Origin of the sequence: Mesorhizobium amorphae CCNWGS0123, from assembly GCF_001686985.1 — a bacterium.
Lineage (GTDB): Bacteria > Pseudomonadota > Alphaproteobacteria > Rhizobiales > Rhizobiaceae > Mesorhizobium > Mesorhizobium amorphae.
Window position 1 is genome coordinate 953,534 of the sequence record NZ_CP015318.1, and the last position, 53,385, is coordinate 1,006,918.

Annotated in this window: 58 protein-coding genes and 1 tRNA gene (2 of these 59 only partly in view); 29 read left to right on the forward strand and 30 right to left on the reverse strand. The window is 63.9% G+C overall.

Annotation, left to right across the window (positions count from 1 at the left end):
• The 3 genes in view from fmt to truA are tightly spaced (at most 20 nt apart) and all read left to right on the forward strand, a layout consistent with a single transcriptional unit that may run on beyond the window.
• Positions 1-454, forward strand: partial view of a methionyl-tRNA formyltransferase gene (gene fmt / locus A6B35_RS04590; RefSeq protein WP_006200617.1) — the final stretch only. The gene continues 482 nt to the left of window position 1, outside the view; 454 of the gene's 936 nt are visible here — the last part of the coding sequence; its start codon lies off the left edge, out of view; it ends in the stop codon at positions 452-454.
• Complete coding sequence (locus tag A6B35_RS04595) at positions 451-957, forward strand: GNAT family N-acetyltransferase (protein WP_006200618.1); 507 nt, start codon at positions 451-453, stop codon at positions 955-957. Before fmt ends, A6B35_RS04595 begins: the two co-directional genes overlap by 4 nt.
• Before the next feature lie 20 nt (positions 958-977).
• The gene (truA, locus tag A6B35_RS04600) at positions 978-1,745 is read left to right on the forward strand and encodes a tRNA pseudouridine(38-40) synthase TruA (RefSeq protein WP_006200619.1); all 768 of its coding nucleotides are present in this window, start codon (positions 978-980) and stop codon (positions 1,743-1,745) included.
• A 28-nt stretch (positions 1,746-1,773) separates the two neighbouring features.
• On the opposite strand, the gene A6B35_RS04605 is transcribed toward truA, so the two are convergent.
• Positions 1,774-2,379 (reverse strand): hypothetical protein, encoded by a 606-nt coding sequence (locus tag A6B35_RS04605; protein ID WP_040582185.1) that lies wholly within the window; start codon positions 2,377-2,379, stop codon positions 1,774-1,776.
• Between the two features lie 19 nt (positions 2,380-2,398).
• Positions 2,399-3,598, reverse strand: coding sequence for a succinyl-diaminopimelate desuccinylase (gene dapE / locus A6B35_RS04610; RefSeq protein WP_006200621.1), 1,200 nt, complete (start codon positions 3,596-3,598; stop codon positions 2,399-2,401).
• A gap of 116 nt (positions 3,599-3,714) precedes the next feature.
• Here dapE and A6B35_RS04615 point away from each other — a divergent pair, with 116 nt between their 5' ends.
• The gene (locus tag A6B35_RS04615) at positions 3,715-4,755 is read left to right on the forward strand and encodes a 2-dehydropantoate 2-reductase (protein WP_006200622.1); all 1,041 of its coding nucleotides are present in this window, start codon (positions 3,715-3,717) and stop codon (positions 4,753-4,755) included.
• On the opposite strand, the gene A6B35_RS04620 is transcribed toward A6B35_RS04615, so the two are convergent.
• From A6B35_RS04620 to dapD, 4 genes are all read right to left on the reverse strand, one after another.
• Positions 4,655-5,431, reverse strand: coding sequence for a hypothetical protein (locus A6B35_RS04620; protein ID WP_006200623.1), 777 nt, complete (start codon positions 5,429-5,431; stop codon positions 4,655-4,657). The two genes, A6B35_RS04615 and A6B35_RS04620, sit on opposite strands and share 101 nt — an antisense overlap.
• 13 nt (positions 5,432-5,444) lie before the next feature.
• Positions 5,445-5,819 carry a DUF805 domain-containing protein gene (locus A6B35_RS04625; protein ID WP_040582196.1) on the reverse strand — a complete coding sequence of 125 codons (375 nt, stop codon included), beginning with the start codon at positions 5,817-5,819 and terminating at the stop codon, positions 5,445-5,447.
• Positions 5,812-6,165, reverse strand: coding sequence for a DUF805 domain-containing protein (locus tag A6B35_RS04630; protein WP_006200625.1), 354 nt, complete (start codon positions 6,163-6,165; stop codon positions 5,812-5,814). Before A6B35_RS04630 ends, A6B35_RS04625 begins: the two co-directional genes overlap by 8 nt.
• A gap of 72 nt (positions 6,166-6,237) precedes the next feature.
• Positions 6,238-7,092, reverse strand: a complete 855-nt coding sequence (gene dapD / locus A6B35_RS04635; protein WP_006200626.1) for a 2,3,4,5-tetrahydropyridine-2,6-dicarboxylate N-succinyltransferase — start codon at positions 7,090-7,092, stop codon at positions 6,238-6,240.
• A 145-nt stretch (positions 7,093-7,237) separates the two neighbouring features.
• Between dapD and A6B35_RS04640 the strand changes: the two genes are divergently transcribed.
• On the forward strand, positions 7,238-8,077 hold the full coding sequence (locus tag A6B35_RS04640) for an LOG family protein (protein ID WP_081482075.1): 840 nt from the start codon (positions 7,238-7,240) through the stop codon (positions 8,075-8,077).
• Positions 8,078-8,095: 18 nt separating this feature from the next.
• Here A6B35_RS04640 and A6B35_RS04645 read toward each other — a convergent pair whose 3' ends face one another.
• The gene (locus A6B35_RS04645) at positions 8,096-8,803 is read right to left on the reverse strand and encodes a pyrimidine 5'-nucleotidase (protein ID WP_006200628.1); all 708 of its coding nucleotides are present in this window, start codon (positions 8,801-8,803) and stop codon (positions 8,096-8,098) included.
• A gap of 149 nt (positions 8,804-8,952) precedes the next feature.
• Between A6B35_RS04645 and A6B35_RS04650 the strand changes: the two genes are divergently transcribed.
• The 3 genes from A6B35_RS04650 (at position 8,953) to A6B35_RS04660 (ending at position 11,512) form a co-directional block, all read left to right on the forward strand.
• Positions 8,953-9,714, forward strand: a complete 762-nt coding sequence (locus A6B35_RS04650; protein WP_006200629.1) for a GGDEF domain-containing protein — start codon at positions 8,953-8,955, stop codon at positions 9,712-9,714.
• Positions 9,715-9,902: 188 nt separating this feature from the next.
• A complete protein-coding gene (locus tag A6B35_RS36130; protein ID WP_006200630.1) occupies positions 9,903-10,076 on the forward strand; it encodes a hypothetical protein in 174 nt (57 codons plus the stop codon).
• On the forward strand, positions 10,073-11,512 hold the full coding sequence (locus A6B35_RS04660; RefSeq protein ID WP_006200631.1) for a GMC oxidoreductase: 1,440 nt from the start codon (positions 10,073-10,075) through the stop codon (positions 11,510-11,512). Before A6B35_RS36130 ends, A6B35_RS04660 begins: the two co-directional genes overlap by 4 nt.
• Positions 11,513-11,649: 137 nt before the next feature.
• Here the strand turns inward: A6B35_RS04660 and A6B35_RS36135 are convergent, their stop codons facing one another.
• Entirely contained in the window at positions 11,650-11,811 is a 162-nt protein-coding gene (locus A6B35_RS36135) for a hypothetical protein (RefSeq protein ID WP_006200632.1), read from the reverse strand.
• Between the two features lie 101 nt (positions 11,812-11,912).
• Between A6B35_RS36135 and A6B35_RS04665 the strand changes: the two genes are divergently transcribed.
• Positions 11,913-12,395: a MarR family winged helix-turn-helix transcriptional regulator gene (locus A6B35_RS04665; RefSeq protein WP_006200633.1), complete on the forward strand. Its 483-nt coding sequence runs from the start codon at positions 11,913-11,915 to the stop codon at positions 12,393-12,395.
• Between the two features lie 4 nt (positions 12,396-12,399).
• Here the strand turns inward: A6B35_RS04665 and phhA are convergent, their stop codons facing one another.
• Positions 12,400-13,233 carry a phenylalanine 4-monooxygenase gene (phhA, locus tag A6B35_RS04670; protein ID WP_040582188.1) on the reverse strand — a complete coding sequence of 278 codons (834 nt, stop codon included), beginning with the start codon at positions 13,231-13,233 and terminating at the stop codon, positions 12,400-12,402.
• A gap of 137 nt (positions 13,234-13,370) precedes the next feature.
• Between phhA and A6B35_RS04675 the strand changes: the two genes are divergently transcribed.
• The 3 genes from A6B35_RS04675 to A6B35_RS04685 all read left to right on the forward strand — a co-directional run bounded on the left by A6B35_RS04675 (position 13,371) and on the right by A6B35_RS04685 (position 16,072).
• The gene (locus tag A6B35_RS04675; RefSeq protein WP_006200635.1) at positions 13,371-13,847 is read left to right on the forward strand and encodes an Lrp/AsnC family transcriptional regulator; all 477 of its coding nucleotides are present in this window, start codon (positions 13,371-13,373) and stop codon (positions 13,845-13,847) included.
• A 114-nt stretch (positions 13,848-13,961) separates the two neighbouring features.
• On the forward strand, positions 13,962-15,509 hold the full coding sequence (gene bchE / locus A6B35_RS04680; protein WP_006200636.1) for a magnesium-protoporphyrin IX monomethyl ester anaerobic oxidative cyclase: 1,548 nt from the start codon (positions 13,962-13,964) through the stop codon (positions 15,507-15,509).
• A gap of 164 nt (positions 15,510-15,673) precedes the next feature.
• Positions 15,674-16,072: a RidA family protein gene (locus A6B35_RS04685; protein WP_006200637.1), complete on the forward strand. Its 399-nt coding sequence runs from the start codon at positions 15,674-15,676 to the stop codon at positions 16,070-16,072.
• A 25-nt stretch (positions 16,073-16,097) separates the two neighbouring features.
• On the opposite strand, the gene argB is transcribed toward A6B35_RS04685, so the two are convergent.
• Together argB and A6B35_RS04695 are read right to left on the reverse strand one after the other, a co-directional pair.
• A complete protein-coding gene (gene argB / locus A6B35_RS04690) occupies positions 16,098-16,991 on the reverse strand; it encodes an acetylglutamate kinase (protein WP_006200638.1) in 894 nt (297 codons plus the stop codon).
• Between the two features lie 107 nt (positions 16,992-17,098).
• Positions 17,099-18,595, reverse strand: a complete 1,497-nt coding sequence (locus A6B35_RS04695; RefSeq protein ID WP_006200639.1) for an amidase — start codon at positions 18,593-18,595, stop codon at positions 17,099-17,101.
• A gap of 46 nt (positions 18,596-18,641) precedes the next feature.
• Between A6B35_RS04695 and A6B35_RS35425 the strand changes: the two genes are divergently transcribed.
• The 6 genes from A6B35_RS35425 to A6B35_RS04720 all read left to right on the forward strand — a co-directional run bounded on the left by A6B35_RS35425 (position 18,642) and on the right by A6B35_RS04720 (position 23,225).
• Positions 18,642-18,803, forward strand: coding sequence for a hypothetical protein (locus A6B35_RS35425; RefSeq protein WP_006200640.1), 162 nt, complete (start codon positions 18,642-18,644; stop codon positions 18,801-18,803).
• 9 nt (positions 18,804-18,812) lie between these two features.
• Positions 18,813-19,352 carry a sigma-70 family RNA polymerase sigma factor gene (locus A6B35_RS04700; RefSeq protein WP_006200641.1) on the forward strand — a complete coding sequence of 180 codons (540 nt, stop codon included), beginning with the start codon at positions 18,813-18,815 and terminating at the stop codon, positions 19,350-19,352.
• Entirely contained in the window at positions 19,349-20,068 is a 720-nt protein-coding gene (locus A6B35_RS04705; RefSeq protein ID WP_006200642.1) for an anti-sigma factor, read from the forward strand. The genes A6B35_RS04700 and A6B35_RS04705 overlap by 4 nt, the downstream gene beginning before the upstream one ends.
• A gap of 222 nt (positions 20,069-20,290) precedes the next feature.
• Positions 20,291-20,848: a fasciclin domain-containing protein gene (locus A6B35_RS04710; protein WP_006200643.1), complete on the forward strand. Its 558-nt coding sequence runs from the start codon at positions 20,291-20,293 to the stop codon at positions 20,846-20,848.
• A gap of 202 nt (positions 20,849-21,050) precedes the next feature.
• Positions 21,051-21,554 (forward strand): peptide-methionine (R)-S-oxide reductase MsrB, encoded by a 504-nt coding sequence (gene msrB, locus A6B35_RS04715; RefSeq protein ID WP_006200644.1) that lies wholly within the window; start codon positions 21,051-21,053, stop codon positions 21,552-21,554.
• Positions 21,555-21,812: 258 nt separating this feature from the next.
• On the forward strand, positions 21,813-23,225 hold the full coding sequence (locus tag A6B35_RS04720) for an FAD-dependent monooxygenase (protein ID WP_425312835.1): 1,413 nt from the start codon (positions 21,813-21,815) through the stop codon (positions 23,223-23,225).
• 120 nt (positions 23,226-23,345) lie between these two features.
• Here the strand turns inward: A6B35_RS04720 and A6B35_RS04725 are convergent, their stop codons facing one another.
• Together A6B35_RS04725 and A6B35_RS04730 are read right to left on the reverse strand one after the other, a co-directional pair.
• Positions 23,346-24,941, reverse strand: coding sequence for a DHA2 family efflux MFS transporter permease subunit (locus tag A6B35_RS04725; RefSeq protein ID WP_006200646.1), 1,596 nt, complete (start codon positions 24,939-24,941; stop codon positions 23,346-23,348).
• Between the two features lie 21 nt (positions 24,942-24,962).
• Entirely contained in the window at positions 24,963-26,144 is a 1,182-nt protein-coding gene (locus A6B35_RS04730) for an HlyD family secretion protein (RefSeq protein ID WP_006200647.1), read from the reverse strand.
• Positions 26,145-26,289: 145 nt separating this feature from the next.
• On the opposite strand from A6B35_RS04730, the gene A6B35_RS04735 reads away from it, so the two are divergent.
• Positions 26,290-27,021, forward strand: a complete 732-nt coding sequence (locus A6B35_RS04735; RefSeq protein ID WP_006200648.1) for a TetR/AcrR family transcriptional regulator — start codon at positions 26,290-26,292, stop codon at positions 27,019-27,021.
• Between the two features lie 54 nt (positions 27,022-27,075).
• Here the strand turns inward: A6B35_RS04735 and yihA are convergent, their stop codons facing one another.
• The 5 genes from yihA to rpmH form a co-directional block, all read right to left on the reverse strand.
• Positions 27,076-27,657, reverse strand: a complete 582-nt coding sequence (gene yihA, locus A6B35_RS04740; protein ID WP_425312836.1) for a ribosome biogenesis GTP-binding protein YihA/YsxC — start codon at positions 27,655-27,657, stop codon at positions 27,076-27,078.
• Between the two features lie 74 nt (positions 27,658-27,731).
• Positions 27,732-28,370: a CatB-related O-acetyltransferase gene (locus A6B35_RS04745; protein WP_006200650.1), complete on the reverse strand. Its 639-nt coding sequence runs from the start codon at positions 28,368-28,370 to the stop codon at positions 27,732-27,734.
• Positions 28,371-28,732: 362 nt separating this feature from the next.
• Entirely contained in the window at positions 28,733-30,547 is a 1,815-nt protein-coding gene (gene yidC / locus A6B35_RS04750; RefSeq protein WP_006200651.1) for a membrane protein insertase YidC, read from the reverse strand.
• A 14-nt stretch (positions 30,548-30,561) separates the two neighbouring features.
• On the reverse strand, positions 30,562-30,915 hold the full coding sequence (gene rnpA, locus A6B35_RS04755) for a ribonuclease P protein component (RefSeq protein WP_006200652.1): 354 nt from the start codon (positions 30,913-30,915) through the stop codon (positions 30,562-30,564).
• Positions 30,916-30,931: 16 nt separating this feature from the next.
• A complete protein-coding gene (gene rpmH / locus A6B35_RS34265; protein ID WP_008833937.1) occupies positions 30,932-31,066 on the reverse strand; it encodes a 50S ribosomal protein L34 in 135 nt (44 codons plus the stop codon).
• A 275-nt stretch (positions 31,067-31,341) separates the two neighbouring features.
• Between rpmH and A6B35_RS04765 the strand changes: the two genes are divergently transcribed.
• Together A6B35_RS04765 and A6B35_RS04770 are read left to right on the forward strand one after the other, a co-directional pair.
• Entirely contained in the window at positions 31,342-32,829 is a 1,488-nt protein-coding gene (locus tag A6B35_RS04765) for a sensor histidine kinase (RefSeq protein WP_006200653.1), read from the forward strand.
• A 220-nt stretch (positions 32,830-33,049) separates the two neighbouring features.
• A tRNA-Arg gene (locus A6B35_RS04770) sits at positions 33,050-33,126 on the forward strand.
• A 358-nt stretch (positions 33,127-33,484) separates the two neighbouring features.
• Here A6B35_RS04770 and A6B35_RS04775 read toward each other — a convergent pair.
• Positions 33,485-35,398 carry a tetratricopeptide repeat protein gene (locus tag A6B35_RS04775; RefSeq protein WP_006200654.1) on the reverse strand — a complete coding sequence of 638 codons (1,914 nt, stop codon included), beginning with the start codon at positions 35,396-35,398 and terminating at the stop codon, positions 33,485-33,487.
• A 148-nt stretch (positions 35,399-35,546) separates the two neighbouring features.
• On the opposite strand from A6B35_RS04775, the gene A6B35_RS04780 reads away from it, so the two are divergent.
• Complete coding sequence (locus A6B35_RS04780; RefSeq protein ID WP_006200655.1) at positions 35,547-36,056, forward strand: nuclear transport factor 2 family protein; 510 nt, start codon at positions 35,547-35,549, stop codon at positions 36,054-36,056.
• Positions 36,057-36,679: 623 nt separating this feature from the next.
• Positions 36,680-38,575: an adenylate/guanylate cyclase domain-containing protein gene (locus A6B35_RS04785; protein ID WP_006200656.1), complete on the forward strand. Its 1,896-nt coding sequence runs from the start codon at positions 36,680-36,682 to the stop codon at positions 38,573-38,575.
• A 98-nt stretch (positions 38,576-38,673) separates the two neighbouring features.
• Here A6B35_RS04785 and A6B35_RS04790 read toward each other — a convergent pair whose 3' ends face one another.
• Entirely contained in the window at positions 38,674-39,132 is a 459-nt protein-coding gene (locus A6B35_RS04790) for a YHS domain-containing (seleno)protein (RefSeq protein ID WP_006200657.1), read from the reverse strand.
• A gap of 464 nt (positions 39,133-39,596) precedes the next feature.
• On the opposite strand from A6B35_RS04790, the gene A6B35_RS04795 reads away from it, so the two are divergent.
• Positions 39,597-39,977, forward strand: a complete 381-nt coding sequence (locus A6B35_RS04795) for a hypothetical protein (protein WP_006200658.1) — start codon at positions 39,597-39,599, stop codon at positions 39,975-39,977.
• On the opposite strand, the gene A6B35_RS37485 is transcribed toward A6B35_RS04795, so the two are convergent.
• Positions 39,931-40,161 (reverse strand): ATP-dependent Clp protease adaptor ClpS, encoded by a 231-nt coding sequence (locus tag A6B35_RS37485; protein WP_157999200.1) that lies wholly within the window; start codon positions 40,159-40,161, stop codon positions 39,931-39,933. The genes A6B35_RS04795 and A6B35_RS37485 overlap by 47 nt on opposite strands.
• Before the next feature lie 148 nt (positions 40,162-40,309).
• Between A6B35_RS37485 and A6B35_RS04800 the strand changes: the two genes are divergently transcribed.
• The 3 genes from A6B35_RS04800 to A6B35_RS04810 are packed head-to-tail and all read left to right on the forward strand — an operon-like array spanning position 40,310 to position 42,945.
• On the forward strand, positions 40,310-41,032 hold the full coding sequence (locus tag A6B35_RS04800; RefSeq protein WP_006200659.1) for an NUDIX hydrolase: 723 nt from the start codon (positions 40,310-40,312) through the stop codon (positions 41,030-41,032).
• Between the two features lie 21 nt (positions 41,033-41,053).
• A complete protein-coding gene (locus A6B35_RS04805; RefSeq protein ID WP_006200660.1) occupies positions 41,054-42,037 on the forward strand; it encodes an SPFH domain-containing protein in 984 nt (327 codons plus the stop codon).
• An 11-nt stretch (positions 42,038-42,048) separates the two neighbouring features.
• On the forward strand, positions 42,049-42,945 hold the full coding sequence (locus tag A6B35_RS04810) for a diacylglycerol kinase catalytic domain-containing protein (protein ID WP_006200661.1): 897 nt from the start codon (positions 42,049-42,051) through the stop codon (positions 42,943-42,945).
• Positions 42,946-42,981: 36 nt separating this feature from the next.
• On the opposite strand, the gene A6B35_RS04815 is transcribed toward A6B35_RS04810, so the two are convergent.
• Together A6B35_RS04815 and A6B35_RS04820 are read right to left on the reverse strand one after the other, a co-directional pair.
• On the reverse strand, positions 42,982-43,866 hold the full coding sequence (locus tag A6B35_RS04815; RefSeq protein ID WP_006200662.1) for a sigma-70 family RNA polymerase sigma factor: 885 nt from the start codon (positions 43,864-43,866) through the stop codon (positions 42,982-42,984).
• A 50-nt stretch (positions 43,867-43,916) separates the two neighbouring features.
• Positions 43,917-44,237: a hypothetical protein gene (locus A6B35_RS04820; RefSeq protein ID WP_006200663.1), complete on the reverse strand. Its 321-nt coding sequence runs from the start codon at positions 44,235-44,237 to the stop codon at positions 43,917-43,919.
• Positions 44,238-44,384: 147 nt separating this feature from the next.
• Here A6B35_RS04820 and A6B35_RS04825 point away from each other — a divergent pair, with 147 nt between their 5' ends.
• On the forward strand, positions 44,385-44,750 hold the full coding sequence (locus A6B35_RS04825) for a VOC family protein (RefSeq protein ID WP_006200664.1): 366 nt from the start codon (positions 44,385-44,387) through the stop codon (positions 44,748-44,750).
• Between the two features lie 172 nt (positions 44,751-44,922).
• Here A6B35_RS04825 and A6B35_RS04830 read toward each other — a convergent pair whose 3' ends face one another.
• From A6B35_RS04830 to A6B35_RS04850, 5 genes are all read right to left on the reverse strand, one after another.
• The gene (locus A6B35_RS04830) at positions 44,923-46,581 is read right to left on the reverse strand and encodes an FAD-binding dehydrogenase (protein WP_006200665.1); all 1,659 of its coding nucleotides are present in this window, start codon (positions 46,579-46,581) and stop codon (positions 44,923-44,925) included.
• A 29-nt stretch (positions 46,582-46,610) separates the two neighbouring features.
• Entirely contained in the window at positions 46,611-47,597 is a 987-nt protein-coding gene (locus A6B35_RS04835) for a Gfo/Idh/MocA family protein (protein WP_006200666.1), read from the reverse strand.
• Between the two features lie 125 nt (positions 47,598-47,722).
• A complete protein-coding gene (locus tag A6B35_RS04840; RefSeq protein WP_006200667.1) occupies positions 47,723-48,298 on the reverse strand; it encodes a YceI family protein in 576 nt (191 codons plus the stop codon).
• A 67-nt stretch (positions 48,299-48,365) separates the two neighbouring features.
• Positions 48,366-48,944 carry a cytochrome b gene (locus A6B35_RS04845; protein WP_040582191.1) on the reverse strand — a complete coding sequence of 193 codons (579 nt, stop codon included), beginning with the start codon at positions 48,942-48,944 and terminating at the stop codon, positions 48,366-48,368.
• 36 nt (positions 48,945-48,980) lie between these two features.
• Positions 48,981-49,871, reverse strand: coding sequence for a LysR family transcriptional regulator (locus A6B35_RS04850; protein ID WP_006200669.1), 891 nt, complete (start codon positions 49,869-49,871; stop codon positions 48,981-48,983).
• A gap of 106 nt (positions 49,872-49,977) precedes the next feature.
• On the opposite strand from A6B35_RS04850, the gene A6B35_RS04855 reads away from it, so the two are divergent.
• Positions 49,978-50,973, forward strand: a complete 996-nt coding sequence (locus A6B35_RS04855) for an aldo/keto reductase (protein ID WP_006200670.1) — start codon at positions 49,978-49,980, stop codon at positions 50,971-50,973.
• A gap of 143 nt (positions 50,974-51,116) precedes the next feature.
• Here A6B35_RS04855 and A6B35_RS04860 read toward each other — a convergent pair whose 3' ends face one another.
• Positions 51,117-51,719: a nucleotidyltransferase family protein gene (locus A6B35_RS04860; RefSeq protein WP_006201243.1), complete on the reverse strand. Its 603-nt coding sequence runs from the start codon at positions 51,717-51,719 to the stop codon at positions 51,117-51,119.
• A gap of 123 nt (positions 51,720-51,842) precedes the next feature.
• On the reverse strand, positions 51,843-53,385 hold the 3' portion of the coding sequence (gene pheT / locus A6B35_RS04865; RefSeq protein WP_006201244.1) for a phenylalanine--tRNA ligase subunit beta. 866 nt of this gene lie beyond the right edge of the window; 1,543 of the gene's 2,409 nt are visible here — the last part of the coding sequence; its start codon lies beyond the right edge, outside the window — the gene reads right to left on this strand; the stop codon is at positions 51,843-51,845.

The following is a 53,385-nucleotide window of genomic DNA, read 5'->3' on the forward strand; positions in this document are numbered from 1 at the left end:
TATGACGGCCGGCGAGCTGCATGACCGGCTGATGGGCATGGGCGCTTCGCTGATCGTGGCAGCATTGACACGGCTGGGGATAAATTGTCTGACATTTACCCAACAGGCGACGGCGGGGGTGACCTACGCCAAAAAGATCGATAAATCGGAGACACGCGTAGACTGGACGCGGCCTGCCGGCGAAGTCCACAATCACATTCGCGGCCTCTCGCCCTTTCCGGGCGCGTGGTGCGAGGTCGACATTGGCGGCCGCATGGAGCGGCTGAAACTGCTTCGCTCGACGCTTTCGGATGGCGTCGGCGAGTCGGGAGGAATTCTCGATGACCGGCTGACGGTCGCCTGCGGGTCAGGCGCGATCAGGTTGGTCGAAGTTCAACGGGCGGGCGGAAGGCCCACCACCGCGCAGGAGTTTTTGCGCGGAGCCAAGATCGAAAAAGGAACGAAACTCTCATGAGCATGATGTCGATACGCGCGGCGACGCCGCGGGATCGCGAGGCGATCCGCCTCGTCGAGGAACATGCATTCGGCCAGCAGGCGGAGGCCGGATTGGTCGACGCACTGGTCACCGGCGGCGATGCCGTCGTCGAGCTGGTGGCGGAAGAGGACGGTCAGGTGGTCGGCCACATCCTGTTTTCCAGGCTTTTCGTGGGCAACGGCGGCAAGAGCTTCCCGGCCGTGGCGCTGGCGCCGCTGGCCGTCGAGCCGTCCTTCCATGGCTCGGGCATTGGCGGCGCGCTGATCCGCGAGGCGCATATCCGCCTCAAGGACGCCGGCGAGAGCCTGGCCGTGGTGCTCGGCGATCCGGCCTATTACGGCCGCTTCGGCTACACCCACGCCCGCGCCGAAAACTTCGAAAGCGAGTATCAGGGCGAAGCGCTGCAGGCGCTGGCCTGGGGCGACGCTCCTGAGGCGGGCAAGCTCGTCTACGCTTCAGCCTTTACCGCACTCGCCGCCTAAGCGGCGAGTGCACTTCGCATATGCCGCGTTTTCGCCTCGACATCGAATATGACGGCAGCCAATTTGCCGGCTGGCAGCACCAGGCGGATCAGCCTTCGGTGCAGCAGGCGATCGAACAGGCGATCGAAAGATTCTGCGGCGAAGAGGTCAGGTTGCGTGCCGCCGGCCGCACCGATGCCGGCGTGCATGCGACCGCACAGGTGGCGCATGTCGACCTCGCCAAGGCGTGGCCTGGCGACAAGGTGCGCGACGCCGTCAACGCGCATCTGCAAATGGCGGGCGCCCGCATAGCCCTTCTCAAGGCAGCGGCCGTCCCTGACGGCTTCGACGCGCGCTTCTCGGCCACCGGCCGCCACTATCTCTATCGCATCCTCAACCGGCGCGCGCCCTCGGCGCTGGAAAAGGGCAAGGTCTGGTGGGTGCCGAAGCGGCTCGACGCCGCCGCCATGCACGAGGCGGCCAAGCTGCTGCTCGGGCGGCATGATTTCACCACCTTCCGCTCGACGCAGTGCCAAGCCGACAGCCCGGTCCGCACGCTCGATCGCATTGACGTCAGCCGGGAGGGCGATTTGATCGAGGTCAGGGCCTCGGCGCGCTCCTTCCTGCACAACCAGGTGCGCTCGATGGTCGGCTCGCTCAAGCGCGTCGGCGACGGCAGTTGGCGCGCCGCCGACCTCAAGGCAGCGCTCGACGCGCACGACCGCGCCGCCTGCGGCCAGGTGGCGCCGCCCGACGGGCTTTTCCTGATCGGCGTCGACTATCCACAGACGTTCGCAGAAGCCCGGTAGGCTCGGCCAGCGTTTCGGTTCAGAAAGATCAGCTCTCGATGCTCGTCGGTATGGTGATGCCGAGCAGCGCCTGCAGCCCGAACAACACGGCCAGCGACGCCACGAACATGCCGGCAAAGACAGCCGTGCCGACTGCCGCGCCCCGGCCGATGACGGCATTGGTCATGCGCCAGGTCAGCACCATCGACAGCGCAAACAAAACCAGCGACACCAGCCCCGAAACTTCGTCGGTCGACGGCAGGAAAAGCCTGATCAGCGCCGACGGCAGCATCAGCCAGGCGATGATCGCCGATGCCCAGTTGCTGGCGACGACATAGTGGACGAAGCGGCCGCCAAGGCCGAGGCGCGGCGCGACCAGCGCCAGGCCGACCAGCGGCAGCACCCAGGAACCGATGTCGACGGTCGCCAGCCGCAGAAGCATGCTGAAGCGTCCGGCGAATGCGTTCGGGTCGCCGATCTCGTTGGCGATGCCGACCCAGCCGACGATCAGCGCCGGCGCCGCCACGATAATGGCGAAGAAGGAATTCCAGAAACCGTCGGCCGAAAGGTCGAGCAGGCGCAGGCCGTCGGCCTTGCCGAGCATCAACCGCCAGGCGCCGGCCAGCGAAGCGTAGGTTTCATCGGCCGAAAGCATGATCACACTGAATGCATGGTTAGGCTGCGCCTCGCTCGAACCAGTCCTCGATGAAGCGCTGGTAGATTTGAGTCAGCGTCTCGAGGTCGGCCAAGGCGACACGCTCATCGACCATGTGCATGGTTTTGCCGACCAGACCGAATTCGACCACCGGACAATAATCCTTGATGAAGCGGGCGTCCGAGGTGCCGCCCGACGTCGACAGCGCCGGCTTCCTGCCGATGGCCGTCTTGACCGACTGGCTGAGCGTTTCGATCAGCCGGTCGTCGCGAGTGAGAAACACATGGCTCGGCCGGTCGCGCCAGACAATATCGTAGTCGACCGGCGTTTTCTTGCCCGGCCGGTATTTTGTGCGCCCGGCCGCCTGGTCGAGCCGGTTGTGGATCTCGGCCTGGATGGTTTCGGCCGTCCATGTGTCGTTGAAGCGGATGTTGAAGGTCGCCGTCGCCTTCGCCGGGATGACGTTGGTGGCCGGGTTGCCGACATCGATGGAGGTCACTTCCAGATTGGTCGCCTGGAAATCCTTCGTTCCCTCGTCGAAGGCCGGATAGAGCAAGGCATCGACCAGGCTCATCAGCCCGCGCACCGGGTTGTCGGCGAGCTGCGGATAGGCTGCGTGGCCCTGGCGGCCGATGACGACGACGCTGCCGGACAGCGAGCCGCGCCGGCCGATCTTGATCATGTCGCCGAGCGCGTCCGGATTGGTTGGTTCGCCGACGATCGAGGCATCCCATTTCTCGCCCTTGCCGGCTGCCCATTCGAGCAGCTTTGTCGTGCCGTTGATCGCCGGGCCTTCTTCGTCGCCGGTGATCAGCAGCGAGACCGAGCCCTTCGGGCCGCCATTCTCCCCGACATGACGCGCCACCGCGGCGATGAAACAGGCGATGCCGCCCTTCATGTCGACGGCGCCTCGACCATACATCTCACCATTGGCGATTTCGGCGGCGAAGGGCGGGTGCGTCCAGGCGGCTTCGTCGCCGACCGGCACCACATCGGTATGGCCGGCGAACATCAAATGTGGCCCGTTGCCGGAGCGCCGCGCATAGAGGTTTTCGATGTCCGGCGTGCCGTCCTCCGAAAACACCGGGCGCTCGACCGAGAAACCCAGCGGCTTCAGCATGTCTTCCAGCGCGCCGAGCGCGCCCCCTTCGGCGGGCGTCACCGAGGCACAGCGGATCAGGGCGGCAAGGTTTGCGGCGGGGTCGGTCGGCAAATTCATGGGCAAAGCGATAGTCGAAAGCGGAAGGCCTGTCACGGCCTGACATCGTGGCCGGCCATGGCGCCGACAATATGGTTTTCATGCCGTATAGTTGCGGCCCAATAAAGGACTATCGCATGGCCAACAACGGCAGTCTGGTCGCAATAGCCGGCGCGGGCAGCATCGGCTGCTATGTTGGGGGCTGTCTGGCGCTGGCCGGCCGGCGGGTCAATCTTCTGGCGCGGCCGCGCATCGGCGATGTGGTGCGCAAGGATGGTTTGCGGGTCACCGATCTCGACGGCCGCGACAGCTGCGTCAGCCCGGAGGCGCTGTCGGCGACAGCCGATCCGGCGGCCGCCCTGCGCGACGCCGAGGTGATCCTGGTGACGGTCAAGAGCGGCGCGACGCAGGAGATGGCTGCGCTGATCGCCGCCCATGCCCGCCCGGACGCGGTGGTCGTCAGCCTGCAGAACGGCGTCGACAATGCCGACAGGCTGCGGACAGGGTTGGCCGCCCGGCAAGTGCTTGCCGGCATGGTGCCGTTCAACGTCGTCCAGTCGCCCGACGGCGAGCCACTGCGCGTGCACCGCGCCAGTGAGGGCAAGGTGATGATCGAGGACGGCGTGGCCGGCCTGGCCGAGTTGCTTGCCGTCGAGGGGTTGGCGGTTGAAACCCATGGCGACATGACGGCGGTGCTGTGGGGCAAGCTGTTGATGAACCTCAACAACGCACTGGTGGCACTGTCCAACCTGCCGCTGGCCACCGAACTTGCCGACCGCCGCTGGCGGCTGATCCTGGCTGGCCAGATCGGCGAGGCGCTGGCGGCAATGAAGGCCTGCGGCATCAAGCCCGCGCGGATTGCCGGCTTGCCCCCTGCGCTGATGCCAAAAGTGCTCCGCCTGCCGGACTGGCTGTTCAGGCGTCTGGCGCGGCGCATGCTGGCCATCGACCCCGAGGCGCGCTCCTCTATGTGGGACGATCTTCAGCGCGGCCGGCCGACGGAGATCGGCGAGCTGCAGGGCGCGGTCATGCGCCTCGCCGAAAAGGCAGGTACGCCGACGCCACTGCTGAATAGCGTCACCGCTTTGGTGCGCGCAGCGGAGGCGGCGCGGCTTGGCTCGCCGGGCCTGGTGCCGGAGCAGATTGCTGCGCCGCCGGGTGGCTCTCGATCAGCGTGATCTTCTGCCAGATTTTTCGCGACAGGTTGGAGGCCAGGTTCTCGATGTCGTTGACGCCGTCGATGACAACGTCGTCATTGACCGACTGGGCAAACAGCGCGGCGATCTTGCCGGTGATCGACAGCATTTCCGAGCAATAGTCGAGATAGCGCGCCAGGTCGGCGGCATTGGTGATGCGGGCCGGCGAATGCGCGGTCGGCTTGAAACTGGCGGAAAGCGTCGCCGGATCCTTGGTCAGCTGGTGCATGTCGATGACATGGATCAGCGAGCGCAGGCCGTGCAGCTGGCGAAACACCTGCTTGCGCTTGATGCGCTCCTCCGACCGGATCAGAGCCACGAAGCCGACAATGGCGAGGATGACCATGTTGAGCGAGGCTTCGATGCCTTGCACCGACTGCACGGCGTCGCCGGGTTTGGAAATGCGGTCGAACGGCAGGACGGTGCCCACGAACAGGAACATCAGCGTCCCGGCGACGACGGCGGCGACGATGAGGACGCGCAGCCACCAGATCGGCGCTTCCAGCGCCTTGGCGCCCTTTGCCAGATCGCGTGACAAGGAGACCAGCTCGGCGGCGACGCCGCGCAGGCCGGCATCGGGAAAACGCTCGGCGACGCGCTCCTCAAGTCTTTCGGCGGTCTCGATGATCAGTTTCGGGTCAAGCGTGCGGTAGCGCATCGACCGGTTCCCGTCAGTCGGCCGGCGCGTTGGTGCGCCTGCCGTAGCGGTTGGGTCCAGGCTGCCCGGGAAACAGGCAAAGCACCAGGAAGGCGATGATCGAGACGACCGGCACGAACAGCACCAGCGCCGCGATGCCTGGCTTGTCGAGATCGTGCAGCCGCTTCACCGCCAGCACGATGTTCGACCAGAGCGAGGCGATGAAAGCGATGAAGAAGATGAACGACCACATGTTGCTCTCGGGCGAGCCTTCCGGCACCAGCGTGAAGCGGTAGAGCGGAAAGAGTTGTGCGAGAGCCACCAGCAGCCCGCCGAGAAAATAGGCCGCGCGGCTGACGCGGCCTGAGGTTTTGAAGAAAAGCCAGATGAGGTCGGATTTTTCAGGCAAGCGGGTCCGGTCCATACTGATTGGCGCCCCTGGTGCCTTCGAGAATACCAAGCTCGACCAGCATCCAGATGCCGCCGATGATCGGCACGAGCCCGATCAGCGACCACCAGCCCGACTTGTCCCGGTCGTGCCAGCGTTTGGCGTAGACGGCGAAAACGCTATAGAGCATGGCAAGCGCGTAGATCACATACACAAAACCATACGGCGCGCCTTCGAATGTCGTGCCGATGATGTTGTCGATAATCGCTGCAACAAGCGCGCCGACGAATATCACGCCAACGCAGGCCCAGAGCTTGCCGCGATTTATGCGGCCTTCATAGCTGGTCAAAAGGAATTTCCAGTCCATGTCACCCCTCCATCTTGAACCAGCGCGACGGATTGTCGCGCTGGCGGAAGGTGCGTCCGTTTCTGGAAAAGATCAATCGCGCAGCAATTCGTTGATCGAAGTCTTGGAGCGGGTCTTGGCGTCGACGCGCTTGACGATGACGGCGCAGTAGAGGCCGGGCCCGGGCTCGTTGTTCGGAAAAGCCTTGCCCGGCAGCGATCCGGCGACGACCACCGAATTGGGCGGCACTTCGCCATAGAAGACCTTGCCGGTAGCGCGGTCGACGATCTTGGTCGACTGGCCGATGAACACGCCCATGCCGAGCACCGAGCCTTCACGCACGATACAGCCCTCGACCACTTCCGAACGCGCGCCGATGAAGCAATTGTCCTCGATGATGGTCGGGCCGGCCTGCATCGGCTCCAGCACGCCGCCGATGCCGACGCCGCCCGACAGATGCACGTTCTTGCCGATCTGGGCGCAGGAGCCGACCGAGGCCCAGGTGTCGACCATGGTGCCTGTATCGACATAGGCGCCGACATTGACGAAGGACGGCATCAGCACCGCGCCCGGCGCGACATAGGCGGAGCGGCGCACGATCGACGACGGGACGGCCCGGAAGCCGGCCTTTTCGAAGTCGACGGCACTCCAGCCGTCGAACTTCGACGGCACCTTGTCCCACCACACCGCTTCGCCCGGACCACCCTTGATGATCTCCATCGGGTTGAGCCGGAACGACAGCAGCACCGCTTTCTTCAGCCACTGGTTGACGTGCCACTTGCCGTCGGCCTGGCGCTCGGCGACGCGAGCGGCGCCGCGGTCAAGCAGGTCGAGCGCCGACTGGATGGCGTCGCGCGTCTCGCCGCGGGTCGCGGTCGAAATCGTGTCGCGCTCCTCGAAGGCCTTCTCGATGGTCTTTTCGAGGCTCGCCAGATCAGTCTTCGACATGATTTCGCTCCGTTACCAAGCTGTTAAGGGGCAGCGCCTTAACCTGTTTTGAAAGTCGCGCGGACCCTATGTTAAGGCTTATTGGGGGTCAATCGCGAGTGCGCCATGGGACGGCGCAAGTGAATTATTGGGACGGGTAGAGCAAATGACGCCAATGGAAAAGGCGGGGTGGACGCCGCTGCCGCATTCGGACGAGGATCTGGAGCGCGCAAAGAGCGTGCCGGACACGCCGCAGACGCGCGCCGACACCTACCGTCTGGCCTGGAACGACCCCGAGTTCATGACGCGACGCGAATTGCGCGCGGTGCGGCTGCAGCTCGAGCTTCTGAAGCCGGAGATGATCCTCGCCGAACGCGGCATCCGTTCGACCGTGATCCTGTTCGGCGGCGCGCGCATTCCCGAGCCCGGCGGCGAAGCCTGGGCGGCGAAGAACGAGACGCAGAAGAAGAACCTCGAGCTGAACAGCCGCTATTACGAGGAGGCGCGCAAGTTCGCCCGCCTCTGCTCGCAGCAGTCGGCCACCTCCTACTACCGCGAATTCGTCGTCGTCACCGGCGGCGGGCCTGGCGTCATGGAAGCCGGTAACCGCGGCGCCGACGATGTCGGCGCGCCGTCGATCGGCCTCAACATCGTGCTGCCGCACGAGCAGGCGCCGAACGCCTATGTGACGCCCGAGCTCTGCTTCAACTTCCACTATTTCGCCATCCGCAAGATGCATTTCGTCATGCGCGCCAAGGCGGTCGCGGTATTCCCCGGCGGCTTCGGCACGATGGACGAATTCTTCGAGACGCTGACGCTGATCCAGACCGGGCGCATGGAGCGCGTGCCGGTGATCCTGTTCGGCAAGTCCTTCTGGCAAAAGGCGATCGATCTCGATTTCCTGGCCGAACAGGGCACGATCACGCCCGGCGACCAGGACATCATCGATTTCGTCGACACCGCCGACGAGGCCTGGGGCATCATCAGCCGCTTCTACAATCTCTGAGCGTGGCTGGCCCGCGTCTCAGGCCGGCACTTCGACGATCGCCGTGAGAAAACTGGCTAGGTCGTCGGTGACGAAATCGACGTCGTCCTCGTTGGCCGGGTCGCGTTCCCAGATCTCCGAGAAGGTCGGTTCGAAATTGCGCGGCACCACCAGCACCGTGGTCATGCCGAGCGATTTCGGCACGGCCAGATTGCGGGCAAGGTCCTCGAACATCACCGCATTGTGGCCGGTGACGGCGTGCAGTTCGGCAAACCGCTCATAGGTCTGGCGTGCCGGCTTGGGGTTCAGCCCGGCCGCGACGATGTCGAAGATGGCGTCGAAATGCTCGAGTATGCCGAGCTGGCGCGCGGTGCGTTCGGCATGCCTGCGATCGCCGTTGGTGAAGATGAACTTGCGCCCGGGCAACTGGCGGATGGCGGCTCCGAGGACCGGATCGGGCACCAGCCACGAATAGTCGATGTCATGGACCTTTTCGAGAAAATCGTCGGGGTCGATGCCATGGCGCGTCATCAGGCCGTTCAGCGTCGTGCCATACTCTAGGTAGAGTTCCTTCTGCAGCTTGCGCGCCTCGTCGCGCGGCAGCGTCAAAAGCTCTCCGACATAGGCGGTCATCTTCACGTCGATCTGCGCGAACAGGTTCGAATGGTGCGGATAGAGCGTGTTGTCGAGATCGAACACCCAGTCGGTGACATGGGCGAAGCGTGCGGGGTCAGGCAGCGTGGTCATGCCTCCTTATGGCACGCTGGTCAGGCGCTTATCCACAACTTATGCGCGTCGAAAGATGTGAAAGTGGGGCTCATTTCAAATTTTAAGCATCGCCGAAAGGTGGTCTTCAGGGCTTGCTAGGCACACAGGCGGTTCTGTGGGAGCCAGCGATGAATCGCCTAATTCTGAAATCCGCCGCCGTCGCTTTCGGCTCGGTAGCAGTCTCGCTTTTGTTGACGCTGATCATCGTCCCCGCACTGGGCTTCCCGATCAGCCGCACGATCTGGCTGACCTCCACAGTCTGCCCGCTGGCCCTTGCCTGGATCGCCAGTGCAACCACCTTCTGGCAGAGCGAGAGGTTGAAAAGCGCGCATCGCGAACTCGCCCGGGCACACGCCCAGCTTGCCGCCGCGCACCGGCGCCTCTCGGAAAAGGCCAGCCGCGACGACATGACCGGCATGCTCAACCGCGAGAGCTTCTTTGCTGCGCTCGACGGCTCGCGGCGCAAATCCGATCGCGGCGCGCTGCTGATCATCGATGCCGACCACTTCAAGAAGATCAATGACAGCTTCGGTCATCTGACCGGCGACGACGCGCTGCTCTTGATCGCCGCCGCCATCGAACGCGGCGTGCGCAGCGGCGACGTGCTCGGCCGCATCGGCGGCGAGGAATTCGCCGCCTTCCTGACCGGCGCCACCGAACAGGAGGCCAAACGCGTCGCCGAGCGCATCCGCCGGGAGGTCGAACTGATCCGCTTCCGTCCCGTCGACGAGCGGACGGTTCCGCTGACAGTCAGCATCGGCGGCACCACCTGCGGCGAAGGCATCGGCGTGTCCGACCTGATGCGCGCCGCCGACCGCCGGCTCTACGAGGCCAAGCATCGTGGCCGCAATCTCGCGATCCTCGACCGCGATGTCCCGGAAGCCGCCTGAGGCCCACAGCGCATCAGTGCCTCTACCGGTGATCGGAAAATCCTAACCTTGTTTGCACTCAACCAGCCCGGTTACCCGGTTGTAGCAGGTCTTCCGGCGAGGTTGGCACGAAACTGGCTTTTCCTGACGGGCGTGTGCCGTTCAGGGAATGCCATGCGTGGATCGAAGCCCCCATCGAAAGGCGTGCCATGACCTTCTTCACCGGGAATTTCTTCACCAGAAAAATGCCGCGCCGCATGATCGTGCAGATGCTCATCGCACTGCCGGCATTGTCGCTGTTCCGCAACCAGCCTGCCGTAGTCGACCCCGACGAGATCGTCGAGGTCAATGGCTGGATCCTCAAGCGGAGCGACCTCGCATGATTTTCGACAGTTACGAGGCCTTTCGCGCGGCCAACTTTACGGCCAAGGTCTGCATCCTCGGTTCCGGTCCCGCCGGCACGACGATCGCTAGAAAGCTTGGCGCCGCAGGCATTCCGGTTGTCGTGCTGGAGGCCGGCTCGCGCGAATTCAGCGACGAGTCGCAGGATTTCTATCGCGGCACCACTGTAGGCGATCCCTATTTCGACCTCGACATCACGCGGCTGCGCTTCATGGGTGGCTCGTCGAACCATTGGGCCGGCTGGTGCCGCGTGCTCGACAGCCAAGATTTCGAGCCCAAGGCCTGGGCACCGGACACCGGCTGGCCGATCAGCCGTGCCGATATCGACCCCTATCTGCCTGAGGTGCACGACATCCTCGAACTGCCCGACTTCCGGCCGGATGTGCCAATTTCGGACGACATCCGCTGGATACAGCTGATCAAGAGCCCGGCCGTACGCTTTGGCGAAAAATTCGCCGACGAGCTGGACGCGAGCAGGAACATCGCCGTGGTGCTCAACACCTATGCCACCGAGCTCGCCGGCGACGGCAAGCGGGTGACCGGCGCCAGGCTGTGGTCGAACGGCCAGGACGCCGGCGCCTTCAGTGCCGATTATTTCATCACCTGCACCGGCGGGCTGGAGAATTCGCGGCTGCTTCTGTGGTCGAACCAGCGCTCGAATGGCGGCGTCGTGCCGAACGCCACCGCGCTCGGCCGTTACTGGATGGAGCACCCGACCTTCGAGGGCGGCAATGCCATCCTCGCCGACTATGGCGAGTTCGAGGTCGATGCCGACAACGAGGCCTTCTTCTCGCCGACGCTGGCCGCGATGGAACGGCTGCAGATCATGAATTTCGGTATCAGGTTGATCGAGACGCCTTATCCCCATGTCAAGCGACTTATCGCCGACCTTGCCTGCACGGCGCCTGACATGGCCGAATGGATGTCCTCCAGGCTCAGCCAGAACCTGCGCTGCGCCGCCCAGCTCTATGTCGCCTGGGAACAGGCGCCTCTGGCCTCGAACCAGATCGAGCTGTCGAAGACCGATGTCGACCATGCCGGCGTGCCGCGCATCGAACTGCATTGGAAAAAGTCGGAACTGGAACGCCGCACCTTGCTGGAGGGGTTGAGACTGTTCGGCACGACGCTGGCTCAGAAGAATCTCGGCCGCGTTCGCATCGCCGACTGGATCGGCAATGGCGGGGACTATCCGACCAACGAGGAAACCGCTGGCCATCATCATATGGGCGGCACGCGCATGGGAACGGATGTGACCAGAAGCGTCGTCGACGCCAACTGCAAGGTCCATGGCATGGACAATCTCTATGTCGGCGGCTCCTCGGTGTTCTGCACGTCAGGCGAGTGCAACCCGACGACGACCATCACCGCACTGGCCTGCCGGTTGGGTGACCACCTCGGTAAGGTGATCGCCGTCTAGCGCAGTTCCAGGAAAAGTGCGCAGTGGTTTTCCGTCCGCAATTGCGTACTTGGAGCGGGCCTAAAAACAGGCGGCGCCGGCACCCGGGAAGGCGGCCGGCGCCGCCTTGGGCGCGCCTTTGGAAGATCGTACTGAGTTTAGAAGCCGTGCACAGCAATGCGCACCAGCACCGCCGCGGCGGCCAGTGCCACCAGCAGGATGCCGAGGCCGATGGGCGACCCCCAGCCATACCATTCCATGGCCAGCTTGGCGTATTTGAACTCCTCCTCATGCGAGAGAGGGGCGCGGTGTTGGATCAAGCTCAGCTTTTCACTCCTTGTTGGCGGCGGGTCCTTGCCTTGCGCAAGTCACAGCCGCATATTGATGCAATCGTCTTAATGTTAGACAGATTGATAGTTAGATGATCGAAATAAATTCGTCAACCAGAAATCGCACCGAAATGGCCGAGGCTATCAGCCTCGCCATCATGCGCTGGCAGGATACGACGCAGGCCTATGACGAGGCGGTGGGCGCAAAGCTTGGGCTGAACGCGGCCGAGCGGCATTGCCTCGGGCTGCTCTATGGCGGCCCGCAATCGGCAGGCGCGGTCGCGGTCGCGACGGGCTTGACGCCGGCCGCCGTCACCGCGCTGATCGACCGGCTAGAGGCACGCGGGTTCCTCACGCGCACGCGCAGCCTGGAAGACAGGCGCAAGGTGGTCATCGAGGCGACGGAGCGCACGCGGGACCTGTCGGCGCGCTATTACGGCGCCATTGCGCAGGAGGGGCAAAAGATGATGGCCAGCTTCAGCGATGCCGAACTGGCCACCATATTGCGGTTCACCACCGCGGCACTCGACCTGCAGCGCGAGCAGCTTGCCCGTCTGAAGACCGAGACCGCCTGAGTGGTCAGACGGCTGCCGGGTCGAGCGCCGGCTTGCCCCTGTTGCGTCCGACGATGCCGGCCATGTCAGCGGTCTGGAAGGCATCGCGCAGGACATCGAAGGACGGCAGCACGAAATAGGCGCGCTGGAACTTGTCGATCTCGTAGCCGGTGCGCATTACCGTTTCGAGGTCGAAGGGCACATGATGGGCGTCCTTGTCCTCGACGGCGAATTGCAGCTCGGTGAAGGACGACATCAGCCCGGCACCAAAGGCCTTCAGCGGCTGGCCGGCTTCCTGCATCAGCCCGTATTCGGCGGTGTACCAGTACAGGCGGGTGACCATCTCGTCGCCGCCGAGCGCGATCACGTCCTCGGCCTTCTGGCCATACATCTGCATGAAATCGGCGAAGACCGGCTGCGTCAGGATCGGCACATGGCCGAAGAAGTCGTGGAACATGTCCGGCTCGACAATGTAGTCGAGCTCGTCTCGCGTCCTGAGCCAGTTGGTCACCGGGAAGCGGCGGTTGGCGAGATGGTCGAAGAACGGCGCGGCGGGGATCAGCCCCGGCACGGCCACGATTTCCCAGCCGGTGAGCTTGCACAGCTTTTCGCTGACCGCATCGAAGTCCGGGATCCTGTCAAGCAGGCCAAGAGCTGCAACACCGTCGAGATAGGAGTGATGGGCCAGCTTCCGCGTCAGCTTCGTCTGGCGGTCGCACAGCGTGCGCCACACCGCCTGCTCGTCGGCGCTGTAGTCATAGCCCTGCGCCACGGTGAAATCGGCGCGGCAGACCGAATAATCGCCACGCAGCCCCTGCGCCGCACATTCCCTTGCATAGTCGGCAACGCTCATTGTCATGGCTCTTCTCCTCATGAATTCATGGCCAATCGTGCAGCAATTCTAGCCCGAGACGGCGAGGCATATCCGCTTTGATGATGGCCTAAACGCAGCATTTGAGGTAAAAGGCGCTATCGGAAAGCTGTTGGAGAGTGAAAATGCCTCAGTTTGACGAATTCGAAATCAGGATGCTCGACATCCTGCAGCGCGACGGACGCAAGCCGGTGTCGGAACTCGCCCAGGAAATCGGCCTGTCGACAACGCCTTGCGCGCGCCGCTTCGAGGCCCTGCAGGACACCGGCGTCATCAAGGGCTTTGCCGCCGTCGTCAGCCGTCGCGCCGTCGGCCTGACGGTCGAGGTGTTCATCCAGGTGCGCCTGGTCAGCCATAGCGACGGCTCGCCGGAAAGCTTCATCGCCGCCGTTCAGCGCATGGACGAGGTGTCCGCCTGCTGGACGATGACCGGCGACCACGACTTCCTCCTGCATGTCATGGTGCCGTCGGTCGACGAGCTCAACCACTTCGTCATGCACAGGCTGATGCGGCTTGAAGGCGTGCGCGACGTTCACACCCAGCTCGTGCTGCAGAACATCAAGGGCCCGGGCCATGTGCCGCTCGCGCACCTTCGACGCTAGGGCCGCCTGCCCGCCAATTTTGCGGGAAAGCTGCACGCAAACTGCTGAACAGGGCCAACTCGTCATCCAGATCGCCGGTTAGGACAGGCGGACCGCCGTTGAAAAAGGTCCGCCATGAACATCGTCCTGATCAATCCGCCGCACACCGCCATCGGCAGCCGCGTGCCGGACGACCATCTGCCGCCGCTCGGCCTGCTCGCGCTGGGCGGTCCGCTGCTCGATGCCGGCCACCTTGTGCGCCTCGTCGACGCCGAGTTCGGGCCGATGCCGCTTGCCGCCCTCGTCCGCGACGCCCTTAGCGGCCAACCCGACTGCATCCTCATCGGCCATTCCGGCTCGACCTCGGCGCATCCGACGGCCTTGCGCATCGCGCAGATGATCAAGGCTCACGCCCCGGCAACGATCGTCATCTATGGCGGCGTGTTCCCGACTTATCACTGGCGCGACATTCTCGCTGAAACGGATGTCTTCGACTTCATCGTGCGGGGCGAGGGCGAGGCCACCATCGCAGCACTCATCGGGGCTCTGGAGCGGCGCGGGCCGCTGTCCGAGGTGCATGGCATCGCCTTTCGCGATGATTTGCGCCGCCCCTTCGCCACCCAGCCGGCGAAGACGATCGCCAATCTCGACGATTACCGTGTCGGCTGGGAGCTGATCGACCACCGCCGCTACAGCTATTGGGGCGGCAAGCGCGCCGTGGTCATGCAGTTCTCGCGGGGCTGTCCGCATCTGTGCAACTATTGCGGCCAGCGCGGTTTCTGGACCCGGTGGCGGCACCGCGATCCAAAAAAGTTCGCCCAGGAGATCGCCTGGCTGCATCGCGAGCACGGCGTCGAGCTGATCAACCTCGCCGACGAGAACCCGACGGTCTCGAAGAAGGCATGGCGCGTCTTCCTCGACGCGCTGATCGCCGAGAACGTGCCGGTGCTGATCGTCGGCTCGACCCGCGCCGACGACATCGTACGCGACGCCGACATCCTGCATCTCTATCGCAAGGCAGGCGTCATCCGCTGGCTGCTCGGCATGGAAAACACCGACGAGCAGACGCTGCAATTGATCCGCAAGGGCGGCAGCACCTCCTCCGACCGCGAGGCGATCCGGCTGCTCAGGCAGCATGGCATCCTGTCGATGGCGACCTGGGTCGCCGGCTTCGAGGACGAGGGCTTTCGCGACCTCTGGCGCGGCTTCCGCCAATTGATCGCCTATGACCCGGACCAGATCCAGGCGCTCTATGTCACCCCACACCGCTGGACGCCGTTCTTCCGTATCGCCAGAGACCGCAAGGTGATCCAGCTGGACGCCCGTCTTTGGGACTACAAGCACCAGGTTCTGCAGATGACCCGACTCAAACCCTGGATGCTGTTCTTCAGCGTCAAGCTGATCGAGCTGGCGGTGCAGTCGCGGCCGAAGGCGCTGGCGCGCATCCTGTTCCACAAGGATCCCGAGCAGCGCCATTCGATGCGCTGGTACACGCAGATGGGCCGCCGCGTCTGGTTTCGCGAGGTCTGGGGTTTTCTCGTCCGCGACCGCCGCCTCGAGCACGGCCCGACGCTGGCCGAATTCTGGGGCGCACCGCAGGACCAGGAGGAAGAATCGATGACGGTCGTGCGCCCGCCGCGCAAGCCGGCCGCAGCGCCCGCCGTGATTTCGCCGGGCGCCTGAACGACACGCGGTCACCTTAAAAATATACGCAACGTATGCATATTGACATACGCAGTGTATGTACCCACATCTGACATACGGGGCGTATGTGAACTGCCCCGACAGTGGGATGCAGGCCGAGATCGTCGGGAGATCCGGGCCTGCTAGGTCTAGATGGAGTGAAAATGACCAAACGTGACGCGATCTTCCCTGCCGACCGGCAGGCTCTCTACGAGATCAATCGCTATTCGGCGGCGATCCGCTCGGGCGACTTTCTGTTCGTCTCGGGCCAGGTCGGCAGCCGCGAGGACGGGTCGCCCGAGCCGGTCTTCGAAAAGCAGGTCCAGCTTGCCTTCGACAATCTCGCGGCCGTGCTGAAGGCCGCCGGCTGCACGTTCGACGACATCGTTGACGTCACCACGTTCCACACCGATCCCGCCGCGCAGTGGGGGGCGATTGATGCCGTTCGGCTGAAGGTGTTCGGTGAACCGCCCTACACGAACTGGACCGCGGTCGGCGTGAACTGGCTGGCCGGCTTCGACTTTGAAATAAAGGTCATCGCGCGCCTGCCTCAGCCTGCCTGATCGACTGGCTGCGGCCAATGGCGGCTCAGGGCACGATCAGCGTGCCGGCGCCGTGCTCGGTGAACAGTTCCAGCAGCACCGAATGCGGCGTCTTGCCGTTGAGGATGACGACGCCTTCGACGCCGCGCTCGATCGCCTCGATGCAGGTCTCGACCTTGGGGATCATGCCGCCCGACACCGTACCGTCCTTGATCAGCGCCTTGGCCTCGGCCACCGTAAGCTCGTCGATCAGATTCTTGTTCTTGTCGAGCACGCCGGGCACGTCGGTCAGGAACAACAGGCGTGAGGCCTGGCAGGCGCCGGCGATGGCGCCGGCGAAAGTGTCGGCATTGATGTTGTAGGTATGGCCGTCGCGGCCAGGCGCCACCGGCGCCAGCACCGGGATCATTTCGGAGCGCGCCAGCAGATCGAGCAGCGTGCGGTCGACCTCCACCGGTTCGCCGACGAAGCCGAGGTCCAGCACGCGCTCGATGTTGGAATCCGGGTCGATCATGGTTTTGCGCGCCTTTTCGGCGAACACCATGTTGCCGTCCTTGCCGCACAGGCCGATCGCCCACTCGCCCTCGGCATTGATCAGCGCCACGATCTCCTTGTTGATCGAACCGGCCAGCACCATCTCGACGATCTCGACCGTCTTCTGGTCGGTGACACGCAGGCCGCCCTCGAACTTCGATTCGATGCCCATCTTGTTGAGCATGGCGCCGATCTGCGGCCCGCCGCCATGGACGACGATCGGGTTGACGCCGGATTGTTTCAACAGCGCGATGTCGCGGGCGAAGGCCTTGCCGAGCTCGATGTCGCCCATGGCATGGCCGCCATATTTCACCACCACCGTCTTGTTCTCGTAGCGCTGCATGTAGGGCAGCGCCCTGGAGAGCAGCGCGGCCTGCATTTCGGCGGTGGCGGCGATGTCCGTCATCGGTATGGATCCCAGCTTGGCATGAACGGCGGCGTCTTAGCGGGAATTGGCGCAGGCCGCAAACGGCTTTGCTGTCACAAATTAATGAAAATCGCGTGCTGCGGGACCTAGGCCGGCGCCTTGAGCGGTGCCCGCCGCTTCTGCCAGCCGGAAATCTTCTCCATCTGCGCGGCGAAGGACAACAGCGTCTCCTCGTCGCCTGGGCGTCCGGCGGCCTGGATGCCGAGCGGCAGGCCGGCCGCGGTGACATGGACGGGCAGCGCGATCGATGGCTGGCCGCTGACATTATGGATCGCCGGCCAATGGGTGAACCACAGGCTCTTGTCCATCAATTGCCCGAACAGTGACGGCACCTTCAGAAGCCGGGTGAGGTGCAGCTTGTCCAGCATGTTTTCGATGAATTCGTCGGCGCCCTTCGGGTCCATGGCGCCGCAGGCCAGCGGCGGATGCGCGATGATCGGCATCAGCACGGCGTCGTACTGCGCGGTCTCGCTGATCAGCCGGCGCGACGTTGCATGCAGCCGCTGCAGGATCTCGTAGATCTCGCCAGCGGGAATGATCTCGCCGAAGCGGCTGAGCACGCGCGTGGCGCGCTCGATGTCACCGGCAACAGAGCGGCCGACGCGCAAGGCTTCGGCACGCATGGTACCGGCCACGGCGGAAGCCACCGTCTTGCAGAAATCGGCCATGAAGTCGCGATCGATATAGGACAGGTCGATCTCCGCGACCGTATGGCCGCCCTCGCGCGCCAGCGCCACCGCCGTGTCCAGCGCCGTCAGCGTCTCGGCCGAAATCGGCAGGCCGAGCGGCGATTTCCGGTAGACGGCGAGCTTGAGCTTGCCGGGATCGCGCGCCGCGGCGGCGGCAAAGGAGCCTTTCGGCGACGGTGCGGCATAGGGTGACAGCGGATCGGCGCCGTGGGTCAGGTCGAGCAGCAGCGCCGTATCGCGGACCGAGCGGCTGACGGCATGATCGACGACCATGCCGTACCAGCTCTCGCTGACCAGCGGCGTCAGCGGCACGCGGCCGCGCGAGGTTTTCAGCCCGACCAGCCCGCTGCAGGCCGACGGCACGCGGATCGAGCCGCCGCCGTCCGAGGCATGCGCCGCCGGCACCACGCCGGCCGCCACCAGCGCGGCGGCGCCCCCGGACGAGCCGCCCGTCGTATGGCCCGTGTTCCACGGATTGCGGGTGATGCCGAACGCGGCCGACTCGGTCATCAGCCTCAGCCCGTGCTCGGGCGAGGTGCTGGTGGCGATCGGAATGAGGCCGGCGGCAAGATAGCGCTCGGTCATCACCGAATTGAAGTCGGCGGTGAAAGCCGGAATGCGGCTGCCGCCATGGGTCGGCACGCCTTTTATGGCGATGCCGAGATCCTTGATCGCGAAGGGCACGCCGGCAAGCGGTAGCTTGCGGTCGACGGTTTTGGCGCGCAATCGCGCCGCGTCGTAGAGCGGCTCGGCGATGGCGTTGATATCTGGGCGGGTCGCCTCGGCCCGCGCGATCGCCGCATCGACAAGCTCTTGCGGCGAGACCTCTCCTTGCTGCACCAGCCCGGCCAGGCCGGTTGCATCCTGCTCCCACAACACCCGTTCAACCGACATCGCCGCCCTCTCCCGCCTGGCTGGAGGCTAGCCGCAGGCGATTTCCTTGGCAACGGCGCATGATTTGTCGGTGGGCAAGCAGGCGCGCCTGGAGCAATTCCAGGAAAAGTGTGAAACGGTTTTCCGTCCGGAATTGCGTCAGAACAAAGAGATCGGGGTGGTGAACAACATCGTTTTCCGCGATTGCAAATATAACGCAATCGCCTAATTTGCGGCCATGGCGCCGCAGGATATCAGCAAGCTGATCGTCCGGACTTCGATGAAGGACCGGGCCGCGTTCGATCTGCTCTACAGGCAGACAAGCGCGAAACTTTTCGGCGTCTGCCTTCGTGTATTGAACGATCGGGGAGATGCGGAAGAAGCGCTTCAGGAAGTCTTCGTCAAGATATGGACCAAGGCGGACCGTTTCGCTGTCTCTGATCTGAGCCCGATTTCCTGGCTGGTGGCCATTGCGCGCAATCATGCGATCGATCGCATCAGGGCGCGGCGGGTGCCTGCCGCCCATATCGATGCCGCGCTCGACGTGGCCGATCCGGCGCCGGGACCGGAGGCCATGGTTGTGGCGGGCGGTGAGTCCGAACGCATCTACCATTGTCTCGATGAACTGGAAAAGGACCGGGCGGCGGCCGTCCGGGGCGCCTATCTCAACGGCGAAAGTTATGCCGAACTTGCGGAGCGCCATCGCGTGCCGCTGAACACGATGCGGACCTGGCTGCGGCGCAGCCTGTTGAAGCTTAGGGAATGCCTGGAAAGATGACGCTGGCAGAGGACAACGGACCGGAACGTGGAGGCGACGACCTGTTCGCCGCCGAATACGTTCTTGGCGTGCTCGCCACGGACGAGCGCCAGATCGCGGCCCGCCGCATCGACACCGAAGCCGGTTTCGCCCGTCTGGTCGACAGCTGGGAAGTGCACTTTTCGCCGATGGCCGCCGCCTATCCCGAGATAGAGCCTCCGGCCTCGCTCAAACCGGCGGTCGACCGCCGGCTGTTCGCCTCCTCGTCGACTGCGACACAGCCAAGCGCCGGCCTCTGGTCGAGCCTTGGCTTCTGGCGCGGCCTTGCCGCGGCGGCCGTCGCCGCGCTCGCCATCTACGTCGCCGTGCCCTACCTCAACCCGCCGGTCGTTGCGCCGCAGGAGCGGCTTGTCGCCTCACTGGCGGCCGACGGCAGCGACGTCAAATATCTCGTCGTCTATGACGCGGCGCGCCGCGATGTCGGCCTGTCGCTGGTTTCCGGCGAGCGTGCCGCCGGCAAGGACTTCGAGCTGTGGATGATCGAGGGCAAGAATGCCCCGGTCTCGATGGGCGTCATCCCGGCCGGCCAGACCACGCATTTGGCCGTTACGCCGGCCGTCCAGCAGAAGCTCGCGCAAGGCGCCGTGCTTGCCGTCAGCGTCGAGCCGACAGGTGGCTCTCCGACCGGCCAGCCGACCGGGCCTGTCGTCGCCGCGGGCGATCTCAAAGGCATATGATCCCCGAAATTTGACTTGCCTTACTAGGCAGATTTCAAATCTATCTGCCACGGCAGTTGGATCCTGCAAGCATGCAATCTGGCAAAGATCGTACGGGGAAATTCCATCCCACACGCGTTCGAGACAAAACTTTCTTATCGGTCGACGAAACTCACGCATTTCTGACCCGTATCTTCTTGCGTTCCCAACAACGGGAAACGATATCCAGAGGAGATAGAAATCATGCGTAAACTCGCCACCCTTTTGCTTGCCGGTACGATCGCCGTTTCCGCGCTCGGCGCCGCCGCCTATGCCGCCAATCCGATGGTCGGGGGCGCCCCGATGTATGCCAAGAAGAACATCATCGAGAACGCCGTCAATTCGAAGGACCACACCACGCTGGTTGCAGCCGTCAAGGCCGCAGGCCTGGTCGACACGCTGCAAAGCGCCGGTCCCTTCACCGTGTTCGCGCCGACCAACGAGGCCTTCGCGGCGCTTCCGGCCGGCACCGTCGAAATGCTGCTCAAGCCCGAGAACAAGGACAAGCTGACTAAGATCCTGACCTGCCATGTTATCGGCGCCAAGGCGCTGGCGGCTGACGTGACCAAGATGGTCAAGGATGATGGCGGCGCTCACAAGGCCAAGACCGCGGGCGGCTGCGAACTGACGCTCAAGGCCGATGGCGGCAAGGTCACCGTCACCGACGAGAACGGCAATGTCGCCAACGTGACGATCGCCGATGTCGAGCAGTCGAACGGCGTCATCCACGTCATCGACAAGGTTCTCTTGCCGAAGATGTAACAAAGGGCCCGCTGCCGGCGAACTGGCAGCAAGCACCCTGCCGACCGCGCGGGTCAATGACCCGCGCGGTCGGCATGCGTTCGATCCGCAGCGTTGCTCCAGGGATGGAGCCGGTGCGGAGTGTTCGTTTCCAGGACCGTCACCGGCTTTTGATTTCCGGCTGGCGGTCTAATCTGGCAAATTGATAGCAGGAGGAAATTGCATGACCCGTCGCGACTTTCTCTGGAGCGGCGCTGCCGCCATGGCATTGTTGGCCGGCACGGCGGCAATGCTGCGCATGGGAGGCCCCAAGGATGCGCTGGCAGCCCAGACCTTCGAGGTCACAAAGACCGACGCCGAATGGCACGCCATCCTGTCCGACGCGGCCTACAACGTGCTGCGCAAGGAAGGCACGGAATACCCCGGCACCAGCCCGCTGCTCAACGAGCACCGCAAGGGCGTTTTCGCCTGCGCCGGCTGCGACCTGCCGCTCTATTCGTCCGAGACCAAGTTCGATTCCGGCACCGGCTGGCCGAGCTTCTGGCAGGAGCTTCCCAATGCCGTCGGCAAGACCGTGGACCGTTCGCTCGGCATGACCCGCACCGAAGTCCACTGCCGCCGTTGCGGCGGCCATCTCGGCCATGTCTTCGACGACGGGCCGCCGCCGACCGGCCTGCGCCACTGCATCAACGGCGTCGCACTGACCTTCAAGCCGGCTGCGGCCTAGATCAGGCGACAAATTTGGAATTGCGGCTGTGAGGCCCCCTCTGCTTAAAAGATGGGGCCAAAACAGTTAAGTTCAAGAATTGCCAGATGGCCTTTTATGCATAGATTTCGGAGCCCTGCCTGAGGAGGGCCTGAAGATATGCAGCAAAAAGAACAACGCGTTCGCGACGGCGGGCGCGAACCGATCGGACGTGTTGATGCAGACCGGTCGATCATCTCTCATCAAGTGGTGATCGCCGGAGGTGGTCCGACAGGGCTGATGCTGGCAGGAGAACTGGCATTGGCGGGCGTCGATGTCGCCGTGGTGGAGCGGCGCGCCAGCCAGGACCTCGTCGGTTCGCGCTCGGGCGGCCTGCATTCACGCACGATCGAAGTCTTCGATCAGCGCGGAATCGCCGACCGGTTCCTCACGCAGGGACAGGTTGCCCAGGTTGCGGGGTTCGCTGGGATGTCCCTGGACATCAGCGACTTTCCCACCCGCCACAACTACGGGCTGGCCCTATGGCAGAAGCACATCGAGCATATCCTTGCCGGTTGGGTCGATGAGCTGCCGATTACGATCTATCGCCGTCTTGAGGTCACGGGCTTCGTGCAGGACGACACCGGCGTCGACGTCGCGCTGTCCGACGGCCGATCGCTGCATGCCGATTATCTTGTCGGCTGCGACGGCGGACGAAGTCTCGTGCGCAAGGCAGCCGGCATCGATTTCGCCGGTTCGGACCCGACAACCAGCAACCTGATCGCCGAGGTCGAGATCTCAGGGGAGCCGGAATGGGGCATCCGCCGAGATGTCATCGGCATTCATGCCTTCAGCAGGCCGGAGGATGGGTCGGTACGGGTGCTGGTGACCGAACGGCAGGTCGGGACCGGAGAGCCCACCCTGCGCGATCTGAGCGAGGCGCTCATCGCAGTGTACGGCACCGATTATGGGGTCCACAGTCCGACCTCGATTTCGCGGTTCACCGATATGGCACGGCAGGCAGAGTCCTACCGCAAGGGGCGAGTGCTGCTCGCCGGTGACGCCGCGCATGTGCATCCCCCGGATGGTGGGCAGGGGCTCCAGACCGGCGTGCAGGATGCGGTAAACCTGGGATGGAAGCTGGCCCAGGTGATCAACAGAACCTCGCCGGAAAGCCTGCTCGACACCTACCAGGCCGAGCGCCATCCGGTTGCCGCGCTTGTGTTGCGAAATACGTTGGCGTCTGTCGCGCTTCGCCGCGAGGATGAGCGCACGAAGGCGCTGCGAGACACGATGTCCGAGCTTCTCGCCATGGCGGAGCTGCGCAAGCGCTTCGCCGGCATGATGTCCGGTCTGGACATTCACTATGACCTCGGCGAGGGGCACGAACTGCTCGGCCGCCGCATGCCGGACCTCGACCTCGTTACCGCCGCCGGCCCGATACGGGTCTTCACCCTGCTGCACGGGGCTCGGCCGCTGCTGCTCAACCTCGGCGAACCCGGCGCTTTCGACATCGGGCCATGGGCGCATCGGGTTCGGACGTTCGACGCCAGCTACGACGGCGCATGGGAGCTTCCGGTGCTAGGAGCGGTTGCTGCCCCCGGCGCCGTGCTTATCCGGCCCGACGGCTATGTGGCCTGGGTTGGCGGGCCAACGCCGACGCCGCTGGCCGACGTGCTGACCAGATGGTTCGGACCGCCTGGCGCGGCATAGCACCGGCATAGCCCATTTCCTGATATGGAGGGGATGGTTTGATCTTTTAGCATGACCCCGGAAATCGTTTCCAATTTCCGGGGTCATGCGCGAGAGCGCCAGGCGGGGGTTCCGGCGCTCTCAATGGCCTCCGCCGCCACCGCCACCCTGTCCGGCCGGCTTGCGGATAAACAGGACGAAAAGTCCCAGCGTCGCGAACAGCACCGTCAGCATGAAGAACACGTCCATGAAGGACAGCAGCGCCGCCTGCTGCTGGACCATGCCCGACAGTTTGGAGATCGCTGCCTTTGAGGCATCGAGCCCGGCGGTCTGCTCGAAGTTGAGCGTCATGTTCTGCAGCTTGGTCTGGGCCTCGGCACTGCCCCACTGCACGTGCTCGGCAAGCCTTGCATAGTGGAAGGCGTTGCGGTCGATCAGCACCGTGTTGATGACGGCGAGGCCGACGGCGCCGCCGAGATTGCGGGTGAGGTTGAACAGGCCCGACGCATTCTTCAGCCGATCCGGCGGCAAGGTGCCCAGCGCGATGTTGTTGATCGGCACCATGCACAGCATCATCGAGCAGCCGCGCAGGATCTGCGGGATCAGCAATTCATAAAAATCCCAGTCGGCGGTCAGATGCGTCATCCACCATGTGCCGGTGGCGAAGCCGAAGAAACCGATCATCATCATCAGCCGCAGATCGATCTTGTTCGACAAGATGCCTGCAACGGGCGCGGTGAAGAACATCGCCAGGCCGCTGACGAACAGCGCCTCGCCGATCATCATCGAATCGTAGCCGCGGATACGGCCGAGGAACACCGGATAGAGATAGGTGAGCCCGTACAGGCCGATGCCGACGACGAAAGAGAACAGCGAGCCGAAGGCGAAGTTGACGTTGCTGAAAGCCCTGAGGTCGACGATCGGCTCCTCGGCGGTGAAGACGCGCCAGAAGAACAGCACCGCGCCGACGGTCATGATGATGGCGCAGGCGAAAACCGCCGGCTCCTGCAGCCAGTCATGGTTCGGGCCTTCCTCCAGCACATATTCCATACAGCCGAGGAAGGCGGCCATGCCGGCAAGGCCCCACCAGTCGAACTTGCTGAACAGCTTGAGGTTCGGCTTGTCGAAATCGATCAGCGACCAGGCCGCCGTCGCCACAAGGATGCCCGGCACGACATTGATCAGGAACAGCCAGTGCCAGGACATGGCGTGGCTGATATAGCCGCCGACGGTCGGGCCGATGGTCGGGGCCAGCGTCGCCACCAGGCCAATCATCGGCGAGACGAAGGCGCGGCGCGACGGCGGGAAGATTGTGAAGGCGGCCGCGAAGACGCTGGGGATCATGCCGCCGCCGATAAAACCCTGGATGGCGCGGTAAACGATCATCTGGTCGATGTTGGTGGCCGTCGCCGCCAGCGCGCTGGCGGCGGTGAAGCCCGCCGCCGAAACCGTGAACAGCACGCGCGTCGACAGCATCCGGCTGAGGAAGCCGGACAGCGGGATCATCACCACCTCGGCGATCAAATAGGCGGTCTGCACCCACGGGATCTCGTCGGAGCTGGCGCTGAGGCCCGCCTGGATCTCGGACAGCGAAGCCGAGACGATCTGGATGTCCAGGATTGCCATGAACATGCCGAACACCATCGCCAGGAAGGCGATGACGCGGCGAACCGGTATGTGGTCGGCCTGCGCCGGAATGGCCGGTGCCGATCCTGCGGTCAGGGTTGCGGTCGCCATGACACTGCTCCCGAGGTTCGCTTACTTCACCGCGGCCGGCGCGGTGCGGCTGTCGACGGCGACGACGACGCTCAAGCCAGCACGCAGCCTGCCGGTCTTCAGCACGTCCGCCGGCACATCGATGCGCACCGGGATACGCTGCACGACCTTGGTGAAGTTGCCGGTCGCGTTTTCCGGCGGCAGCAGCGAGAACACGGCACCCGAGGCTGGCGCCAGCGACGACACCGTGCCTTCGAAATCCTGGCCATCGGTCGCATCGACCGAAATCCGGACCTTCTCGCCGGGCACCAGCCGGGCAAGCTGCGTCTCCTTGAAGTTGGCGACGATGTAGAGCTTGTCCATCGGCACGATCACCGCAAGCTTCTGTCCGGGGCTGACCAGGTCGCCCTGCTCGACCGAACGATTGCCGACGACGCCGTCATAGGGCGCCTTGAGCACGGTGAAGGAAAGGTCGCGTGCCGCCTTGTCGTGGCTGAGCTGCAGCGAGGCCAGCGTACTTGCCGATTCCGCGCGCTGCGCCTCGAGCACACCGATATTGGCCTGCGCCGCGGCGATCTGGGCGTCGGCACCGACAAGCGCGGCCTTGGCCTGATCGAGAGCGGTCTGGGCGTCGTCGAGCTGTGCCTGCGTGCCGACATACGTCTTCAGCAATTGCGCCGCGCGCTGCTGGGCGCGACCGGCATTGTCGGCCGCGGCTTGATCAGCGATCTTCTGCGCCTCAGCCTGCTGGAGCGAGGCCTGTGCAGCCTTGGTCTGCGCGTCTATGCGGTCGAGCGTCTTGCTCAAGGTGGCGATCTGCGCCTCGGCCTGGGCGACGGCTATCTTGTAGTCGCCGTCATCGACGGTCAGCAGCGGGTCGCCGGCCTTGACCTGTTGGTTCTCGCTCACCTTGACCTGGTCGACATAGCCGGAGATCTTCGGCGAAACGAACGCCATGTCGGCCTGGACATAGGCGTCGTCGGTTGAGATCATGAAGCGGCCATCGGTCCAGTAATCATAGCCGTACCAGGCGCCGGCGCCGAGCAATCCGAGCCCGATGATGGGCAAAAGCAGGGAGCGCACCGAGCGCTTCTTCTTCGCCGGCGCCTCGGCCGGTGCGTCGGTGACGGGCTGCAAGGGCACTTCCGGCGCTTCGGTCGCGGGAGCGACCTTGGCATTGGGGAATGGGCGGACTTCGGCGGTGACGGGCGTATTCGAGGACATGATATCTCTCTACAAGTCTACATAAGCGAAATCTGTTAGACTGAACCGTTCGGTTCGATATGGGCGTTGACTTAGCGCTAAAACGGGCCCATATCAAGGGGCAATCGAACCGTTCGGTTCGAATTATTTGCGAGGTGTGACTTTTATGGCCGAAACACTATCCGACACCGGCAAGGACCAGTGCGATGTGCTGGACAGCCTGCGTCGCGGTCGCCCGGCGGCCGGACAGGATCCGGTCAAACGCAGCCAGATCATCGAAGGCGCCCGCCGCGTCTTCATCGACAAGGGCTTCGAAGCCGCGTCGATGAATGACATCACGCGCGAGGCCGGTGTCTCCAAGGGCACGATCTATGTCTATTTCGCCAACAAGGAAGAGCTGTTCGAGGCGCTGATCGAGGAAGAGCGCGGCACGATCTTCAAGAATATGTACGACATGCTCGACCGCGCCGACGATCTTCGCCAGACGCTGGTGAAGTTCGGCAAGGTGCTGTCGCTCAAGATCACATCGGCCAAGGTGATCCAGGCGCAGCGCACGGTGATCGGCGCGGCGGACAGGATACCCGACATGGGCGCGCGGTTTTACGAACGCGGCCCGAAACGCGGCCATGACAGGGTGGCGACTTTTCTCAATGCCGCGATCGAACGCGGCCTGCTCAAGATCGACGATGTCGATCTTGCCGCCTATCAGTTCACGGAACTCTGCCTGGCCGGCCTTTTCCGGCAATGCATGTTCGCCTACCGTACCAAGGCCCCGAGCCAGGAGGAAATCGACCATGTCGTCAGGTCGGGCGTCGCCATGTTCCTGAAGGCCTACGGCACCGAAAAGCTTGCCGAGGAAGAGAGCCACCAGATGATTGCGCTGGAGGCGAAGCGCTGACTTGTTGGCGCAATTCCGGACGGAAAACCGCTACACACCGTTCCTGGAATTGCCTTAGCCGCCATTGGCGGCGAGCACGATCGCCGCGCGCAATTCCTCGAGGCCCTCGCTCTTCTCCGACGATGTCGCCAGAACGAACGGAAACGCTGCCGGCCGCTTCTTGATCTTGGCAAGCGTCTCCTCGATCAGCCGCGGCACGCCAGCCGCCTTGATCTTGTCGGTCTTGGTCAGCACGATCTGGTAGGACACAGCCGCCTTGTCGAGCAGCGACAGCACCTCGTCGTCCTTGGCCTTGATGCCGTGGCGGGCGTCGATCAGCACATAGACGCGCTTCAGCGTCACGCGGCCCTTGAGATAGTCGAAAACCAGCTTCGTCCAGTCGTCGACCTTTTCCTTCGGAGCGCTCGCATAGCCGTAGCCCGGCATGTCGACCAGCGCCATCGGCGGCAGGTCGGTGCCTTCGCCGGAAAACCCGCCCGGCACGAAGTAGTTGAGCTCCTGCGTCCGCCCCGGCGTGTTGGAGGTGCGCGCCAGCCCCTTCTGGTTGACCAGTGCGTTGATCAGCGACGACTTGCCGACATTCGAGCGGCCGGCGAAGGCGATCTCCGGCGGCCCCTCCGGCGGCAGGAATTTCATCGCCGGCACGCCGCGGATGAAGATCCAGGCCTGCGTGAACAGTTCGGGAGCGATCACGGTCTTGTCCAGGGCGCTCAAACCGCGGCCTCCAGCCGGGCAATGTCGGCGCCCCTGATGGCATTGAGGTTGCGGCTGATCTTGTCCACCGGCCAGTTCCACCATGCCGCCATCAGCAGCCGCCGGACTGTCTTGTCGTCGAAGCGCATTTTCACCACCTTGGCCGCATTTCCGGCAACGATCGCATAGGGCGGCACGTCGTGCGTGACAACCGATTTTGCCGCGACGATGGCGCCATGGCCGATCGTCACACCGGGCATTATCACCGCGTCCATGCCGATCCATACATCATTGCCGAGCACCGTGTCGCCGCGTATTTCCTTCGACCATGTCTTTGCGTCGAAACCCTCTTCCCAGCCATGGCCGAAGATGTTGAACGGATAGGTCGAGAAGCCGGACATGGCGTGGTTGGCGCCGTTCATGATGAAGCGCGCGCCCTCGGCGATGGCGCAGAACTTGCCGATGATCAGCCTGTCGCCGATGAACGGGTAGTGGTGCAGCACGCAGCGCTCGGCAAATTTGTCGGGCCCGTCCGGGTCGTCATAATAGGTGAAGTCGCCGATTTCGACGTTCGGCGCGTTGACCAGCCCTTTCAGGAAACCGACGCGCATATGCATCGGGATCGGATGCTTGATGTTTGGGTTGGGTCCGCTCATGGCCTGGCTCCGTATCATCTCGGGCAGGTCCAAAATAGCGTGATTTGGGGCAAGATAAACCGGGGTCCCGCGAAGGACGACAGGACCCCGGTCGCCGGGACGGCCTCCCAAACACCGGCGCGTCTGCGCCGGAAGCCGTCACCGTGGCGTGGTGTATTGCCGAGACTGATGACATGACGATCGGCAAAACCCTTCGCCGCTTCCCTCAAGACGGCGTGCCGCCGCGCGCTCTGCGAGGTCGCAACACAACAGCTACGGCGCGCGTTGAGCCGGAGTTTCGCTGGTTACAAAATGTGATCCCGACTGCAAAAAACCCCGGACGAACCGGGGCTTTTTGCAGCTTAGGAGGATCGGAGCGCCCGCTATTCCGCGGGCGAGGGTTTCTTGCGGAACAACGCCACCAGATTGTCCCATAGCTCGATCTTGGCGCCCTGGCGCTTCATGATCACGCCTTGCTGCAGGATCGACAGCAGGTTGTTCCAGGCCCAGTAGATGACCAGGCCGGCTGGGAAGCCCGCCATCATGAAGGTGAAGATCACCGGCATCCAGGTGAAGATCGCGGCCTGCGTCGGGTCCGGCGGCGTCGGGTTCATGCGCATCTGCAGGAACATGGTGATGCCCATGACCAGCGGCCAAACGCCGATCATCAACATATGCGGCAGCGTGATCGGAATGAGACCGAACAGGTTGAACAGCGATGTCGGATCGGGTGCGGCCAGATCCTGGATCCAGCCGAAGAACGGTGCGTGCCGCATCTCGATGGTGATGTAGAGCACCTTGTAGAGCGCGAAGAACACCGGGATCTGCAGCGCCACCGGCCAGCAGCCGGCGATCGGATTGATCTTCTCCGTCTTGTAGAGCTCCATCATCGCCTGCTGCTGCTTCATCTTGTCGTCCGCGTATTTCTCGCGGATCTCGAGCATCTTCGGCTGCACCTTCTTCATGTTCGCCATCGACGCGTAGGACTTGTTGGCGAGCGGGAAGAAGATGGCCTTGACGACGACGGTGGTGGCGAGGATGGCCAGGCCGAAATTGCCGAAGAATTTGTAGAGCGTGTCGATCAGCCAGAACATCGGCTTGGTGATGAAGTGGAACCAGCCCCAGTCGATCAGCAGGTCGAACCGCTTGATGTTGCGGTCCTCGGCATAGGCATTGATCTTGGCCACTTCCTTGGCGCCGGCGAAGACCTCGGTCTCGACGGTTGCCGACTGGCCGGCGTCGACATTGATCGGGTCGGTCAGGAAGTCGGACTGGTAGCGATGCCGGCCATCCTCGAAATAGGCATAGCGTGGCTGGAACGGTTGCTTCTCGGTCGGCACCAGCGTCACCGCCCAGTACTTGTCGGTGATGCCGAGCCAGCCGTCGGTCGACTTGCCCGGCTGGAACTGCTTGTCCTTTTCGATGGACGCGTATTTGTGTTCCTGCAGGCCTTCCGTACCGGTGAAGCCGATCAGGCCCTCATGCAGCACATAGATGCTGGCGACGGCCGGCTTGTCGAAGCGGGTGACGCGGCCGTAGTTGAACAGCGAGACGGCGGTGGCGCCGGAATTCTGCACCGTATCGGAAACGGTGAACATGTAGTCGTTGTCGACCGAGAAGGTGCGCTTGAAGGTCAGGCCCTTGTCGTTCGAATAGGTCAGCGTCACCGGCGTCGCCGGCGTCAGCGTTGCATTGCCGTCAACCTTCCACACCGTGTCCGCGCCCGGCACCGCGCCGGTCTTGTCGTTGCCGACAAAGCCGATCTCGGCAAAATAGCCATTGGGCAGCACCGACGGGTTGAGCAGTTCGATCTCAGGCGAATTCTTGTCGACCGTTTCCGTGTAGTGCTTGAGCTTGAGGTCGTCGAGGCGCGCGCCGGTGAGGTTGATCGAGCCCTCGAGGCTCGGCGTGTCGATCTTGACGCGCGCCGTCGCCGCCAGCGCCTGCTCGCGGCCGGCCGCCGTGACGGCTTCGCCGCCGGGCGCGTTGGGAATGGCGCCCTGCGGCGGCACCGGCGTCCCGGCAGCACCTGGATTGGCGCCTTCGGCGGCCTTCTTCTGCTCGGCCACCCGCTGCTCTTCGATGCGGGCCGCCTCGCGCTGGGCTTCGACGCGCGGGTTCATGTAGAACACCTGCCAAAGCGTCAGGATCAGCACCGACAGCGCGATGGTGATGAAGAAGTTACGATTGTTTTCCATCGAAAGCCCTTGGCCTATCGTGTTCCGCGCAGTCGGCGTGAGAGTTCGGCCTTCAACTGGCCGAACGGGATGGCAAGCACATCTTCACGCCCGACGATGACATAGTCATTGCCGGGCGCCATGTCATCGGCCGCATGCGTGCGCACGGCTTCCCTGAGCCGCCGCCTGACGCGGTTGCGGACAACCGCATTGCCGACCTTCTTGGTGACGGTGTAGCCGACGCGCGGCGCAAGGTCGTCGCCACGGTCGAGAACTTCAACGAGAAAAAGCCGCCCGCGCCGCTTTTCACCGCGGCGGACGGCCAGAAAATCCGCGCGCTTCAGAAGCCGCTTGGGATTTGGTCCCACTGGCTTGCCGGTTGCGGGCAACGATCTCGTCTTCCGTTCAGGCGCTGAGCCGCTTGCGGCCGCGGTTGCGGCGAGCTGCGACGACGCCGCGACCACCCTTGGTGGCCATGCGGGCACGGAAACCGTGCCGGCGCTTGCGGACGAGTTTAGACGGTTGGTAGGTACGCTTCATTTGTTTTAATACCGCGGGGTGCGGCCCTTCTTGATTCTGTCACTGTGTAACAGGAGCTTTGCCGGGCCGGTTTAGGCGCGATCGAAACCGCGCCGGGACGAATGGCCCGAGCGTGAGCGGGCTTATAGAAAGAAGGGTTTTGGAAGTCAATCCGGGGCGGCGGGCCGGGTTGTCGCGGTCTTTCGGGCAGCCATATTTGTTCGTCCAAGGATGAAATTGGCAAAAAAGCCGCAATCGCCTAATCTTGGCTGTTCAAGTGTTTGTGAAGACGCTGCATGAGTGAAGCCATAGCCACGGACGAAAAAGCCGGACCGGCGACCACCGCCGCCCGTACGGTGCCGCTGTCGCGTGGGCTGTCGACCAAGCTTCTCCTGCTCACAATCGTCTTCGTGCTCTTGGCCGAAGTCCTGATTTTCCTGCCCTGGATCGCCAGCTACCGGTTGAGCTGGCTGAAGGAGAGGCTGGGCACAGCGGCCGCGGTATCGGTCGTGCTGGTGCAGGGCGAGCCCAATTCGCTGTCGCGCACCGCCCAGAACGACGTGCTGATGGCGATCGGCGCCAAGGCGATCGCCGTGCGCGACGGCGGCGTCTCAAGGCTCCTGGTGGTGTCCGACATGCCGCCGCAGGTCGACGAACACATCGACATCGCCAGTGTCGGCATGGTCGAGGGCATGAGAGGTGCGCTCGACACGCTGTTCTTCGGCGGCAATCGCATGCTGCGTGTTTTCGGGCCGGTCGGAGAGAGCGACAAGGAATTCGAGCTGATCATGCCCGACTACGCCTTGCGCAACGCCATGCTCATCTATTCGCGCAACGTCGCCTTCGTCTCGCTGCTGATCTCGCTGTTCACCGCCATGCTCGTCTATGCCGCGATCGACCTGATCATGATCGGCCCGATCCGCACCATGACCCGCTCGATGCTGTCCTTCTCCGAGGCACCCGATGACCCTGGGCGGATCATTCGTCCGGCCGCCCGCGCCGACGAGATCGGCGTTGCCGAGCGCGAGCTGTCGCAGATGCAGGAACGGCTGCAGAAGATGCTGGCCGAGCAGAAGCACCTCGCCGATCTCGGCCTCGCGGTGTCGAAGATCAATCACGACATGCGCAACATCCTCGCCTCCGCGCAGCTGATCTCGGACCGCTTGCGGCAGGTGAAAGATCCAACCGTGCAGGCCTTCGCGCCAAAATTGCTGCGGGCGCTTGACCGCGCCGTGTCCTATTCCGAAGGCGTGCTGGCCTATGGCCGCACCCAGGAGCCGCCGCCCTCGCGCCGGCGGCTGCGGCTGCGCCAGCTGGTCGAGGACGTGCACGGCCTGCTCGACATCGAGAAAGGCATCGAGTTCGTCAATGCCGTCGAGCTGGCCTTCGAGGTCGACGCCGATTCCGACCAGCTGTTCCGCGTGCTCACCAATCTTTGCCGCAACGCCGTGCAGGCGATGGCGGCGGACACCGAGGGCGCCGTGGTGCGCCGGCTGGCGGTATCGGCCGAGCGCATGGGCAGCGTCAGCCGCATCATCGTCACCGACACCGGCCCCGGCCTGCCCCCGAAGGCGCGAGAGAATCTGTTCGCGGCCTTCCGTGGCTCGGCGCGCAGCGGCGGCACCGGCCTTGGCCTGGCCATCGCCTACGAGCTGATCCGCGCCCATGGCGGCACGGTGGAGCTGGTCGAGAGCATTGGCGGCCGCACCACTTTCGCCGTCACCATCCCCGACCAGCCGGTCCGGTTCGACCAGGCGCGCGGCAGCCTGCGCCGCCCGGCCTGACCGAAAAAAATTCCAGGAAACCAGGACTGGTGCGCGACGGCTTTCCGCCCGCAATCTGCAGGAACAAGCAGCCGGTCAAAATCGCCTGCCCGAAATGCCTGCGACAAAACTTTTGCCGGATCGGCTTGCTTTTCGGAAATTCAGTCGCTAGGGAACACGTCTCGTCGCGGCCGGTCGTTCACGATCGGATCGCGGGGCCATGCAAAGCATGGCCTGATGCGCGCCCGTAGCTCAGCTGGATAGAGCACCAGACTACGAATCTGGGGGTCAGGAGTTCGAATCTCTTCGGGCGCGCCATTCTGTAATGTGCATTCCAAAGCCGGATAGTTGAGGCTTGCCTCAAAGGCTGCAGTTGATCCGAAGCGACCTCTTGCGCGTGCAAGCGCTCTCTTCTCCGCTGGAATAGATCGACACGGCCTCAGACACTGAGCATTGAATATCAGCGTTACAGACCACCACGGTCCATCAATCTCGACCGCGGCCCGCCCGAACGGCACAGCCTCGTTCGAAATTTGGATGGTCTTCGCGGGAGGAACTGATCCCCAGCATCGCGCGCCTCCAAGCGGCCGTCGTGCCGATCTCCTGAAAGGAACAGCTCCCGGCCGGCGTGACCCACAGGTGCATCGACCGGATCCGTCGTGGGTGACCGCTCAACCTAAGGCGGAAATCGCATCCGGCTCACGAGTTCCGTAAATCGTGGATCGGGCCGCAGCGCGTTCCAGCGCGGATCAAGGCGCAACCAGACCAGCCAGTTCGACCTCTCATCGAAGGCTTTGTTGAGAGAGGCGAAGGCTTCGTCGTCTTGACCAAGGCCGGCATGGATGAGCGCAATGCCGTAGGAGGTCACAAACCTTCGGCTTGACAGTTGTTCCAGTTCAGTGAGCGCCTGAAGAGCAAGCGTGGGTCGTCCGGCCGCGCCGGCGACGAAGCCCCGTGCTGCAATCGAGACGGGCCAATCGCGGACGCGGTCCTCGACCCGATGAAATGCACTGAGCGCCTCGTCGAACTTGCCTAGCTCCTGGTAGGCCCGGCCAAGCCAGAGATGCGCGGGTGGAAAATCTGGGTTCATCTCCAGCACGAAGTTCAATTGCTTCACCGCCTCTTCGTACTGTCCGGTGTAATAGTAGTAGAATCCAAGGTCGGTGTTGACTGGCAGCGAGACTGGATCACGCCGCTGCGCGAACTGAATTTCGCGGAAAGCCTCCGTGGGCCGGCCAGCGGCCAGCAAATAGATACTGTACCATTGGTGTGACGCCGCGTGGTTCGGATCAAGCGCGATCGCGCGCTGAAATGCCGTCTCGGCTCCAACCCAATCCCACTCAAAATACAATTTTACGAAGCCTAGGGAAGCGTGCGCCTCGGCCAGCGTTGCATCCAACTCCAGCGCCTTTGTGGCGTGGCGCTTTGCTTCAGGAAAGGTCTCCGCCGGAGAGAGATAGCTCAGATAGCCCAGGATCGAATAGGAGTCCGCGAGCCCCGAATAGGCAGCCGCAAACTCCGGATCGATCGCGACGGCGTGTCGAAACCGTTCGATGGCCCGTTTCAAGGCGGCTTCCGATCTCTGGCCCCATTCGTGGCGGCCTTGGAGATAAGCGCGATAGGCGTCCGCGTCGTCGGTGACGGGTCGGGCAATCCGCCGAGTCTCCTGATCGGAGAGCGGAAATCTCAATGCGCGTGGGAGATCCTGCAGAATTCTGGTCTGCAAATGAACCAGTTCGGATACGTCGCCTTGGTATCGAGCGCCCCAGATCTGGGAGTCAAGGGCGACGTCGACTAGGTCAACCTGTATTCTCAGGTCAGTGCCTTGCTGCGATATGGTTGCGGTCACGACCGCCGCGACGCCGAGCTCAAGGCCGGCGTCCTTTGGTCCTACGGCCGACCCTTTGAAGCGAAATGCGCTGGCCCTGGGTGCGACGCGCAGGCTCTGCAATTGCACGAGCCCATTGAGTATGGCTTCGGTCAGACCATCGGCCAAGTAATTGTTGCCCGAACTATCACTGGCGAAAGGCAGCACCGCCACCGAGCCGAACGGGACATTGGTGTTTTCGGGCTGCGCGCGCCACAGCGCGATCGCCCCGATCGCGACGCACACGACGGCGGCGGCAAGGATCGCCCACCCTCGATGCGTGACCCCGCCGAGGTGTCGCGCGGTACCGATCGGCGCAACAGGTTGCGAGTTCGGCGCGGCATCAACGTCGTTGTCCGCGGATTCGACGCGCAAGATCGAGGCCGATGCCGCCTCGCGCGCCACCACCGGCGCTACAAGGCGGTAGCCGCGGCCGGGCACCGTCTGGATAATTCCGTTCCCGTTGTCCCCGCGCCCCAAGACCTTGCGCAGAGCCGAGATGTTCACCGTCAGGTTCGTCTCTTGCACGAAGGTGTTGGGCCAGACCTCCTGCAACAGCTCGTCCTTGGTGACCAGATGCCCGCTATGGCGGACGAGAACAACGAGCAGATCGAAGGCCTTGCCGGTCAGAGGGACAGGTTCCCCATCGCACAGCAACAGGCGCTCCTTGGGCACAAGGACGAAGTCGCCAAATGCGAAGGCCTGATCCTGCAAGGCGTCCATTAGGGCAGCTTAGGGAATCTTCAGGAAAAATCTAAGGGATTTCCAAGGACGCCGGCCGCCTGCGCCTGGATGATTGCCTCTACGCCGGAACGGGCGGTCACGCCGAGCCGGATGGCGACCCTCACACGCAGGAAAGGGAGAGCGGATTATGAATCGCGTAGTCAGCAAGACTGGTCGGATCGGCCTGTTTCACAATCACATCGCAAGGCGCTGGGCCGCATGCATCGCGCTCATGCTCATGTCCCTCATGATCAGATCCGCTGTCGCGGCGCCTGAAGATGAGGTGCGAGCAACGTTCGATCGCTTCGTCGCCGCTCAAAACGCCCACGATGTCAAGGCGGTGGAATCTCTGCTGCTGGGCTCGCCGAGGTTTCTCTGGATCACGCGCGGAACGCCGGTCTGGGGGGCGGATGCGGCGCTCAAGCGCTTCGCTTCGCTCTATGAGGGGACGTGGCGTCTCGATCCCGAGGTTTCAGGCTTGAAAGTTATGATGATCGGAGATGGGGCGGCGCAAATCTACATCCCGATCAACTTCACGATCGGTGCACCGGGCCAACAGCCGCAACCAATGCGATTCCTGATGAATATGGTGCTGGCCAAGACGCCGGGCGGCTGGAAGGTCTCAAGCATCCTGCCGATACCGGCGCCGGCGCAATAGTCCGGCGATACGGCCCCGAGCCGCCGCTCGACCGCACTCGGCAGTCAAGGCGCGAGCGCGGCTGCCGGGCTACTGGCCGAAGACGGCGGTGACCGAGGATTCGTGGATGCCGCCGGCGGTGCAAAAGGTGAACTAAGGCAGCGTCAGCCGTCAAGAGAGGTGCCGAACAGGCGGGTGCCTTCGTGTATCTGGGGTTCAGCATTGATCCTGTCCGGGACGGCATCAGCCTAGGCCGAAATTCGTTAGCCGGCTGCCTTGCCCATCCCGACGGCCACCGCGTTACAGCCGGCTTCGTGGACGGAGACAGCTGCGCCGCGCCTGCCTTGCGTTTGCAAATGCCTCGCAGCAACAATGGCATAGCAGTGCCCAGTTTCATCCTCTCCGGTGCGCGAATCGGGATGTACATTCCAAAATCGTGTGGCGCGCCGTCCGGTTCGCGCCCATGCCAGACCCTTCCGGTGCATGCACATCAAAGGGCCTTGCGGCGATACAAAATGTGCGACTTCTGCTACGGTGCATTCCTCGGGCCATAAGTGGTCTTAAAAGAACGCCGTCGTGGATCGCAAGCTTGCCGCCATTCTTGCTGCCGATGTGGTGGGCTACTCCGCGCTGGGAGGCCCGGATTGTCAATCGAGCATGTAGAGCGGCGACTTACGGCCATTCTAGCGGCCGACATCGCCGGCTACAGCCGGCTGATGGGCAACGACGAGGAAGGTACGCTCGCCCAGCTGAAGGAGCATCGGCGTGCCCTGGTCGACCCAAGGATCAATGAACACCGCGGGCGGATTGTCAAAACCACCGGCGATGGAATGCTGGTCGAGTTCGCGAGTGTGGTCGAGGCCATGCGCTGCGCCGTCGAGGTCCAGCGCGGCATGGCGGAACGCAATGTCGCGGTGCCGGCAGGACAACGTATCGAGTTCCGCGTCGGCATCAATGTCGGCGACATCATCATCGAGGGTGACGACATTATCGGGGACGGCGTCAACGTGGCAGCCCGCTTGGAGGGGCTCGCGGAGCCTGGCGGCATCTGCGTCTCGGGCCGCGTGCAGGAAGACGCGCAAGGCAAGCTCGACATCGTCTTTGAGGATATGGGCGAACAGGAGCTCAAGAACATCGCTCGGCCGGTGCGCGCCTTTCGCGTGCGGCTCGCCGCCACGGCCGCTCCGGCGCCCGCCAGCCGGCGTCGGGGATTGTTCGCCGCTCTGGCTCTGATGATTTTGCTCACTGTAGGCGCGCTGTGGGCCGGTCTTGGCTCTGAGTGGAAATTTCTCAGCATTCTGCGCTCTGGCGATCAATTCACCAGAAGTGCTGAAGTCGGCACGAAACCCGCGATCGCCATTCTCCCGTTCCAGAACCACAGCGACGATTCGGCTCGTGAGCATTTCGCAGATGGATTGACGCAGGATATCATCAACGGACTGGGCCGGTTCTCCGCGCTGACCGTGATGTCGTGGAACGCGGTCTTCCCCTACAAGGGAAAGCCCGCAAGCCCGGACGAGATCGGCCGCAGTCTCGCCGTCAGCTATCTGGTCGAAGGCAGCGTCCGGCAGACCGGCGACCGCGTGCGGGTCATCGCGCAACTCGTCGACACAAGGCAGGGACGGGTGCTTTGGTCTGCAAGCTTCGAGGAAGCGCTGGCGGACGTGTTTGCGCTGCAGGACAAGATTGTCACTGACATTGTCGGAGTCCTGGCGATTCGCGTGACGCAGATCGAACAAAATCGGGTGTTCGCAAAGCCAACCGAAAATCTCGCAGCCTATGATTACGTGCTGCGCGCCAGGCCGGCATTGCAGCGCCCGACGTACGCAAACAATGTGGAGGCGCGCGCCCTGCTCAGACGCGCCATCGAGCTTGACCCGAACTACGCTGCCGCCTATGCGGCACTTGCCGAAACCTATCACCTTGCCAGCTCGATGGGCTGGGCGGAATCGCCAACCGCCTTCCTGAGCCGTGCCGAGGAACTGGCAATCAAGGCGCTGAGCCTTGATGATTCGGAAGTGCGTGCGCGCATCACTCTCGGCCACATCCACCTCTTTCGTCAGAGATACAACCAGGCAGAGGCGGAGATCGAGCGCGCCATTGCGATCAATCCGAACGATGCCCACGGCCTCGCCGGGCGCGGCACCATCCTGTTGTGGCTGGGACAGACGGATGCGGCGATCGAGGCCTTGGAGCAGGCGCAGCGTATCGACCCCGATCTCAATGCGATCGATCGCTTTGCGCTGAGCATGGCCTACTATCTGAAGAGGCGTTACGGCGCGGCGATCGAACAGGCGGAACTTAGTCTTCGAACAACCGCGGGCGCGAACTTCAGCCGTATCCTGCTGGCGGCGGCCTATGCACAAGACAACCGAGCGGAGGACGCCGCGCGTGTCGTAACGATGATACGCCGCATCGACCCAACCTTCGACCCGCAGGAGTTCGGAACCAAGCTTCTAAGCGCTGGCGATCTCGAACATCTGCGCGACGGATTCCGCAAGGCCCGCCTCTACCCCGTCACAGAGAGAATGAACCGCTAGAGCGGTTCAGCTTTTGACGGAATCGCCGACCCGCTCTAAGTAGTTGTTTTTACGCAATTCCGGACGGAAAACCGCTACGCACTTTTCCTGGAATTGCTCTAGTGTCCTGGAAGTAGCGCGCGGTTCTCGTTGGCCTTCGCGACGTTCGCAGCAAGGTCCAGCCCGAAGAGTTCGGGTCCCATCGGGGCCGGCTTGCCGAAAATATAAAGCTTGCCCTCGCTGATCAGCCAGTTCTCCGGGTTGGCCTCGTCGACCGCGCCCAAGGCCAGCGCCATTGCACAATAATTTCCGAACTGCGGCGCGTAGCGAACAGGATCGGCCTTGAAAAGCTCGCGATGCTCGGCGCTCGCGAAGAGGTAGCGGTGCTCGTCCCATTCGTACTCGATCTCCGGCAGCCCGCGCGTGGGGCTTCCGGTGGTGAAATAGGCGACCGGGTCATAACCCTTGATCGCGAGCGGCACCGCTTCCGTGGCAAAAGAGGGCATCGAGGCCCCAAACAGGGCGGCTGCGACCGCCAAAACGAGGCTGATGGCATTTCGCCGAGAGACATTGTTCATGGCGAATTCCCCTGTGATTTGCCCCTTCCCGGGCCGCGAACAGCCCTACCCCTCCGCGGCAAACGAAGCCGTTTGCGTCATTCCGTTGGGGGCCTGACTATGGCTTTTGTAGCGCTCGGCCGCAACATTTTTCGGGGATTTTCGGAGTTCGAGTGTGGGGAGGGCCGGCGCCCATTGCAGGGTGCCATTCTTCGTCTGCTTATGGCGCGCAAGGCGAACCTTCCATTCCGAGCGACGATTTCAGAAATCAATAGGCGCGGCAATGACATAGTGGTGCCCATTTTCATCTCGTCCGGCGCGCCAATCGGAATGCATATTCCAAAATCGCGTCGCGACGTCTAGTTCTGACCCCATCCGGTCATTCCCCCCGCATTTCGGCGTCTCCATCGGCAGACGGTGGTCACCGCACTGCCGCAAAAGAGGCGCAACATTTCCCGATCGGCTGATGGTTGGAGGAATGATAGATGAGGTGTGAGGCAGTTCTTGGCGTATTGACTGCGGCCAATTTGGTTTTGCTCTTGGGAATCGGGTTGACGCAAGTTTTGCCGGCGACCGCACAGGGCGGCATGGGCATCCTTCGCGGCAGCGCCTTCGAGCTCGTGGACCCCCGGGGGCGGGTGCGCGCCATCCAGCCCGAGGTCGAAGGGGCGAGCGAAACCGTGCTGTTCCGGCTGATCCACCCCAACGGCCAGCCCTCGGTAAAGATCAGTGCCTCGATGACCGGAGCGGGCTTAAGCTTCGTCGGCGGCGACGACGAGAGCTACATTATCCTCGAAGCGGACGGGCCCGAAAGCCGGCTCAAGATGGTGGAGCCGGGCGGACGCGAGCACCTGGTCTCGCCCTAGCCGCCGCGAAAGGATAGCTGCCGCACACAGCCTTTCCCTGCTGCGCCACTGTCGCGGCGAAGGCCTCCGCCTCCGATCGGTCGAAGACAGAGCGAACGAGATTGACGACAAACTCCCACGGGGTCTGGTCGTCATTGTGAATGACAAGCTGCAAATCGACTGCCTCGGCGGGAGTATTGCGCAATGGGATGACTCACTTCTCGGGCTGCTGGCCAACAATATCTGCGCCACCTTGCATGAATTGTTAACGACTTGACCGTTCCATCGCGTGCCTCGTTGACATATATGCACATAAGATATATGTATCTTGCATATTAGTATGGAGCGCACCAATGGACGAGACGGATTTCCTCAGGGGTTACGACCCGAACGCGTTCCAGCGGCCGTCGGTGACAGTCGACCTGGTCCTGCTGGGGGTGCGGAATGGAAAGCCTGCCGTCCTGTTGCTCAAGCGCGATCAGCAGCCGTATCAGGGCCGCTGGGCGCTGCCGGGCGGCTTCGTCGGCATCGACGAGACCCTCGACGCTGCGGCTGCACGGGTGCTCCGCGAGAAGGCCGGGATCGGCCACGCTCACCTCGAGCAGCTCTACACGTTCGGTGCGGTCGATCGTGACCCGCGCATGCGTATCATCAGCGTCGCCTATCTCGCGCTGCTCACCGAGACGGCCTTCGACGCCGCGCTGCAGGCAATGCCTGCCCTGCTCCCGGCCGCCATCCAAGTGCCGTGGTCCGGCGAGGCCGGCGGCCCTGTAAGCGTTGTGTCGCCGGAAAACGGGGCGCTGACGCTCGCCTTCGACCATGCCGATATCCTGGCGACGGCGGTGCTGCGGCTGCGCGGCAAGCTCGACTATTCGGATGTCGGCTTCGCGCTCCTGCCCGAATTGTTCACGCTGCGCCAGTTGCAGGATGTGCATGAGGCAATTCTCGGCACGTCGCTCAACAAGCCGGCCTTCCGCCGCCGCCTGCTCGACAAAGGCTGGCTTGCTGCCACGGGCGCCTATGAGGCGGGCACGGCCTATCGCCCGGCGGAGCTTTACCGTTTTCAACGTCCGTAACCGATTGAGGGAGAAACCATCATGGCCACGATCCGCAGCTTCGGCTTCATCGCCCAGCTTCGCAGCGAAGCAAGCAGCCACATCATCCGCTATCGCAACGGCCAGGTGATGCAGAGCGGCCGCGGCCTGGTCTTCTGGTTCGCGCCTGAAACCGCCAGCATTGCCGAAGTGCCGATGGACGACCGCGAGATGACGCTGTTCGTCAAGGGCCGCAGCCAGGACTTCCAGACCGTCACCGTGCAGGGCACGGTCGGCTGGCACGTCGTCGATCCGCAACGACTGGCCGAACGCGTCGATTTCAGCATCGACCTGAGAACCGGCAGAACGCATGGCGAGCCGATCGAGACGATACAGGCGCGCATTGCCGGCATCGCCAATCAGGCAGTGCAGCAATATCTGGGGCAGGCGCCGGTGCGCGGACTGCTCGATGCCGGCCCTGCGCCCTTGCGCGAGCGGCTGCAGGCGGTGGTTGCCGCCGATCCGGCGCTGACGGATATCGGCGTCGCCGCCGTCACGGTACGGCTCACCAACCTCGTTCCGACAAGCGAGCTCGATCGCGCCTTGCAGACGCCGACCTTCGAGGCGCTGCAGCAGAAGGCCGACCAGGCGACCTTCGAGCGGCGGGCACTCGCCGTCGAGAAGGAGCGCGCCATTGCCGAGAACGAACTGGCCACCCGAACGGAACTGGCGCGGCGCGAGAAGCTCTTGATCGCCGAAGAGGCCGAGAATGCCCGCAACCGCGCCACCGGCGTGGCGGAAGCGCGGCAGGTGGAGGCGGCGGCCGAAGCCGAGCGTATCCGCGCCGTCGAAGGCGCCAGGGCCGAGGCGGAGCGGCAGCGCATCGCGATCTACCGCGACCTGCCGCCGGCCATCCTGCTCGGCCTCGCCGCCCAGCAGCTCGCCGGCAAGCTGGAGAAGATAGAGCATGTCAATGTGACGCCGGACCTGCTCGCCACCGTGCTTGGCGAATTCCGCAAGGGCCCGGCACTCGTCGATGCCCGCTGAAGGGGGCGAAAATGGCGGTGAACCGTCCCCGCGCCGTCTTCGTGACGCGTGAGACCGACTACGAGCTTCTGGTCGCGCGCCACGCCACGCGCGATCAGGCTCGATTCTTCCTGCAGACGCGCGGCCAGCGCATCGAGGATATCGAGGCCCGTCACCATGCCTTCCACGCGGTCCTGGCGGCGGCTCGGGGCTCGGTGCCCGCGGACTGGCGGCAGGCTTTGGTCCGGCGCGCCGACCTTGACCGGTTCCTCTTCGCCGCGGACGACGTCGTGGTACCGGTCGGGCAGGATGGGCTGGTTGCCAACGTGGCCAAATATCTCGATGGGCAGCCGGTCCTGGGCGTCAATCCGGCACCGGATCTCTATGACGGGGTCCTGGTAAGGATCGGGGTCGGCAGGCTGGCCAGGTTGCTGGCCGCCAGCATCGCTGGCGATGCAGGCGTGGAATCCCGAACCATGGTCGAGGCCGAGCTCGACGGCGGGGAAATGCTTCTCGCGCTCAATGAAATCTTTGTCGGCCACCGCAGCCACCAGTCGGCCCGTTACCGGATCGAGGCCGAGGGCGAAGCGGAGGACCATTCCTCCAGCGGTCTCATCGTCGCCTCCGGCACCGGCGCGACCGGCTGGGCCCGCTCGATCATGGACGCAACGCATCTCGATCTGGAGCTTGGCCGCGAGGAGCACGCGGTCGGCTTCTGGGTGCGCGAGCCCTTTCCAAGCGTGGCCACGGCCACAAGGCTGCGCGCCGGAAAGATCACCGAAAGGCCTCTTCTGATCACCTCCCGGATGAATGAAGGCGGCGTGATTTTCGCGGACGGCATCGAGCAGGACTTTATTGCCTTTGACTGGGGCAGGCGTGTGCGACTGTTGCCGGCCTCCCGAGTGCTGCGTCTTGTCGTCGACCAGTGAGCAGGCCAGAGGGGAGAACCCTCCCAGGGCAACCATCTAATCTTCGATCGGGCGGATATCCGCATCGACGACGCAATAGGGCGCGTAGCGGAAATCGCGGATCGCGATCACTTGCTCGTCCAGCCACTCGACCAGCATGAAGCCGCGCACCGCGCCGTCAGGCGTCTGCGGATCACGGATCAGGATCGCCGGCTGGCCTTCGACAAAGCCCAGCGACAACGCCCAGTCACTGGCGCGGTCGTAATTGCCGAAATAAGTCGAGGCCTGTGCCTTGCCGCTGAGGCGGGTGCGGTTGACGACCTCAAGCTGGATATCCTCGGCGATCAGCGCCCTGACCGCATCGAAGTCGCGCGCGTTGAACAGGTCGACATAGCGGCGCAGGCGCCGCTCGTCGTCGGCATCGAGCCTCGGCATGACCGTCTCCTCCGATGCCAGCGCTCTCAACTCGCCCCGGCCGCGATGCAGCGCCGCCTTGGTGGCAGCCAGCGTAGCGCCCGTCACCTCGCAGGTCTCGGAGAGGCTGAGGCCGAGCACATCGACGAGGATCACGGCGCTGCGCTGCGCCACCGAAAGCTGCATGAAGCTGCGCAGGCTGGCCGCAGCGGCGAGCCTCGCATCGGCACCGGCGGAAGGATCCTCTATCGTCGTCATGTCGGCCTCGGTCATGCGCGCCAGCTCCCGCTGGCGCCGGCGCAGCTGGTCCTGCGCGGCATTGTGGGCGATGCGAAACAGCCATTGCTCGGGACGTTCGACCACGGCGTTGCCGTCGAGCGCCTGCAGCGCCTTCAGCATCGTCTCCTGCACGATGTCCTCGCCGTCGATCACCGAGCCCGACATGCGGGCGCAGTAGCGATGCAGCTTCGGGCGCAGTCCTGCAAGCATCGCCTCCAGTGCCACGCGGTCGAGTTTTTGTGTGCTCATTGTCCTCGTTCTCCGCGTGGCTGGTTCAGACGCCATGCCGGCACCCGTGGTCAGGCCGGCATGACCTCATCGGCATCCGTCAGCATACGATAGTTGCCGACGATTTTTGCCGCCGATCTGCTGAGTGGCCCGGAGCGCCGCTCTGCGTGATCGGCGCTGAACGCCTTGAAGGCATCGAGCCCGGTAAGAGCGGAACTGTCCTTGTCCTGGCCGACGAGATGGACGAACTCGCCTGTCTCCAGCTCCAGCACCAGATAGCGCACGTATTGCGGCTTCGTTTGGTCGAGCGCCTCGAACACCTTCGCCACCAGCGCCCGGTTGTCGGCGATGCTGGCGTCTTTCACGCCGTAGCGGATGAGATTGTAGCCCATTGTTGTCTCCTGATTGGTGGGTCTGCACGAGAAAGACGTTGCGCATCGCCAAAAAGATTCTCGGCTGCCTGCGAATCTTTTCGATCGCCTCCGTCGTCTTTCATCGGTCGAGGCCGCGCCGCGGTCTCCGTGATGAGGAGAGACATCATGCATATCCAGTTTGCCGAACTTCCCGTGTTCGACCAGGACCGCGCCAAGGCGTTCTACACCGGTCACCTTGCCTGCCAGCTCATAGCCGACCAGCCGATGGGCGACAGTGGCTGGCGTTGGATCGAGCTGGCATTTCCCCATGCGGTCACCAACCTGCATTTCGTCAGGCGGGCGAACGCAGAGCCAGGCACGGAACCGGTTCTGGTCCTGGTCGACGACAATGTCGAACAGACGACCGCGGCCCTGAAGGCGCGTGGCGTCGAGATCGTCACCGAGCCGCAGGAAGCACCGTGGCAGCCGGGCCGCACCGTCGCCGAATTCCGCGACAGCGAAGGCAACCGCATGGTCCTTGCCAGCCGATAGGCGAAGCCATCGCTGCCGGTCGCCTTTCCTGGCGACCATATGGGCTTTGCCCCTTACCCCGACCGGTTCGCGGAGACCTTGCACCAGGCGCTCGGCGGTGCGGGAGCCAAGGCATAGCCAAGCTCGTAATTCCAGAGAGACAACGGCGTCCGCGTGCGGGCGCCGTTTGCGTTCACCCGACCGCCGCGGCGGCGGCTCGCCCCGCGCTGCGGCCCGAGAAAATGCAGCCGCCGAGGAAGGTGCCTTCAAGCGCGGCATAGCCATGCACGCCGCCGCCGCCGAAGCCGGCGGCTTCACCGACCGCGTAGAGCCCTTCGACGGGCTGGCCGTCGGCGCCGAGAACACGGCTGTCGAGGTCGGTCTGCAGGCCGCCCAGCGTCTTGCGGGTGAGGATGTTGAGGCGCACCGCGATCAGCGGCCCGTTTGCCGGATCGAGCATCTTGTGCGGCTTCGCCGTGCGGATCAGCCTGTCGCCGAGATAGGCGCGCGCGCCGCGCAGCGCCGTAATCTGCATGTCCTTGGAGAAGGGGTTGCCGAGCTGCAGGTCGCGGGCGCGGATCTCGCGCTCGATCTGTGCGAGTTCGAGCAAGGGCTCACCGCCGGCGAGCGCATTCATGCGCGCCACCAGCTTCGGCAGCTCGGCCTCGACGATAAAGTCCTCACCCTTTTCCATGAACGCCTTCACCGGGCCAGGAATGCCCGATGTGGCGCGTCCCAGCACCTGCCGCCAGCTCTTGTTCGTCAGGTCCGGGTTCTGCTCGGAGCCCGACAGCGCGAACTCCTTCTGGATGATTTTCTTGGTCAGGATGAACCAGGAATAGTCGAAGCCGGTGCTCATGATGTGGCTGAGCGTGCCCAGCGTATCGAAGCCCGGATAGAGCGGCACCGGCAGGCGCTTGCCGCGCGCGTCGAGCCACAGCGAGGACGGGCCGGGCAGGATGCGGATGGCATGGTCGGTCCAGATCGGCGCCCAGTTTTTTATCCCCTCGACATAGTGCCACATGCGGTCGCGGTTGATGATAGTGCCGCCGGCCGCCTCCGTGATCCCGAGCATGCGGCCGTCGACATGGTCGGGCACGCCGGTGATCATGCGCCTCGGCGGTGCGCCCAGCCGCTGCGGCCAGTTCTTGCGCACCAGCTCGGGATTAGCGCCGATGCCGCCGGAGGCGACGATCACCGCTTGCGCGTGAAGCTCGAAATCGCCTGAAATCTCGCGCGAACTCTTGCGGCCGCGCTCGATAGTGCTTGGCGCGAGGATATCGCCGCGCACGCCGGTCACCGTCTTGCCCGACCGCATCAGCTCGTTGACGCGGTGGCGGAACCTGAAGCCTATCAACCCGCGCTTCTCGGCCTCGCGCACGCGCTGGACGAAAGGTTCGAGAACGCCGGGGCCGGTGCCCCAGGTGATGTGGAAGCGCGGCACCGAATTGCCGTGGCCGATCGCATTACCACCGCCGCGTTCGGCCCAGCCGACGACCGGAAAGAATTTTATGCCACGCTGCATCAGCCAGGAGCGCTTTTCGCCGGCGGCGAAGCCGACATAGGCCTCGGCCCATTTGCGCGGCCAGAAGTCCTCCGGCCGGTCGAAGGCGGCGGTGCCCATCCAGTCCTCGAGCGCCAGCTCGTGCGAATCGTGGATGCGCATGCGCCGCTGTTCCGGCGAATCGACGAGGAAGAGCCCGCCGAACGACCAGAACGCCTGGCCGCCCAGCGACTGCTCCGGCTCCTGGTCGACGATGATGGTCTTCTTGCCGGCCTCGGCCAGTTCCGCCGCGGCGACGAGGCCGGCCAGTCCCGCCCCGACAATGATCACATCCGCATCGTCAGCCATCTTTTTCTCCCCCCAGGCTTTGGAAAGTATCAGACGTTCTCCCAGCCGTCCTTGCCGCCGGCACGGAAGATGGCGTCGATGACCTTCTGGTTGAGCACCGATTCCTCCAGCGTGAAGACACGCTCTTTGCCGCCTTGTGCCGCCCGTGCGAAGGTCTCGACCTCCAGCCGGTACTGCTGCGTGCCGGGGAAGCGGAACACCTGCGCCTCGGTATGGTTCTGGTTGTGCAGCTCGATGCGGTGATGGTCGTAGAGCCCGGCATTGAACGGCGAAAAGACCTCGATGAAACCCTTCTCGCCGTGGAACACCATCACCTGCCGGGCCGCCATCTGCGTCGACAGGTAGAAGGACAGTTCGAAGTCGCCGAAATCGGCACGGATCGAGGAGTAGATGTCGGTGCCGAAAGTCTTGTCGCGCTCGATTGTCGCCTGCACCCGGAGCGGCTCCTTGCCGGTCGAAAAGCGCGTCGACACCGTCGGATAGACGCCGATGTCGGGCAGCGCGCCGCCGCCGAGATCGAGCTGGTTGCGCATGTTCTTGGGGTCGACATTGTAGTAGGAGAACGCGCCCTGCACATGGCGCAGCCGGCCTATGGCGCCGCTGGCGATGAGGTCGCGCACCTTGATCCATTGCGGGTGGTAGATGACCATGAAGGCCTCGCACACCAGCACCTTCTTGGCCTCGCGCAGCTTGATCAGCGGCGCGATGTCCTTGGCGTTGAGCGCCAGCGGCTTCTCGACCAGCACATGCTTGCCGGCCTCGATCGCCTTCGCCGTCCATTCGACATGCTGCGAGGTCGGCAGCGGGATATAGACGCCGTCGATGTCCTTGGAAGCCAGCAGCTCCTCATAGGAGCCGAAGGCATGCGGCGCGCCGAAGCGGTCAGCCAGCGCACGCGCCTTCGACAGGTCGCGGCTGGCGATCGCCGACAGCACGCCGTTCTCCGCCTCGACGATCGCCGGCAACAATTGCTCGCGGCCGATCTTGGCCGTCGACAAAACACCCCATCGGAACATCCGGCTTCTCCATCTCTAGTTTGCAGGCGTCGAGGTTTGCCCGAAATCGATGGAAAAGCCAATGCGGGAGACCCTGAGTACCTCGCCTCACGAAGTGAGGACAAGTGGCCCGGTTCTGCGATCGCTCAGCCCCTTCTCCCCGTCAACGTCATGTCGAAGTTGACGACGTTGGAATAGATCGGCGTGCCGACATCCATGCCGTAGCGCGACCTGAGCACCTTGCCGGTGACGTGGAATTTGATCGTGCCTCCCTTGAGGCCGCCGAGTTCGGCGGTGAATTTTTCGGCAAACGTCTTGCCGCGCGCCGTCAGCTGGCCGGTGACCAAAGCCGTCGTGTCGCTGGTGCGTTTGACGCTGGTCGAGCGGAACTGGATTTCCGGGCTGTTGGCCGTGTCGAACACCGCGTCGGAGCGCAGGAACGCATCGATGCGGTTCTGCCCGGTGCCGACGCTTTCGGGATAGATGGTGAGATTGACAGCGGAGCGCCCGACATCGCTATTGTCGATGCGGATCGTGCCCTTGAAACGGGCGAAGGCGCCGTCGAGCCCGCCGCCGCCGGCCTTGCCGATGGTGAAGCGGATGCTTGAAGCGCCCGGGCTGATCGTATAGCTGCCGGCGGCGTCGCTAAGGGCAACCGCCGCGAAAACAGGCATGGCAAGGCAAGCGGCAAAAGCCGCCAATCCGAGGATGCGCGCATACATGGGTTTTTTCCTTCTGGAGACACGCACTGTCTGCGTCCTCGCCCCATGAACGTATCAGCCGCCCGTCCTATTCCATCTCTTGATCTGACGAAGGTGTGATCATGCGAACGAGCACGCTGTCGCGCAGCCAGAAATGATGCCGCAGCGCGGCCAGCGCATGAAGGACGACAAGCGCGATGCCGGCATAGGCAAGATACCAGTGCGCCGCTGCCCAGATGTTCTCCGACGCGTCCGACATGGCAAGCGGCAGGTTCGGCATGACGAACAGGTTGAACGGCAGGCTGGGGATTTCCAGCATCGACACCGAGACCAGCGCCCAGCCGGAAAGCGGCAAGGCAAGCTGGAACGCGTAGAGCGCGAAATGCGCCAGTGGCGCCGTCCGCCGCTCCAAGGCTCCGACCGAGCGCGGCAGCGCCGGCGCCGCATTGCCGAGCCGCCAGGCGATGCGCAGGATCACTAGGCCGAGCAGCAGAAATCCGAACGACTTGTGCAGCTGGATCAGCTCGAAGGCGGTGCGCTGGCTCTCGATCCGCACCATGATGAAGCCGAGCGCAAACTGGCCGATGAAGATCAACGCGATCAGCCAATGCAGCGCGATCGCCGCCCAGCCATAGCGGTTCGTGTTGTTGGTGATCATTGTTGTCATGGCCACTCAACGATTGCCGGACCATCTTTCTTCCGATTAGCCACTCACCTTGAAGAAGTCGACGAAGGCACGCAATGCCGGCCGCATCTGCCGTCGGCTCGCATAATAGACGAAGAAGCCGTCGAAGGTCGGGCACCAGTCCTCCAGCACGCGGATGAGCCTGCCGTCGCCGATGGCACCGCGAACATAGTCCTCGAACACGAAGGCAAGACCAGCGCCGTCGATCGCCGCCTGGGCGATCAGATGATCCTCGTCGAGGATCAGCGGGCCTTGAGCGGCGATCTCGATCTCTTCCCCGCCCTTCTCGAACTCCCAGCGGTAGAGAATGCCGCTGGAGAATCGGAAGCGGATGCAGTGATGGTCGGCGAGATCGTCCGGGTGTCGCGGTCTGGGCATGCTCGCGAAATAGGACGGCGCACCGACCACCGCGCCGCGGATGTCGGGCCCGATGCGCACCGCGATCATGTCGCGCTGCAGGCTCTCGCCGAGCCGCACGCCGGCGTCGAAGCCGCCTTCGACAACATCGGTGAAGCGGTCCTCGATGACGATCTCCAGCACGATGTCGGGATAGGCCTGGGCAAAGGCGCCAAGCCGGGGCGTCAGCGCATGATGCGCGGCCGTGCGCGGCACCGTCAGCCGGAGATTGCCGGCCGGCCGGTCGCGTGCCTCGACGGCCGATTCGAGCGCCAAATCGATCTCCGATAGCGCCGGCCGCAGACGCTCAAGCAGCTGCGCACCTTCCTCGGTCGGTGCGACGCTGCGCGTGCTGCGCGCCAGCAGCCGCACGCCGAGCCGCGCCTCCAGGCTGGACACCGCGTGGCTGACCGCTGAAGGCGCAATCGCTAGCTCCCTGGCCGCGCCGCGAAAGCTGCCGCATTGGGCGACGGTTGCCAGCACTGCAAGCTGTGAAAGGTGAGTTCGGTTCATTGATCTATCTTTTAGAACAACCTGTGCAAACAAGAACCGATTATCGAACGTGGAGCAAGGCGCTATCTCTCCGGCATCGCAAACAAGCAAACAAAGGAGACGCGTGATGCAAACCCGCAAGCTAGGCACTGAATTGAACGTCTACCCTGTCGGTCTCGGCTGCATGGGCATGAGTTTTGTCTACGGCGGCCAGGAGGAGAAGGACGCGATCGCCACGCTGCATCGCGCCGTCGAGCTCGGCGTCAACTTTTTCGACACGGCGGAAGTCTATGGCCCCTACGAGAACGAGATCCTGCTCGGCAAGGCGCTAAAACCTTTCCGCGACAGCTTGACGATTGCCACCAAATTCGGCTTCAGGATCCTTGAGGAGGGCACGGGCACCGAGCGCATGGCCGGCGTCGACAGCCGCCCCGAGCACGTCAAGGCGGTCGCCGAGGCGTCGCTGAAGCGGCTGGGCACCGATGTCATCGACCTCTACTACCAGCACCGCGTCGACCCCAACGTGCCGATCGAGGAGACGGTCGGCGCCATGGCCGAGCTGGTGCGCGAGGGCAAGGTGCGGGCGCTGGGTCTCTCGGAGGCGAGTGCGGCGACCATCCGCCGGGCCCATGCCGTGCATCCGATATCTGCTGTGCAGAGCGAATATTCGCTGTGGAGCCGCGATCCGGAAGACAAGGTGTTCGCCGTCTGCCGCGAACTCGGCATCGGCTTCGTGCCCTACAGCCCGCTCGGCCGTGGCCTTTTGACCGGCACGATCGCCAACCCCGAGGCCTTGAGTGAAGGCGACTGGCGCCGCGGCTTGCCGCGCTTCCAGGCGGATGCCATGGCGGCCAATGCGGCCGTCATTGCTACGCTGGAAAAGATGGCGGCGGAGAAGGGCGTGACCTCGGCGCAACTGGCCCTCGCTTGGGTGCTGCACCAGGGCGATTTCATCGTGCCCATCCCCGGCGCGCGAAAAATCCACCATCTGGAACAGAACACGGCGGCAGCGAATATCGAGCTGAGCCAGGCCGAGGTGGCGGCCATCGGCGACGCGCTCTCGCCGGACAAGGTCGTAGGCAAGCGCTACACCGAAGAGTTGCTGGCGCTGGTGAATGGCTAGGCCTTCACCCTCCCCCTTGTGGGGAGGGTCGGGTCGCTGTCACAGCGAAGCGGAGACAGCGAGACGGGGTGGGGGAGCGCCCTACGAGAACCCCCACCCCGATCCGCTACGCGGATCGACCCTCCCCACAAGGGGGAGGGTAGTCACCACGGCTCCACACTAATCTCCGGCCAATACTCCTTCGCCCGCTTCCCCTTCGTCTCATGCGTGCGCTGATTATCCATCACCCGGTTCGGCGTGATACGAAACGAAAAAATGTCGTCGAGCCCGAACGGCGCCACCAGTTCCAACTGCCCATCAGCATCGCATCGAACACCCACCGCATGGGTCTTTGAAGCGAAATGGCGAACCGACTCGCTGGAATTCGCATACTGCGGGCAGGGCTGCCCGAACTTGGCCGGATACCACAGATGCACCCGCGCCTGGTTGCGCACTTCGACTGGCAGCGTCAGCCCCTCGAAATGCTGCGCCGCCCGGCGAATGACCGCGTCTTCGGCCCCGTAGGTCAGGTCCGTGTCGTCGAAATAGAACAGGTCGACATCCTTGATGCCGTAACCCGACGGCTTGCCGGTCAAATGGTTCCAGATGCTGTTGTAGAGCGCGCCGGACACCACCAGCCAGTCCGGCAGGTCAAGCCGGCGTGCCCGCGCCAGTGCTTCGACAAGCAGCGGTTCAGCCGCGACGATGCCGAGAAACACAGCGCGCTGCTCTTCGAAGGAGAGGCCAGCATAGCGAAGATGGTCCATCGCCCTTTGGAGAGCGATTCGCCACCTGTCGGCAATCCTCAGAAGCAATTCCAGGAAAAGTGCGTAGCGGTTTTCCGTCCGGAATTGCGAAAAGGCAAAATGCGTAGGGCGGCGTTAGCCGCTCTACGCCCTCAGCACGCCGCCCGTCTGCTTGCCGACATTCTCAACGATGCGCCTGGCCAGCGCCTCGAAATCCTCATCGGTCAAAGTCTTTTCGACCGGCTGGATCGCCACCTCGATGGCGATCGATTTCTTGGCGGCACCGAGCGACGCGCCTTCGAAGATGTCGAACACCGAGACGCCGGTGATCAGCTTCTTGTCGGCGGCCAAAGCCGCGCGCACTAGCGTGCCGGCTTCGACCCCTCTGTCGACGACGAAGGCGAAGTCGCGCTTCACCGCCTGGAAGGCGGAGAGCTCCAGCTTCGCCTTGGTCCGCGTCGGCTTGGCCTTCGGCTCCGGCACGGCGTCGACGAAAACTTCGAAGCCGCACAGCGGTCCGGAAACATCCAGCGCCTCCAGCGTCTTCGGATGGAATTCGCCGAACGAACCCAAAATGACCTTTGGCCCGAGCTTGATCGTGCCGGAGCGGCCGGGATGGTACCAGGCCGGGCCGCCGGCCTCGATCTGCAGCCGCTCGACCGGTGCGCCGCAGGCTTCGAGTGCCGCGATCGCATCGGCCTTGGCGTCGAACACGCCGACCGGCCCTGAATTGCCGGCCCAGTTGCGTCCGGAGCCGTCGAGCTTGGCGGTGCCGCGGCGCACGCCGGCGGCAACACGCCGCTGCTGGTCGGCGCCATCGCCCTCATAGGTGCCCGAGACTTCGAACAGCGCCACATCGCCAATGCCCTTGTCGGCATTGCGCTGTGCGGCCGCGATCAGGCCGGGCAGCAGCGAGGGCCGCATGTCGGACATGTCGGAGGCGATCGGATTGGCGAGCTTCAGCGCGGTCTGGCCGCCGCCGAACAGTTCGGCGTGTTTGGCGGGGATGAACGACCAGGTGACGGCCTCCATCATGCCGCGCACGGCAAGCGCACGCTTGGCCGTGCGGGTGCGGATCTGCAGCGTGGTCAGGATTTTGGAATTGACCGCGTCGTGCGACCCAAGTGGCTGCGGCGCGATGTTGTCGACGCCGTGGATGCGCATGACTTCCTCGACCAAATCGGCCTTGCCGTCGACATCCGGCCGCCAGGACGGAACCTTCACGTCGACGACCTCGCCCGAACCCTGCGGCTCGAAGCCGAGGCGCGACAGGATGTCGAGGCTTTCCGCCCTGGGCACCTCGATGCCGGTCAGCCGCTTCACTTCCGACAGCGGGAAGGCAACGATCTTCGGCTTGTGTCCGCTATAGCCGGTCACCTCCATCTCCGTCGGCGTGCCGCCGCAGAAATCGAGCACCAGCTTCGTCGCAAGCTCGACGCCCGGCACCATGAATTCCGGGTCGACGCCGCGCTCGAAGCGGTAACGCGCATCGGTGATGATGCCGAGCGTGCGGCCGGTGCGCGCGGTGGTGATCGGATCCCAAAGTGCGGATTCGATCAGCACGTCGGTGGTGCTCTCGTCGCAGCCCGAATGCTCGCCGCCCATGATGCCGGCGATCGATTCGACGCCGTCCTCATCGGCGATGACGCACATCTCCGGCGTCAGCGTATATTCGCGGCCGTCGAGC

Excerpts from the sequence above, each read along its gene's own strand:
- A6B35_RS04595 (WP_006200618.1), top strand. The coding sequence starts at position 451 with ATGAGCATGATGTCGATACGCGCGGCGACGCCGCGGGATCGCGAGGCG.
- truA (WP_006200619.1), top strand. The coding sequence starts at position 978 with ATGCCGCGTTTTCGCCTCGACATCGAATATGACGGCAGCCAATTTGCC.
- A6B35_RS04605 (WP_040582185.1), bottom strand. The coding sequence starts at position 2,379 with ATGCTTTCGGCCGATGAAACCTACGCTTCGCTGGCCGGCGCCTGGCGG.
- dapE (WP_006200621.1), bottom strand. The coding sequence starts at position 3,598 with ATGAATTTGCCGACCGACCCCGCCGCAAACCTTGCCGCCCTGATCCGC.
- A6B35_RS04615 (WP_006200622.1), top strand. The coding sequence starts at position 3,715 with ATGGCCAACAACGGCAGTCTGGTCGCAATAGCCGGCGCGGGCAGCATC.
- A6B35_RS04620 (WP_006200623.1), bottom strand. The coding sequence starts at position 5,431 with ATGCGCTACCGCACGCTTGACCCGAAACTGATCATCGAGACCGCCGAA.
- A6B35_RS04630 (WP_006200625.1), bottom strand. The coding sequence starts at position 6,165 with ATGGACTGGAAATTCCTTTTGACCAGCTATGAAGGCCGCATAAATCGC.
- dapD (WP_006200626.1), bottom strand. The coding sequence starts at position 7,092 with ATGTCGAAGACTGATCTGGCGAGCCTCGAAAAGACCATCGAGAAGGCC.
- A6B35_RS04640 (WP_081482075.1), top strand. The coding sequence starts at position 7,238 with ATGACGCCAATGGAAAAGGCGGGGTGGACGCCGCTGCCGCATTCGGAC.
- A6B35_RS04645 (WP_006200628.1), bottom strand. The coding sequence starts at position 8,803 with ATGACCACGCTGCCTGACCCCGCACGCTTCGCCCATGTCACCGACTGG.
- A6B35_RS04650 (WP_006200629.1), top strand. The coding sequence starts at position 8,953 with ATGAATCGCCTAATTCTGAAATCCGCCGCCGTCGCTTTCGGCTCGGTA.
- A6B35_RS36130 (WP_006200630.1), top strand. The coding sequence starts at position 9,903 with ATGACCTTCTTCACCGGGAATTTCTTCACCAGAAAAATGCCGCGCCGC.
- A6B35_RS04660 (WP_006200631.1), top strand. The coding sequence starts at position 10,073 with ATGATTTTCGACAGTTACGAGGCCTTTCGCGCGGCCAACTTTACGGCC.
- A6B35_RS04665 (WP_006200633.1), top strand. The coding sequence starts at position 11,913 with ATGATCGAAATAAATTCGTCAACCAGAAATCGCACCGAAATGGCCGAG.
- phhA (WP_040582188.1), bottom strand. The coding sequence starts at position 13,233 with ATGACAATGAGCGTTGCCGACTATGCAAGGGAATGTGCGGCGCAGGGG.
- A6B35_RS04675 (WP_006200635.1), top strand. The coding sequence starts at position 13,371 with ATGCCTCAGTTTGACGAATTCGAAATCAGGATGCTCGACATCCTGCAG.
- bchE (WP_006200636.1), top strand. The coding sequence starts at position 13,962 with ATGAACATCGTCCTGATCAATCCGCCGCACACCGCCATCGGCAGCCGC.
- A6B35_RS04685 (WP_006200637.1), top strand. The coding sequence starts at position 15,674 with ATGACCAAACGTGACGCGATCTTCCCTGCCGACCGGCAGGCTCTCTAC.
- argB (WP_006200638.1), bottom strand. The coding sequence starts at position 16,991 with ATGACGGACATCGCCGCCACCGCCGAAATGCAGGCCGCGCTGCTCTCC.
- A6B35_RS04695 (WP_006200639.1), bottom strand. The coding sequence starts at position 18,595 with ATGTCGGTTGAACGGGTGTTGTGGGAGCAGGATGCAACCGGCCTGGCC.
- A6B35_RS04700 (WP_006200641.1), top strand. The coding sequence starts at position 18,813 with ATGGCGCCGCAGGATATCAGCAAGCTGATCGTCCGGACTTCGATGAAG.
- A6B35_RS04705 (WP_006200642.1), top strand. The coding sequence starts at position 19,349 with ATGACGCTGGCAGAGGACAACGGACCGGAACGTGGAGGCGACGACCTG.
- A6B35_RS04710 (WP_006200643.1), top strand. The coding sequence starts at position 20,291 with ATGCGTAAACTCGCCACCCTTTTGCTTGCCGGTACGATCGCCGTTTCC.
- msrB (WP_006200644.1), top strand. The coding sequence starts at position 21,051 with ATGACCCGTCGCGACTTTCTCTGGAGCGGCGCTGCCGCCATGGCATTG.
- A6B35_RS04720 (WP_425312835.1), top strand. The coding sequence starts at position 21,813 with ATGCTGGCAGGAGAACTGGCATTGGCGGGCGTCGATGTCGCCGTGGTG.
- A6B35_RS04725 (WP_006200646.1), bottom strand. The coding sequence starts at position 24,941 with ATGGCGACCGCAACCCTGACCGCAGGATCGGCACCGGCCATTCCGGCG.
- A6B35_RS04730 (WP_006200647.1), bottom strand. The coding sequence starts at position 26,144 with ATGTCCTCGAATACGCCCGTCACCGCCGAAGTCCGCCCATTCCCCAAT.
- A6B35_RS04735 (WP_006200648.1), top strand. The coding sequence starts at position 26,290 with ATGGCCGAAACACTATCCGACACCGGCAAGGACCAGTGCGATGTGCTG.
- yihA (WP_425312836.1), bottom strand. The coding sequence starts at position 27,657 with ATGAAATTCCTGCCGCCGGAGGGGCCGCCGGAGATCGCCTTCGCCGGC.
- A6B35_RS04745 (WP_006200650.1), bottom strand. The coding sequence starts at position 28,370 with ATGAGCGGACCCAACCCAAACATCAAGCATCCGATCCCGATGCATATG.
- yidC (WP_006200651.1), bottom strand. The coding sequence starts at position 30,547 with ATGGAAAACAATCGTAACTTCTTCATCACCATCGCGCTGTCGGTGCTG.
- rpmH (WP_008833937.1), bottom strand. The coding sequence starts at position 31,066 with ATGAAGCGTACCTACCAACCGTCTAAACTCGTCCGCAAGCGCCGGCAC.
- A6B35_RS04765 (WP_006200653.1), top strand. The coding sequence starts at position 31,342 with ATGAGTGAAGCCATAGCCACGGACGAAAAAGCCGGACCGGCGACCACC.
- A6B35_RS04775 (WP_006200654.1), bottom strand. The coding sequence starts at position 35,398 with ATGGACGCCTTGCAGGATCAGGCCTTCGCATTTGGCGACTTCGTCCTT.
- A6B35_RS04780 (WP_006200655.1), top strand. The coding sequence starts at position 35,547 with ATGAATCGCGTAGTCAGCAAGACTGGTCGGATCGGCCTGTTTCACAAT.
- A6B35_RS04790 (WP_006200657.1), bottom strand. The coding sequence starts at position 39,132 with ATGAACAATGTCTCTCGGCGAAATGCCATCAGCCTCGTTTTGGCGGTC.
- A6B35_RS04795 (WP_006200658.1), top strand. The coding sequence starts at position 39,597 with ATGAGGTGTGAGGCAGTTCTTGGCGTATTGACTGCGGCCAATTTGGTT.
- A6B35_RS04800 (WP_006200659.1), top strand. The coding sequence starts at position 40,310 with ATGGACGAGACGGATTTCCTCAGGGGTTACGACCCGAACGCGTTCCAG.
- A6B35_RS04805 (WP_006200660.1), top strand. The coding sequence starts at position 41,054 with ATGGCCACGATCCGCAGCTTCGGCTTCATCGCCCAGCTTCGCAGCGAA.
- A6B35_RS04810 (WP_006200661.1), top strand. The coding sequence starts at position 42,049 with ATGGCGGTGAACCGTCCCCGCGCCGTCTTCGTGACGCGTGAGACCGAC.
- A6B35_RS04815 (WP_006200662.1), bottom strand. The coding sequence starts at position 43,866 with ATGAGCACACAAAAACTCGACCGCGTGGCACTGGAGGCGATGCTTGCA.
- A6B35_RS04820 (WP_006200663.1), bottom strand. The coding sequence starts at position 44,237 with ATGGGCTACAATCTCATCCGCTACGGCGTGAAAGACGCCAGCATCGCC.
- A6B35_RS04825 (WP_006200664.1), top strand. The coding sequence starts at position 44,385 with ATGCATATCCAGTTTGCCGAACTTCCCGTGTTCGACCAGGACCGCGCC.
- A6B35_RS04830 (WP_006200665.1), bottom strand. The coding sequence starts at position 46,581 with ATGGCTGACGATGCGGATGTGATCATTGTCGGGGCGGGACTGGCCGGC.
- A6B35_RS04835 (WP_006200666.1), bottom strand. The coding sequence starts at position 47,597 with ATGTTCCGATGGGGTGTTTTGTCGACGGCCAAGATCGGCCGCGAGCAA.
- A6B35_RS04840 (WP_006200667.1), bottom strand. The coding sequence starts at position 48,298 with ATGTATGCGCGCATCCTCGGATTGGCGGCTTTTGCCGCTTGCCTTGCC.
- A6B35_RS04845 (WP_040582191.1), bottom strand. The coding sequence starts at position 48,944 with ATGACAACAATGATCACCAACAACACGAACCGCTATGGCTGGGCGGCG.
- A6B35_RS04850 (WP_006200669.1), bottom strand. The coding sequence starts at position 49,871 with ATGAACCGAACTCACCTTTCACAGCTTGCAGTGCTGGCAACCGTCGCC.
- A6B35_RS04855 (WP_006200670.1), top strand. The coding sequence starts at position 49,978 with ATGCAAACCCGCAAGCTAGGCACTGAATTGAACGTCTACCCTGTCGGT.
- A6B35_RS04860 (WP_006201243.1), bottom strand. The coding sequence starts at position 51,719 with ATGGACCATCTTCGCTATGCTGGCCTCTCCTTCGAAGAGCAGCGCGCT.